The following is a 57,350-nucleotide window of genomic DNA, read 5'->3' as shown; positions in this document are numbered from 1 at the left end:
TTCGTCGAGCGTACGAACGAATGGCGCATCAGCTGCGGGCCAGGTGAGGCCGCCCTGGCCTTGTCGGCAGCACGCGCGTGTTAGGTGGCGCTCTGCCCGGGATCCTGGGGAGGGCAACGCCTCCACTGCAGCGTTCGAACGATGGACGCGCCGGACGCATCCGTCGTCGGAAGTCGCAGGGTCAGCACGTCGCCGTCCACTTCCATCTTGCGGGTCACCACCACCCCGACGTTGTCTGGAGCGAGCGCCCCTTCCAAGATCTGCGTCACCGTGTGCGCCGCTTCGTCCACCGTGTAACGTCCGAAGTACGCATCGTAGCCGCCCACTGAGCGAGTGTTGTTGTGACCGCTACGACCCGGATCTGGTGCTGGCGATGCCTCACGGGATCGGTCGCGCCGCATGAACTGGGCACTGAAGTGCCCGGAGGCGTGGTAGATCAACAATCCCACCGGATCAGGTCCGAGCCCGGGATCTTCCTTGAGTTCACCTGACTCGCTGTGGTCCTCGCGCCTGGTCAACTCCCAGCACCCCTGTAGCGCCTGGGCGTAGGCGCCCGGCGAACCCGTGACTGTCGACACCGTCGAGTTCCTTGTAAGAGGTTAGGTGATGGAGATCGCTACGGCGGCGATGATCGAACTGGCGCGACCTAGCACCTGTGTCCAGCGGCACTTGAGACAATGCCTGATTTGGCGTCAGCACAAATGGGCAGCGGGTCACCTGTCCGCTGCCACACATTGTCAGGTGCCGGACGCCTCAACGTGCACCTTGACATTGTCGAGAATTGCCTGCCAACCCAGCCGTTGTTGTTCCCCGGAATGCTCGTCCTCCGCTTCAAGGGTCTCTTCAACAGTGACCGAGCCCTCACCAGACTCTACGATCGACACGGATACGCCACGCTCATGGGCAAGCCTGAATGAGATGGACTTCCTGTCCTCAATCTCCATGAATACGCCCTCAAAGTCGAAGCCCATTGATCCGTCTATGGTTTCCATCCGGCAGGAGAAGGATCCGCCCGGCAACAAGTTCAGTGAGGCCTTTGGGGAACACCACTCTTCAGACGCGACATTTCACTGGGTGATAGCTTCCGGCGTGGTCCCTGTCGCCCATACTCGCTCAATTGGTGCGCGGACGGTTGTCGAGACTGAGATGTGCCAGTTACTTCCTCTGCCCACAATATCGTGGCACCTGAGGGACTGCGCATCAGCCGCGAGGGCGCACTCTGCAGCCGCCGCAAGAGGGTCTGCTGCATGCGCTGCGTAGCCGGCACCGCGAAGGCAAGCGAATTCAATTAGCGGGACCCTGTGGCGACGGTGGTCCGAGGTCGAGTGGGTTGACGCAACCATTGAACGTCGGCGCCAGCCTGGTGCCCCCGCGCTGCCTAAAGGGGGAGAGCCAGAGGCTGTCGTTCTGCGGCTGCCCGTCTGGAGTTAATCGCAGGACCGGCATCGGGCAGTGTGGCAACAACGGGGAAATAACCAGCGTCCTCGACTTGAGGAGAAGGGAATCATGGACAGGTGGGCGGGGAAGATCCTGCGGCGCAGTTTGGGCGGACAGCCGAGAGGTCCCAAGGACGGCCAGCGCGACAACGGTTCCGACGAATGGCGAACGCATGTTCAGGTCCTCACGGAGGAGGGTACTGCAGGGCGAAAGCGAGCGGACTCAGCCTGCGGGCTTGATGCATAACAGCCTTGGCTCGTCGCAGTCGTTGTTCAGGCACTGAAGCGTGGTCGAAGACATGTGACTGCACCCAAAGCCGTTGTGTCCGTCTCACGTGCTGCGCATCAGCCGCGAGGGCGCTCTCGGCAGCCGCATGCGGTGGTTAGGCCGAAGCCGGCAGTAGATCACCCGCGAGAATGGCGTACACGGCATGGTCCCGGAACGCTCCTGCCACCCAGTGTGACTGACGCCGAACGCCCTCAAATTGGCCGCCGACTCGCTCGGCGACCCGCCGCGAGGCGACGTTCTCGGTGCGGCATTGGAACTCAACGCGATTGACGTGCTGTTGGGTAAACAGGTGCTCCACCACGATACGGGTTGCAGTGGTGGCGAGGCCCTGCCCCTGGACGTCGGTCGAAAGCCAGTAGCCAAGTTCGGCGACCCGATGGACTGGATCAATCGACCAACAGGGAATCCCGCCAAGCAGCACTGTGCCCCGCCAGAGCCCCCAATGAAAGCCCCGCCCCTCCTGTTCCAGGTCGGCGGCGCGCACGATAAACTCTCGCGCAGCCTCATGGGAGCGCACCGTGCCGGACCAGCGCAGCCAACGATCGAACATCGCGCGGTCGGCATCGACGGCGGCCAACAGTGTTGCGGCATCGCTGGGCCGGAGGGAGCGAAGTCGCGTTTCCGGTGTGCAGGTGAGCTCCATCATGCTCCTGATCATGGCGCTTTCGGCCTAACGAATTGGCGCATCAGCTGCGAGGGCGCTCGCGGCAGCCGCCGCGCGACCTCGCTAGCAGTATAAAGCGCGGCGGCTGCCGCAGATAGAGCGCGCCCTTGTCAGCTGCATGCGCTGGTTAGGCCGCAATGGATGCGTTGCCAGGGCCGAGCGCGGCGCTTAGCAGGCCGAGCATCACAATCACGACCGTGTAGAAAGCCAGCGGCAGGACCAGAAACCAGAAGCGCGCCTTGGAAGTGTCAAGCTTGAACCGGGTGGTCGCTGCTCGGTAGCTCACGACCACAGACCAATACAAGAGCGCGAGGAGCAGGAGATCGAGAGCCGACGATGTGTTGTAGGCCTCCGCATAACTGTCGTAGCGTACTGTTTGAATGAGCAACACAACAATCGCAGGGAGACTTGTTGCGAGGCTCACATATGCCCAGGTGCGCCGCCCCTCGTGCTCATGCCCTGGACGGGCACCGCATAAGTGGAGGCGCAGGCCGTACCACCAACCGCCGATCAGCCAGGCCAATCCTCCTGAGAGCACTCCTCCTAGAACCACTGCAATCCAGACCGAACTCCAGGATTGGGCGAGGCGGACGAAGATGTCGGAAGAGGTCGGAGTGCCCGATCCTGCTTTGGCGAGCTGCATGTCGATGCGGCCTAGGACGTTCGACATGCCGGCCAGCCAAACGACGAGAAACAGCTCCGGTTTCTGATTCAGCGCGTGATCGAGGGCGAAGAACTGACGGGGGCGTCCGAAAAGGCGGAGGAGCCAGGCCGGCTCGAGGGGTGAGGAGTCGTCGACCACGGCGGCAGCTGCTGAAGCTTCGCTCATTGACACGTCCCAAGAATGGATTGCGGCCTAACGTACTGCGCATCAGCTGCGAGGGCGCTGGTTAGACAGCGCGGTCACTCGGAACGGCGCACGAGCTCCCAAAACCCCCTCGGCGACAGTACAGGCAGCAGCACCGTGCCGTGGAGGACCAGAAGGTCCTGGTCGCCTGTGACGAGGACCTCTGCCCCACCCGCGAACGCCGATGCCAGCACCCAGAGGTCGTCTGGATCGCGCACTTTCACATCGGGCGGGGTCTTGGGGCGGGGAATAATCGTTTGATCCCGGAGCAACTGCAGCACGAGCTCCACCTGCGCGGTCGGCACACCCATGCGCTTGTGGAGTACGCGCTCTAGCTCAACGAGATTGACCTCGCCGGTGAGGAGCTCATGCTCGGTGAGGATGAGGCGGACGACATCGGCGCTCAGGCCCCGGGTCGTGAAGGCCGAAACAAGGACATTGGTATCCAGGAAGACCTTCATGACACGTCGCGGAACACATCCTCGTCGGTCAGCAGCCCGCGGGCTTCGGCGAAGGGCATGAGCTGTCGCCGGGCCTCGTCAAACCGGAGGATCGCCAGCTGCCGACGCAGGGCGTCCCGGACGAGGTCCGAGCGAGTGCGGCCCAGGCGCTTGCTGAGACGATCAAGCTGGCGCTGAAGGGCGGGGTCGAGGCGAATCGTGACGGCTGCCATGTAAGACAATGTAATACGGGGTGGCAAAACGGTCAAGCGAGGGGTTCCGCGCTGTCTAACGAATTGGCGCATCAGCTGCGAGGGCGCTCGCGGCAGCCGCCGCGCGACCTTGCCAGCTGCATGCGCTGGCTAGGCAGGCCGCTCTATTGCGATGCTCGCATTACGGTCCATGTCCGATCGCCCGGGAGCACTGGCCGTAACACCGATGCCCATATCTTGCCTGCCCACGAGAAGACTCGTTGGCCATCGCGACCACCACAACAGGCGAAGTATTCGCCCACCTGGGCTGGCGTGAGGGGGACATGATAGTCGCCCCGATAGTCCTCGTAGACCCCCTGGCCGTCGCGCGAGGGCCAGTCCGGCGGCCATTGCATCACAGAGTCCGCAGAACCAGCTCCCCACAATACCAGCTCAAACGATTCGGGCTTCCACCGCATCGCGTCGGGGTGGGAGTACGTCGTCAAGCGGCGAAACAACTCAATGAACCCTGGCGGGGTCTGCGCGTGAAAGACTTGTGGATCGACTCGGGGGAAGGTGATAGTAGAATCGAGTGTGCCTATCAGGGAAACGAACTTGCCTGCGCGTCCATTCCATGCCCAAAGGATAAAGATCCCTAGATCGTAGACCCCAGGGACATTGTCATAGTCACTCTTGAGTTGGAAGAAGTCCGGTTCAAACTGCAACGAGTCTAGAAACGAGCGGGTCGCCAACCGGGACAGTTGGACGGCATCAAACTCAGGAGATTCGCCCCGTGGTTCGCTACGGTAGAGAACGGTGCCGTCTTCGTAGAGAACAAAGAGTGGAACGGAGGACCACGAGACAGGGCCGGACTCGAATGTCCCAGCCGAGAAAGCCGCCACAAGCGGCTGTTTCGGGGTTGTTGTGTCCGGCGGTGGTAAGCCGGGGATGCCGAGTGCCACTAGCGCGGCAAGAATCATTAAGTAGCGGCTCTGCCCAACGAATTGGCGCATCAGCTGCGAGGGCGCTCGCGGCAGCCGCCGCGCGACCTCGCATTTAGTATAAAGCGCGGCGGCTGCCGCAGATGGCGCGCGCCCTTGCCAGCTGCATGCGCTGGTTAGGCGGCGCGTCGAGACGCGGACGGCTCACGCACGCCCGTGAATGCGTTGTGCGATATACATAAATGCCTCCAAGACGTCTTTCGCATGGGCCTCGGAGGCCCAATTGCCATTCAAGACATCCTGAATCAATGGCAACGCTGGGCGACCGATGGACACAAGTTCATCGGCGGCTGCACTCCGGCCCTCAAGTGCCGCGTTAGGAGCTTCAAGAACGGCATCAATGAGTTGTTTCAAGGGCTTCCTTGCGTCCGCTAAAACGTGTCATTGAATATGGTCAGTGGTGCCGTGTCTAGCGGAATGCGAAGTACCCCTTCTCCGCCAGGCCTGACATAGATGTGCTCTTCATGATCGTGATAGCCAATAAAGCGGACCAGTACCCAAACTGGGCTGAAGGGGATGCTGTCGAACCGAAAGTCTCCTGCCGAATCGGCTGAGGCGGTACGGGCACCAGTTTGATAAGGCGTGGCTGAGTCGCCGCCAATAGTGATGATGGCATGTGGTATTGGCTGGCTCGTAGGAGCATCAATTACGGTACCGTTGATGCCATGTAGCTCGCCGCTCACGCCATCCCTGGCAGAGTCAGTTGGAGCACAGCCGAGGAGGGCGATGGCCAAGGTCGACAGCGCGAATGCGTGGAGCGGTCGTCGCATAGCAAATCATGGCTCCAGAAGCGTAGTGCGTCCGCCTAACGCTCCGGTTCAGCGGCGGCGCGGAGCGCCGTCCGCTGCAACCGGTTGTTAGGCCTTTGCGCACAAATCGCGATACGCAGACATTGTGCGTATGGATACGTCACAACACCCCAATGTTGTGCAGCCATTGTTTGACCTGTCCGGGCCATTCCGTCGTGATTGGATCGGCTGTTGGCCGCATGCCAAAGGCATGGCCGCCCTTTGCATAAATGCGCAGATCGACCGGCACTCCCGCGTCGTTCAGCGCCAGTGCATATGCCATCGGATGACGGATATCGTCGACGGTATCGTTCATGGCGTGAATGATGAGTGTCGGCGGAGCATTCGCGCTGATCTTGACCCATGGTTGCAGTTGAAGGTCATTTTTCCCCTTGCTGTTATCCAACAAGCGAGCAGTATAGGCGATGATTGCGAAATCGGGCCGTGTGGATTGCTGGTCAGCCGCGTCCGTAGGCGGATACGTGCGCTGTTCGGTGTTGCTCATGTCCGTCACGAGATAAGCGCCGGCGGAAAAACCGATTACGCCAATCTTGTGCGGATCGATCTCGTAGTTGGAGGCTCGCTGGCGCAGCAATACCATCGCTCGCTGGGCGTCCTCTAATCCCAGCAGCACCTTCGGGCGCTGCTGCTTCCCATTCTTCTTCGGCCATACTTGTGGCGTCCGATATTTCAGCATGACGCAGGTCATGCCCTGCTGGACTACCCAATCGCAGATTTCGGTGCCCTCAAGGTCGGTCGCCACAGCGTGGAATCCACCGCCCGGCAAGACCAGCATCGTAGTTCCAGTGTTACGGCCTTTGGGCCGATAAATGGTCATGGTCGGCCGCGTCACGTAGCTCGCCCAATGCCACTTCCTACCCCCAATAAGGGGTGATCCATTGCCTGTCGCCTCGGGATGATCACCGGTATTTGGCTTGCCTAGCGCAACAGTCGCAGGCCAGAGCGGCACTTGCGTTCCGCCGCCGGTCGGCTGCCATACGCCCTCACGTTCTACCTTTGGAACTTCGACTCTGGCAGGTGTGATGTCTGAATTGGTTGCCTGACTACACACGGCATCAGCGAAGCCGAGTGCTAGCAGCAGGGAAGGAACAATAAACCGGAACCGTGACAAATTCCTCGTCTCCTATCAATTGGCGTACCGACAATATCTCTCACTAAGGCCTAACGTCTAATGGACTGACTAGTAGTTCTCCTGCGTGCCCTTCCAAGGTACGGTCCGCCGCCTAATCTGGAAAGACTGAAGGGCGGGGGAGGGCACTTCCAAGCCGGTCCGCCGGGCTTTTGACCCCACGTCCCCCCTTCAGGAGCACGTGGGTGTAGATCATCGTCGTGCTGACATCCGAGTGCCCCAGGAGCTCCTGCACCGTCCGGATGTCGTACCCCGCCTCCAGCAGGTGCGTCGCGAAGGAATGCCGCATCGTGTGACAACTCGCCCGCTTCCCGATCCCCGACCGCCGCACCGCCTCGGCCATCGCCCGCTGCATCGCCGAGGGATGCAGATGATGACGCCGCAGCTCCCCGGTGCCCGGGTCGGCGTATAGCCGGCTCGACGGGAACACCCACTGCCAGGGCCAGGTCCGGTCCGCCCGAGGATACTTCCGGGCCAGTGCCCCCGGTAGCGTGACGGTCCCGGTGCCGGTGGCTAATGCTTTGTCATGCAATACCTTGACGCGGGCCAGGTGGTCGCCGAGCGGGGCCAGCGCCGCATCGGCCAGGAGCGTCACCCGGTCCTTCTGGCCCTTCCCCCGCCGCACCCGGATTTCGCACCGCACCAGATCCACGTCCTTGACCCGCAGGGTCAGGCACTCCAGCAGCCGGAGGCCGCTCCCGTAGAGCATGAGCCCGATCAGCCGGTACACCCCCTCCAGCTGCGCCAGAACCCGCCCCACCTCCCCCGCATCCAGCACCACCGGGATCCTGGTCGGCCCCCGCCCCCTCGGCACCACCCCCTGCAGCTGGAGCGGTCGCCCCACCACCTCCCTGTACAGATAGAGCAGCGCCGCCTGCGCCTGAACCTGCGTCGAGGTAGACACACCCCGCTCGTCCGCCAGCCACGCCAGGAACGCCGCTACCTCCCGCTCGCCCATCTCGCGCGGATGCCGCAGGCCGTGAAACCGCACGAAGCGGACGACCCACCCCGCGTAAGCCTGCTCCGTTCGCAGGCTGTAATGCCCCATGCGCAACTTGGACTGCAACCGCTGCAGCAGGCGGGGATTGGACTGCGAAGGGGGACGGCGACCGGAACTGGACATCTCCCACCCTAACAGCCGTGCGATGCCTCATCGTCATCGAAAGAATGCGCAGCTGCGGCAGATCGCTTCCGGCGTTCCCCCTCTCCATATCATGGAGAGGGGGACAGGGGGTGAGGCAGAACAGCCCGGCAGGGCGGCCGCCGGGCAGGGAGGCAGTAGCCGCAACGAGACCGGGCGCTCGTGTCGCTTCAGCGACATCAGCCGAGCCGCGGCTTCAGCCGCGACTCAGGGAGGCAGGGGGGCCGGGAGGCAGAAGCGGCAGACTCAGATTGGTAACTCGTGCCGCTTGAGCGACATCAGCCACGACTCAGGGACGGCAGCTCCACCCCCTCTGAGCGAGGAGGGGGGACCAATTGACTAGACCGCGTGTCAATCCAACGAGCGATTGTCCGGGTGGTGCCGCGGCGTAGGTTTCCATACAAGGACAGCGCATCCCTCGTGTCCATGTCAGGTACGCCGTCCCTCGACCCAAGGAGTTCCCTGTGTCAGTCCGATCCGTCGCGCTTCTCGCCGCCATGCTGAGCATCGTCCCCCTCGCCCTGGCCGCGCAACAAGCCGCCGCCCCGGTCGGCACACCCGCCGCCGTGGAAGCGCCTGCCTCCACCCCCGCCGTCGTCACGCCGGGCCCGTCGGTGCCGCAGCCGCAGTCCTCGCCCCTCTTCCAGGTCGGCGACACCACCTCCATGCAGACCTCGCTCGAGAACGCGAGCATGGCGTCGGGCGGCTCCAATCACACCATCGTGATCTCGACGCTGGTCCTGGTGCTCGCCGTGGTGATCCTGGTGTTGCTCATCTCGTAGGTGCCGCTACGAAATACCCCTCTCCATATCATGGAGAGGGGGGCAGGGGGTGAGGCAGCATATCGGGCAGCATGAACCAACTGAAGACGAGGGAGGGTCGGAGAACCGATTGAGGTGGACGGTGATGCAACCACAAGCAGTGTCTCCGACCCTCCCTCTCCTCCGACTCTCCCTCGTCTCTTGTGAATGCGGTTCAGATACGCGCATTGTAGTTGTTCAACGACTCGTATTGCGGCGGCCACGTCATCGGATGCCCCAGCGCGTACGCCGCATGCCGAGTCCAGTACGGGTCCCAGAGATGCGCCCGCGCCATCAGCACCAGGTCGGCGCGCCCCGCGGCCAGGATCGCGTTCACGTCCTCGTGACTCTGGATATTCCCCACCGCCATCGTCGCCACCCCCGCCTCGTGCCGGATCCGGTCGGCAAACGGCGTCTGGAACGCCCGCCCATATATAGGACGCTGGTCCGGCACGGTCTGTCCCGCCGAGACGTCCACGGCATCGACACCGGCCCGGCCGATGAGCCGCGCCACCTCCACCGATTCCTCGCCGGTCAGCCCATCGGGGTGCCAGTCGGTGGCGGAGACGCGGGCGGTGAGCGGCCTGTCGTCCGGCCACGCCGAGCGCACCGCGCGGATGATCTCCAGCGGATACCGCATCCGGTGCTCGAGTGACCCGCCGTATTCGTCGGTGCGGCGGTTGGTGAGCGGACTGATGAAGCTCGCCAGCAGGTAGCCGTGCGCCAGGTGGATCTCGATCAGGTCGAACCCCGCCGCCTCCGCCCGCTCCGCCGCATGCACGTACTCGTCGCGCACCCGGTCCATGTCGGCGCGCGTCATCGCGTGCGGCACCTGGTTCTCCGGCCTCCACGGGATCGCGCTCGCCGACATGATGGGCCAGGCGCCTTCCTCCAGCGGCTCGTTGTCCCCTTCCCACATCAGCTTCGTCGCCGCCTTCCGCCCCGCATGCCCGAGCTGCATTCCGATCCGCGTGTCGGGGGCGTGCGTGCGCACGAAGTCCACGATCCGCTTCCACGCCGCCATCTGCGTGTCGTTGTAGATCCCGGTGCACCCCGGCGTGATCCGCCCCTCCGCGCTCACGTCGGTCATCTCCGTCATCACCAGCCCCGCGCCACCGATGGCTCGGCTGGCCAGGTGCTGGAGGTGCCAGTCGTTCGGGATGCCGTCCACCGCGCTGTACTGGCACATCGGCGACACCACGATCCGGTTGCTGAGCCGCATTCCGCGCAGGTGGAACGGGGTCAGGAAGGGCGGGGGACTCGTCTTCCCCGGCACCGGCGGCACCCCCGCCCGGTCGGCATACCACCGCTCCACCCGTTCCACGAATGCCGGGTCGCGGGTGCGGAGATTCTCGTGCGTGATGCGAAGACTGCGGGTCAGGAGGCTGTACGCGAACTGCAGCGGCTCGAGGTCGTCGTAGCGCTCCGTCGCCTCGAACCACTCGAGGCTCGCCTGCGCCGCCCGCTGCACGCTCTCGACCCCCGGCCGCCGCTCCGTCTCGTACGTCTTGAGCGCGGCCGCCACATCCGTCGCCCCCTGCAGCACCCGGCTCAGCTCGATGGCGTCTTCCATCGCGAGCTTCGTCCCGCTCCCCACCGAGAAGTGCGCGGTGTGCGCCGAGTCGCCCAGCAGCACCAGCCGGCCATCGGACCAGTGCCGGCACTTCACCGTGGGGAACTGCCGCCAGATGCTGCGGTTGCCGATGAGCCGGTGCCCCTCCAGCTCCTCCCGGAACAGCGCCTCGCAGTACGCGATCGTCGCCGCCTCGTCTCCCTCCTCCAGCCCCGCCGCACGCCACGCCGCGTCCGTCGTCTCCACGATGAACGTGGACTCCCCCTCGGCGTACTGGTACGCATGCGCGCGCCAGAGCCCGTGCGCGTTCTGCCGGAAGGAGAAGAAGAAACTGGGAAAGGGACGCGTGGTGCCGAGCCAGACGAACCGGTTGGGACGCAGGTCCACCGTGGCGCCGAACGCCTCGGCTCGCGAGGCGCGCACGGCGCTGTTGACGCCATCCGCCGCCACCACCAGGTCGTGGGTCTTGAGCAACTCATCGACCGGCGGCGCTTCGGTCAGTTCGAGGACCTTGGCCCCCAGCGCCTTCGCCCGCTCGAAGAGGATCTCGAGCAGCACCTTGCGGGAGACGCCGCTGAAGCCGTGCCCCCCCGAGGTGATGCACACGCCGTTGATGTGCACGTCGATGTCGCCCCACCGGTGCATCACCGCCGACATTGCCGCGTGCGTCACGTCGTCGGCCTCGGCCAGGATCCCCTCCGTGGCGTCCGACAGAACGACACCGAAGCCGAAGGTGTCCTCGATCCGGTTCCGTTCGTAGACGGTCACCTGGGTGGCGGGATTGGCCCGGCGGAGCAGGATGGCCAGGTAGAGCCCCCCCGGCCCGCCGCCGATGATGGCGACGTTCACGAGGCGCCCAGCACTTCCCGCGCGATCAGCAGCCGCTGGATCTCGGTGGTTCCCTCGTAAATACGCAGCGAGCGCACCGCCCGGTACAGCTTGTCCACCGGGTGCGAGGCCAGCACACCGCGCCCGCCCAGCAGCTGCACCGCGCCGTCCACGATCCGCTGCGCCGCCTCGGTGGCGTAGCTCTTGGCCATCGCCGATTCAAGGGTGACGCGCTCCGCGCCCCGGTCCTTGGCCCACACCGCGCGGTACACCAGCAGTCGCGCCGCGTGGAGCTCGGTGGCCATCTGCGCAATCCGGTCCTGCGTCAGCTGGAACTCGGCGAGCGCCTTGCCGAACTGCTTCCGCTCGTTGACGTGCGCCACCGCCTCGTCGAGCGCCCGGGCCGCCATGCCGCAGGCGGCGGCGCCCACGGTGGCGCGGAGCCGGTCCAGCGTGGCGAGGCCGAGCCCCAGCCCGCGGCCCGGTTCGCCGAGAATGTTGCCGGCGGGAATACGGCAGCGCTCGAACGAGAGTTCACCGAGCGGGTGCGGCGCGCTCATCACCTGCGCGCCGGCAAAGACCAGCCCCCGCGCGTCGGCCGGCACCACGAACGCCGAGATCCCCTTGGCGCCCTTGCTCCGGTCGGTGGAGGCGAAGACGGTGTACACGTCGGCGATGCCGGCATTGCTGATGAACGCCTTCCGCCCCTCGAGCACCCACTCCTTGCCCTGCTTCGTGGCGGTGGTCACCATCGACCCGACGTCCGACCCCGCCTCCGGTTCCGTCATCGCGAAGCCGCACATCACCTCGCCGCCGTCGATGCGGGGGAGCCACTGCGCCTGGATGGCCTCGCCACCCCCGAGCCGGATCGGCAGCGAGCCGAGCGCCTGCAGGGCGTACACCTCGTCCGCGAGCGGCGAGTGGTACGCCAGCCCCTCGCGGATCAGCGCCACCGCGCGGAGGTCGAGCTGTTCGACGGCGACGCCGAGGCCCGCCTCGGCCAGCAGCGGCACCAGCGCGCGGGCGCGGGTGCGCGCCGCCGCATCGGTCTCGGGGTCGGGATGCTCGGCCAGCACCTCCTGGCCGAAGGCGCCCACCGTGGCCGCCACGTCGGCGTGGTGCGGCTCGAGAAAAGCGGCGACCGCCTCGGGGTCCGGTCTCATGGAAACTTCGGGTCCCGCTTCTGGGTGAACGCCTGGTACCCCTCCATGTAGTCGGGGCCCAGCATCAGCTGGGCCTGCGCCTCCGCCTCGTGATCGAGCCCCGACTCCAGGTCGAGCTCCGCCTCGAGGTCGATCGCCTCCTTGGTGGCGGCCAGCGCCTCGCGCGGCCCCCGCGCCAGCTTCCCGGCGAGCGCGAGTGCCGCGGGCATCACGTCCCCCTCCACCACCTGGTGATAGAGGCCGATCTCCTTTGCGCGCGCCGGCGCGGTGAACTCGCCCAGCATCAGCATCTCCGTGGCCATGCTGTGCCCCACCAGCCGCGGCAGCAGCCACGCCGCCCCCATGTCGGCGCCGGAAAGCCCGACCCGCACGAAGAGGAAGGCGATCTTCGCCTTCTCGTTGGCCACGCGGAAGTCGCACGCCGAGGCGATGACCGCTCCCGCGCCGGCCACGGTGCCGTTGAGCGCCGCGACGACCGGCCGCGGGCAGCGGCGGATGGCGAGGATCAGGTCGCAGGTGAGCCGGGTAAAGGCGCGCAGTTCGTCGATGTCCATCTCCAGCAGCGGGCCGATGATGTCCTCGACGTCACCGCCGGAGCAGAAGGCGCGGCCCGCACCGGTGATGATGACCGCGCGGACGTCCGCTTCGTCGCCGAGGGCGTTGAAGGTGTCGGTCAGCTCGCGGTACACCTCGAAGGTGAGCGCGTTGAGCTTGTCGGGACGGTTGAGGGTGATGGTCGCCACGCCGGTCGACGCGTCGAGCGCATAGAGAAACGACGTCGGGGCCATCGTCATGCCGGCCTCCCGGCCTGCGGCGGGATCACCGCGGTGGTTTCCATCTCGAGGAGCGCATGCTCGTCGAGCAGCGCCGACACCTCCACCAGCGCCATGGCGGGGTAGTGTTTCCCCATCAGTTCCTTCCAGACGGCGCCCAGTTCGCGGCGGCAGTCGCGGTACTCCTCCATGTCGAGCACGTACACCGTCATCCGCCCGACGTCGGTGGGCGTGCCGCCGGCGGCGCGCACCACCGCCAGCGAATTGGCGAGCGCCAGCCGGAACTGGGTCACGAAGTCCGCCGGATGCACCTTGCCGGAGCCGTCGGCCGCCGTCTGCCCGGCCACAAACAGGGTTCGTCCGCCGGCGGGGGCCAGCAGGCCGTCGTTCCACCCCTTCGGCTGGCCGCGTGGATTGATGATCTCCCAGCTCATGCTACGCCTCTCTGCCGTCGATGATGACGGCTTCTCCGTTGCGGTCGCCCGATGCGTCGGCAATCTGCGCCAGCACCACTGCGGCCACTTCCTCCGGTTGCACCATCCGGCCTCCCGGCATGGTGGCGAGAAGGGCGGCGCGCGCCTCGTCGGCGGTCTTGCCCGTCTTCCGCACGATGTTGGCGATCGTGCTCGCGGTCATCGGTGTGTCCACGTAGCCCGGGCAGACGGCGTTGACGGTGACGCCGGTCCCCTTCAGTTCCGCGGCCGCCGCCCGCGTGAGCCCCACCAGCGCATGCTTGCTCGCCACGTAGGCGGCGATGTACCGGGCGCCCTCGAGCCCCGCCACGCTGGCCACGTTCACCACCCGCCCCCATTTCCGCTCCAGCATGTCAGGCAGGAACGCCTGCAGGCAGAGGAAGGGGCCGGTGGCGTTGACCCGGATCATCTTCTCCCAGTCGTCCAGGCTGATGCGCATGATCGGCGCCGATTCGGCGATGCCGGCGTTGTTGACCAATATGTCCACCGGGCCGAGCTTCTCCTTGGCCACGGCGGCGAGCCGGGTGATGGCGGCGGGGTCGCTCACGTCGCACGCCGCCCCCCAGACGTTCCGGCCCTCCTCGCGCAGCTCCTCCGCCAGGCGCTCCAGCTTGCTGAGGGTGCGGCCGGCAATCAGCACCGAGGCGCCGGCGTCGGCCAGCGCGCGGGCCACCGCCGCGCCGATCCCCTGGCCGCCGCCCGTCACCACCGCCGTCTTGCCGTTGAGTCGCATCAGGGTACGCTCTCAATCATCGTGAAGCAGGGGGAGGGCGGCCTCTTCGAGGATGGCGCCCAGGGTGTCGACCAGCGCTCGTCCCTCGTCGGCGGTCGCGTCGGCGGGCCAGCCGAAATAGGCGCGCGGCCCTCCAGCCTCCGCAAAGGTGTGTTGCCCGGCGCGGATGGCCACCGAAAGCGAGTTCGGGTTCGGCGGGAGCGTGGTGCGGACGTCCCGCACCAGCTCCGGCCGCTCGGCCATCACGATCGACGTTTCGAACCGCCCCGCGTGGCAGGCGCCGGTCTGGAACTCCTCGCCCAGCCGCCCGGACCAGGGCCGGCGCGCCAGGTTCGGAAAGGCGACCCGCATCCCGTCGGCCCGAATCGTCTCGATGGCCTCGGTGACGGCGCCGAGATGCTCGGGATCGAGGTGGGCGCTGATCAGCGCCATCCGGGTGAACCCTTGGGCGGCGAGGGTGTCGGCGACATCTTCCAGCAGCGCCACCAGCGTCGCCGGCCGCACGCCGATGGTGCCGGGAAAGGCCGCCGCAAACGGGGCGGGCGTCAGGGCCACCGTGGGGAGCACCACCGCCGTCACGCCCCGATCGGCCAGGCGCTGTGCACCGGCCCGGGCCATCGCCTCGACGATGATCACGTCGGTCGAGAGCGGCAGGTGGGGGCCGTGGGCCTCGGTGGCGCCGAGCGGCACGATGGCCACCGCGTGGGAGCGGTCAAGCGCCGCGACTTCTTCATATGTTGCAGTGGCGAGCCAGCACACCGTCATCCGAACCTCGTTCCATCCGGGAGTCCGCCCGTGACGTTTGCACCGCCGGAGCGCTTCAATATCGCCGATCACCTGCTCGATGCGCGCATCCGCGAGGGGCGGGGGTCGCGCGTGGCGCTGGTGACCGATCAGCGGACCTGGAGCTATCGGGACGTGCAGGACCTGGCCAACCGCTACGGCAACCTGCTCAGGGAGGCGGGAGTGATGCCGGAGCAGCGGGTCATCATCGCCCTGCCCGACGGGCCGGAGTTCGTGGCGGCGCTGTTCGGCATCTTGAAGATCGGGGCAGTGGTGGTGATGGTCAACCCGGACCTCAAGCCCGACGCCATCACCTATTTCTATCAGTACACCCGCGCCCGCGTCGCCTTCGTCCACCAGGGCAACCGCGACGCCTTCGAGGCGGCCCGCGCCGGGGCGCCGCTCCTGGCCGAGTTGATGGTGGCCGGAAGCGAAACCCTCGACCGCCGCCTCGAGGCCCAGTCGCTGGAGCTGGACACCTTCCCCAGTCATCGCGACGACGCCTGCATCTGGCTCTTCTCCGGCGGCACCACCGGCCAGCCGAAGGCGGTGCAGCAGAGCCACTGGAGCTTCGCGCACACCACCGCCTGCTACGGCCAGGGGGTGCTGGGTCTCACCGAGGACGACGTCACCATCTCGGTCCCGAAGCTCTTCTTCGGCTACGCCATGGGCACCAACCTCTTCTTTCCATTCTCTGTCGGTGCCCGGAGCGTCCTCTTTCCCGACAAGCCGACCCCCGAACTGCTCTTCGAGGAGATCCGGAAGCACCGGCCCACCGTGCTGGTCAACGTCCCCACCATGGTCAACCACATGGTGACGCACCCCGCCGCCGCCGAGGCCGATCTCTCCTCGCTCCGCCTCGTCACGTCGGCGGGGGAGGCGCTGCCGGCCGAGCTGTACACCCGGTGGCAGGAGCTGTTCGGGGTGGAACTGCTCGACGGGCTGGGGACGGCGGAGATGTGGCACATCTTCATCTCCGCGCGGCCCGGCGCGGTGCGGCCCGGGACGATGGGGACGGTGGTCGAGGGGTTCGAGGTGCGGGTCACGGACGACGACGGGAATCCCCTGCCTGACGGCGAGGTCGGGTGGCTCCGGGTGCGTGGGAACGCACGCGCCATCGGCTACTGGCAGCAGATGGAGAAGACGGCGCAGGCGTTCCAGGGGGAGTGGTACGTGTCGGGTGACATGATCCGCCGCGACGCCGACGGGTACTTCACCTACTGCGGCCGCGGCGACGACATGCTCAAGGTGGGCGGCCGTTGGCTGGCGCCGCAGGAGGTGGAGAACTGTCTCCTCCAGCACCCGGCGGTGAAGGAGGCCGCGGTGGTGGGCGTGGTGGACGGGCAGGGACTCACCAAGCCGCACGCCTTCGTGATCGCGAACACCCAGTCGCCTGGCCTCGACGAGGAGTTGAAGGCGTTCGTCCGGGAGCGGCTGGAGGCCTACAAGGCGCCGCGCGAGATCGTGTTCCTGGCGGATTTCCCGCGGACGCACCTCGGCAAGGTGGACCGGGGTCGGCTGCGGAGCAGGTGACCGGGGCGTCGAGCCCTACTGGGCGGGGCTGACTTGGGGCGGACCTCCGGGGCTGTGGTTCGCACCCCCTCCGAGCCGAGGTCTCTCCGGGGGATGCGAACCAACGCCCCTTCGGTCCATCCCCAACGCCAGCCCCGCATATGTCTGACCGCCGGCGATGGGGATGGTCCGGAGGGCAATCAGGTCGCGACACCCGGAGCGACCGTGGCGCGGAGGGTGCGCGACCTGTTACGCCTGGAGGACCACCCCGAGCCGACGGTCGGCGGACGCGATGCAATCGTTCCCGCTTCCCCGCTGTTGTATTAACCTTCACGGACACCGCCAGGGGCATCCCCGCGCACGTCGGCGCGACGGATTGAGACGATACCCTTGGAACCTGATCCGGCTCATACCGGCGAAGGGAGTGCGGCATGACTGCCACCTCTTTTTCAGACGCCTTTCCCAACTCCCGCAAGGTCACCCTCGAGGGGAGCCGCGGCATTCACGTGCCGGTCCGGGAGATCCTCCTCTCCGATGGCGAGCCTCCGCTTCGGGTCTATGACACCAGCGGCCCGCAGGGCTTCGACGTCCGCCAGGGCCTTCCGACCCCGCGCCTCCCCTGGATCATGGAGCGCGATGTAGAGCGACTGCCCCGCGCGACGGTCGTCACTCCGGCGCAAGCCGGGGTCCAGAATGACCTGATCCCTGCCGGACTCCAGCGCCCGGTGTACCGGGGTCGGGGTCCTGTGACTCAATTGCACTACGCCCGCCGCGGCGACGTCACGCCTGAAATGGAGTTCGTCGCCCTCCGCGAGGGCATGAGCCCCGAGTTCGTCCGCAGCGAGGTCGCCCGCGGGCGCGCCATCATCCCGGCCAACATCAACCACCCCGAAATCGAGCCGATGATCATCGGCCGCGGCTTCGCGGTGAAGATCAACGCCAACATCGGCAACTCCGCCGTCAAGAGCGTCATCGAGGACGAGGTCGAGAAGCTCCGCTGGGCCACCCTCTGGGGCGCCGACACGGTCATGGACCTCTCCACCGGGGCCAATATCCACGAGACCCGGCAGTGGATCCTCCGGAACAGCGCCGTGCCGATCGGCACCGTGCCGATCTACCAGGCGCTGGAAAAGGTCGGTGGCGTCGCCGAGGACCTGACCTGGGAGGCGTACCGCGACACTCTGATCGAGCAGGCGGAGCAGGGGGTGGACTACTTCACCGTCCACGCCGGCGTGCTGCTCCGTTTCGTGCCGATGACTGCCAAGCGAATGACGGGCATCGTCAGCCGCGGCGGGTCGATCATGGCCAAGTGGTGCCTCTCGCATCACAAGGAGAACTTCCTCTACACGCATTTCGAGGAAATCTGCGAGATCATGGCGGCGTACGACGTCTCCTTCTCGCTGGGTGACGGGCTCCGTCCCGGCTCCATCAAGGACGCCAACGACGAGGCGCAGTTCGCCGAACTCAAGGTGCAGGGGGAGCTGAACAAGATCGCGTGGAAGCACGACGTGCAGGTGATGAACGAGGGCCCCGGTCACGTGCCGATGCACCTCATCAAGGAGAACATGGACAAGCAGCTCGAGTGGTGCGGCGAGGCGCCGTTCTACACCCTCGGGCCGCTCACCACCGACATCGCGCCGGGGTACGACCATATCACGAGCGCCATCGGCGCCGCGATGATCGGCTGGTACGGCACCGCCATGCTCTGCTACGTGACGCCGAAGGAGCACCTCGGCCTCCCCGACCGCGATGACGTCAAGGCGGGCGTCATCGCCTACAAGATCGCCGCGCACGCCGCCGACCTGGCCAAGGGGCACCCGAACGCGCAGGCATGGGACGACGCGCTCAGCAAGGCGCGCTTCGACTTCCGCTGGGAGGACCAGTTCAACCTGGCCCTCGATCCCGTCACCGCGCGCGCCTTCCACGACGAGACCCTGCCCGCCGACGGCGCCAAGGTGGCCCACTTCTGCTCGATGTGCGGGCCGAAGTTCTGCTCGATGAAGATCACGCAGGATGTGCGGGAGTACGCCGCCGCGCTGGAGGAGAAGTCGGTGGAGTTCCGGCGCCGCGGCGGCGAGATCTATGTGAAACAGGGCCAGGAGGCGTAACCGGAGGCACCATGACCGGACGAATGGATGCCCAGGCGCGGGTCGACCGGATCCGCGCCTTTCAGGAGGAACTCGCCGAGCTCGAGTCCGAGCTGGGCAGCGTCCTCGACGACGCCGGGCGGCAGCGTATCGCTCGCCACCACGAACAACTCCTCGCTGAACTCGCCCGTCAGTACGACGTATCCACTACCACCTCCGGCCGCCAGCTCGCCCTCGGCCTCCGCTTCGCCTCCTTCCTCGGCGCCCTTGCCCTCTGCATCGCGGTGGTGCTCTTCGTGGAGCGCTTCTGGGGCGGACTGACCACCGGCGTGCAGGTTGCGCTCCTCACCCTCGCCACCGCGGCGGCGCTCGCGCTCACCGCCTTCGCCGCCCGGCGCGAGAAGACGCTGTACTTTGCCGGGCTCGCCGCGCTGGTGGCGTTCGCCGCCTTCGTGACCGACGTCGCGACGCTGCTCCAGGTCTACAATGTCGCGCTGTCACCGTGGGAGTTCCTGGTCTGGGCCGTCTTCGCAGCCGCGCTGACCTACGGGTATGGCCTGCGGCTGTTGCTCGTGGCCGCCCTCGTGACGGGGACCATCTGGATGGCTGGGGTGCTCGCCACCCTCGGCGGGCTCTACTGGACCAGCGCGTTCATCCGCTCCGAACTGTTCCTGCCGGCGGCGGCCCTCGCGGCCGCGCTGGGGCTGATCCGGCATCGACCGCTGACCGAGGGCTTCGGCTGGGTCTATCGGGTCTTCGGCCTCGTCGTCCTGTTCTACATCGTCACCGGCCTGGCGGCGAGCGGTCGGGGCAGCGTCCTCCCCCTCTCCGCCGAAGGGGCCGCCGTCTTCTACCAGCTCGTCGGGTTCCTGGCGGCGGGCCTGGCCATCTGGGGCGGCATCCGGAAGGGATGGAATGAGGTCACGAATATCGGCGTCGTCGCGTTCACGGCACTCATCTTCGTCAAGGCCGTGGACTGGTGGTGGGACTGGATGCCGAACTGGCTCTTCTTCCTGGTCCTCGGCGGCATCGCCGTCGTGGTGATGCTCCTGCTCAAGCGGCTCAAGACGCGGATAGGGGAGGCTCCATGACAAACCGTGGCCTCCTCGCCGCCGCGGCCACGCTCGTGGTGGCCACGGCGGCCATCCTCGGTGGCGCGATGCGGAACCGTGCCGGCAACCCGGACGCTGTTGTCCGCCTGGGTGAGCGTGAGCTGCAGAGTTGGGGAAATCAGTCGGAGGGTGCCGAGGAATTCCTGAACCTTCGCCTGTCGTGGCAGATGGCGCCGGGGCCGGATGGGAAGACCTGGTTTGACCGGGCGCGGCTCGAGGCGCTGGGTGTCCACAACCTCCCGGCGCCCGACGACACCACGCACACCTACGGCTGGATGCGGCCCACCCGGCCAGGCTATGTGGTCCTCGAACTCGCGGGGCCGGCGTTGGATCGGTGGCAGGCAGCGCAGCAGGCGGCGGCCGACTCCACCGAGGCAACGCGTACAGCGGCAATGGCGGGGCTGCCTGAGGATGCCAAGCCGATGCTGATGGGGTCGACCTCCACGACGCGCCTCATGGCGGTGGACTTCGGCCTCGATCCGCTCGTGCTGCGCGATCGCTATCCCGAGCGCAGCCAGTACCTCATCCTGCCGGCCACCTATCGCGCCGACATCACACCGGCGGTCCGGGACTCGGCGGGCAACGTCACCGCCCCCGCGCGGGTCGATGGGAGCATTGATCGTCTACTTCCCGGCACCGTGCACGTGCCGCGGCCGCTGCGGGACTCGCTGCTGGCGCTCGGCGTGACGAAGAAAGACTCGACGGTGCACTTCGAGATCACGCTGAAGGTGGGGAAGAAGTGGGAAGCCTGGGTCGAATAGGCAGACTGGCAACAGGAACGAGGGAGGGTCGGAGGGAAGGGAATGCCGGAGAACTGAATGGGTGGGTGCTGGCACAACCTCCAAGCAGTTCTTCCGACCCTCCCTGTGCTCCGACCCTCCCTCGTCCGCTGTTCTGGGCCCTTCGCCAGCGGTTGGCGGCCCCCTGCTTCAAGTCTAATCCCTCCGTTTGAACCGCTCGATCTCCCGCCGCTGCTTCTTGTTCGGCTTCCCCTTCTCCAGGAAGAGCGGCGGTGGCATCGCCTTGAGCCGGAGCGCCATCGTTTCCCGCGCCGAGCGACTCGCCGGGGTCTCTTCATATAAGGTGATGGCCACGCTGGCCGGCCCCCGCCGCTCGCTCAGCCCCCGCACTTCCACATCCCATTCATAGGGGGGCTGCCGGAACTGGACCCGGTCGCCCACCCGCACCGCCTTGGAGCGCTTGGCGCCCTGGCCGTTGAGGTCCACCTTGCCGCCGTCGATGGCCTCGACCGCCAGCGCGCGGGTCTTGTAGAACCTCGCCGCCCACAACCACTTGTCGAGCCGGACGGTCCCCGGCGCCTCGCGTTCCGTCATGCCGGAAAGATACTCCGGCGATCCTCGTGTGACGTCCCCCCTCTCCATCTCATGGAGAGGGGGACAGGGGGTGAGGCAGGACAGTGCGAGAGGGAGACAGGGGGTGAGGCCCCTGTTGACATCTTCCCTATTCAACTATATAGTTGTAGACTAGTGAAAGGGCACTGACGCCCAACCAAGGACACCATCGCATGCTGAGACCCATCATCCTTGCTGCCCTGGCCATGGCACTGGCCACCCCGGCCCGCGCACAGGCACCGCTGACCCTGGCCGACGCCTTCCGCCGCGCCGATTCCGCCGCCTACGCCAACCGCATCGCGGCCGGCGGCGCCCGCGCACAGGGGGCCCAGTCCACCGCCGCGCTCCAGGGCATCCTCCCCACCGTGCGCGCCGAGGCCGGCTACGCCCAGACCGACAACCCGCTGGGCGCCTTCGGCTTCACCCTGCAGCAGCGGGGTGTCTCGATGGCCTCCTTCAATCCGGCCAGCCTCAACTATCCCGACGCGGTCACCAACTGGAACGGGGGGCTGGTCGCCGAGGTGCCGCTCATCAACGCCGACGCCTGGTTTGGCAAGGCTGCCGCCTCGAGCGCCGGTGCCGCCGCCGAAGCGGGTGCCGGGTGGACCCGGCAGACCACCCGGGTGGACGTCACCCGCGCCTACTTCGGCGCCATCCTCGCCCGCGAACAGGTCCGCACCCTCGAGGCCGCCACCGCCGCCGCCCGTGCCCACGTGAAGCAGGCCGAGTCGATGGTCACCAACGGGATGGCCACCAAGTCCGACGCGCTCCTCGCCGCGGTGCAGGCCGGCCAGGTCGAGGCCCAGCTGATCGGCGCCCGCGGCAACGCCAGCATCGCGCGCCAGCAGCTGGCCCTCATGCTCGGCCAGCCGGGCGACACCTCCTTCGTCCTCCCCGATTCATTGCCGACCGTGGCACAGATCCGGAGCCTCGTGGCGCTCCCCGTTGGCGACACGCTCACCGCCCGCCTCGATGTGACCGCCGCCCAACTCGGCGTGCAGGCCGCCGAGCGGGATGTCCGCCGAGCCAACGCCGCGTACATCCCGCGGCTCAACGGCTTCGGCCGCCTCGACTGGAACTCCCCCGATCAACTCTTCGGCGGGCAGAGCAGCTACACCGTGGGCGTCATGGCGTCGTGGACCCCGTTCGCCGGCGCCTCCGAGATCGCGGGCCGCCAGGCGGCGCGGGGCCGTGCCGACGCCGCCCGCGCCATGGCCGAAGCCGCCACCGCCGGCGCCGAGCTCGAGCAGAACGCCACCCGCACCCAGCTCGCTGTTGCCGTCGCGAAGCTCGGCATCGCTGAAATGTCCGTGGAGCAGGGCGCCGAGGCGCACCGGATCGTCGCCAAGAAGTACGCCGGCGGTCTTGCGACCGTGGCTGAACTCCTTGGTGCCGCCGCCGTCGAAACGCAGACCCGGCTCGGCCTTGCCGATGCCCGCTACCAGACCATCACCGCCGATGCGGCGGCCCGGCAGGCTGCCGGCGCCGACTTGATGGCCCTTACCGTCCTGGAGAATTGAGATGCGGAAGCTGATTCCTGTCACCGGCGTCCTGCTCGCGAGCCTGGCCCTCGGCGCCTGCGGTTCCGACACCGAACAGACGCCCGGCGAGAAACTTCCGCTTGGCGGCACCGCCGTCGCGGTCACCGACACGACCGTCGTGGACGCTTTCGAGGCGGCGGGCACCGCCAATCCGGTCCGCGCCGCCACACTGAGCACCAAGCTCATGGGCTCGGTCGTCGCCGTCCCCGTGCACGAGGGCGACCGCGTCGCCGCCGGGACCCTCCTGGTCCGGCTCGACGCCCGTGACCTCGACGCCAAGCGCGCCCAGGTCGAGGCCGGTCTCGCCGAGGCGAGTGCGGTGTACAGCGACGCCACGGTACAGACGGGCCGGATCCGCGCCCTCTACGCCGACAGCGCCGCCACCAAGGCGCAGCTCGACCAGGCGGAAACTGGCCTGGCCCGCGCCACCGCCGCCGTGGCGAGCGCCAAGGCGATGGCCGCCGAACTCGCGGCCACCGCGTCGTACGCCGAGGTGCGGGCGCCCTTTGCCGGCGTGGTGACCCATCGCTTCGTCGATCCCGGCTCCTTCGCCGCGCCGGGCGCGCCGCTCGTCACGGTGGAGGATGCCAGCACGCTGCGGGTGACGGTCAGCGCCGCCCCCGATGCCGTACGCGGCCTGAAGGCCGGCACCACCGTCACCGCCATCATCGGCGACGTGACCGTGGATGCGAAAGTTGAAGGCGTCGTGCCGTCCGGACCCAATCTCTACACCGTGAACGCGCTGGTGCCCAACGCCAAGGGCGAATTCCTCAGCGGCAGTCCCGCCACGCTGGCGCTTCCCCGAGGGACGCGCCAGGCCATCCTCGTCCCGAACGGCGCCGTCGTCCGGCAGGGCGACCTGACCGGTGTCCGCACTGTTGTCGATGGTCAGCCGACGCTGCGCTGGGTCAAGCTTGGCCGCTCCGCGGACGGCATGACCGAGGTGTTCTCCGGCCTCGCAGCCGGTGACACCGTGGTGGTGGCCGGCGGGGAGCGCTGATCATGGGCATCGCCGGACGGATGGCGCAGGCCTTCCTGCGCTCGAAGCTGACCCCGCTGGTGACCATCGCCTCGCTCGCGGTCGGCACGCTCGCCATCATCGCCACGCCGCGCGAGGAGGAGCCGCAGATCTCGGTACCGATGATCGACGTCATCGCCGTGATGCCCGGCGCCTCTCCCGAGGAGGTCGAGAACCTCCTGACCCGCCCCATCGAGAAGCTGATGTGGGAAGTCCCCGGGGTGGAGTATGTCTACGCCATGGCCAGCGAATCGATGACGCTGGTCACGGTCCGCTTCAAGGTGGGCGAGAACCAGGACCTCGCCACCAGCCGGGTGTTCAACAAGATGGGCTCCGCGGCGGACCAGGCGCCCCCCGGCGCCATGCCGCCGATGATCAAGCCGCATGGTATCGACGACGTCCCCATCCTGGCGCTCACGCTGCACGGCGGCGGCTACGGCTCCGACGAGCTGCGCGCCATGGCCACGCACCTCGCCGACGAACTCTCCACCATCCCCGACCTCGCGCGCATCGACCTGATCGGCGGCGAGCCGACCCAGCTGCGCGTCACTCTCGACCCGGCCCGGCTGGCGGGGAGCGGTGTCACGCCTGGTGAGGTGATGCAGGCGCTCCGCGCCGCCAACGTGCGGCTCCCCGCCGGCGAGTTCGCCTCCGCCAATGAGGTCTTCCTCGTGACCGTCGGGGCGCCGATCCGCTCCGCCAAGGACGCCGGCGACGTGGTCATCGCCAACCGCGCCGGCCCGGTCTACCTCCGCAACGTCGCCACCGTCGTTGAAGCGCCCGGCGAGGCCACCGACTACGTGACCCACGCGGCGCGAGGCGAGGGCGGCGCGCAGGCGGTGACGATCGCGGTGGCCAAGCGGCCCGGCGTCAACGCCACCGACATCGCGCACGCCGCGCTGGCGCGGGTGGAGGAGGCCCGGAGCCGGCTCCTCCCCGCCGACGTTTTGGTGGACGTGACCCGCAACTACGGCGAGACCGCGAGCGAGAAGTCCAACGAGCTGATGCTCCACCTCCTGCTCGCGACCCTCTCCGTCACCGTCCTGATCGGCCTCTTCCTCGGCTGGCGCGAGGCGCTGGTGGTGCTGGTGGCGGTGCCCGTCACCCTCGCGCTCACCCTCTTCGTGTACTACGCGCTGGGGTACTCCCTCAACCGGATCACCCTCTTCGCGCTGATCTTCTCGATCGGCATCCTGGTGGACGACGCCATCGTTGTGGTGGAGAACATCTATCGCCACCTCCAGATGGGCGACCGCGCTCCGGACGTCGCCGCCGTCGAAGGCGTGGACGAGGTCGGCAACCCGACCATCCTCGCCACCTTCACCGTCATCGCGGCCATCCTGCCGATGGCCTTCGTGTCCGGCCTCATGGGCCCCTACATGCGGCCCATTCCGGTCGGCGCATCGGCGGCGATGCTCGCCTCCCTCGCGGTGGCCTTCATCATCACGCCGTACCTGGCGCTCCGGCTCCTCAAGGGCCACGTCGCCGCCGGGCCGCACATGCCCGACCGGGCGCACGAGCCGGAGGAGCTCTCGGGCTTCGCAAAGTTCTACACCGGCATCATGACGCCGCTGATGGACATTCCGCGCCGCCGGATGGCGTTCTACGGCGGGGTCGTGGCGCTGCTCCTGCTGTCGATGGGCTTGCTGGCCGTCAAGCTGGTGGAAGTGAAGATGCTCCCCTTCGACAACAAGTCGGAGTTCCAGGTGGTGCTCGATCTCCCCGAGGGCGCAACGCTGGAGACCTCCAACGCCGCGGCGGGCGCCGTGGCCGCGTACCTCCGGACGGTGCCGGAGGTGACCAGCACCGAGACCTACGCCGGCACCTCGGCGCCGTTCAACTTCAACGGCCTGGTGCGGCACTACTTCATGCGTCGAGGCGCCAACGTCGCCGACGTGCAGGTGAACCTTCTCCCCAAGGGGGAGCGGAGCCGGCAGAGCCACGACATCGCGGTGGCGGTCCGTCCATCCGTAGACTCGATTGCGCGCAGCTTCGGCGCGAACGCCAAGATTGCGGAAATTCCGCCCGGCCCGCCGGTGCTCTCGACGCTGGTGGCCGAGGTGTACGCCGCCGACGACAGCACCCGGCTGGCTGCGGCCACGAAGGTCAAGGCCGTCATGGAATCCACCCCCGGTGTGGTGGACGTGGACTGGACCGTCGAGGCGCCGCAGGCCAAGCGCGCCTTCCGCGTCGACCGGGTCCGCGCCGCCGAGGCGGGAGTCACCGTCGAACAGGTGGCGCAGGTGCTGACCATGGCGCTCTCCGGGGCCGACGCCGGCCTGGCCAGCGCGCCGACCGCGCGCGAGGGCGTGGCCATCGTCCCCCGGCTCGGGCTCTCGAATCGGAGCAGCGTCGAGGCGCTGCTGGCGGTGCCGGTGGCCACGCCGCGCGGCCCGACCCCGTTGGGTCGGTTTGTCACGGTGGAGTCCATGACCCGTTCACCGCTCCGAATGCGGAAGAACCTCCGCCCGGTCATCTATGTCACCGGCGACGTGGCCGGTACCATCGAGTCGCCGGTGTACGCCATCCTGGCCATGAACAAGGCGCTCGACACCGTGCAGGTGAACGGCGCCACCATCGCGCGCTACAACGCGACCGCGCCAGACCGGCTCGACGAAACTGCCATGAAGTGGGACGGCGAGTGGCAGGTGACGATCGAGGTCTTCCGCGACCTCGGCCTCGCCTTCGCCGCGGTGCTGGTGCTCATCTACGTGCTGGTGGTGGGGTGGTTCCAGTCCTTCAAGATCCCCCTCGTCATCATGGCGCCGATCCCGCTCACGCTCATCGGCATCCTGCCGGGGCACGCCCTCACCGGCGCCTTCTTCACCGCCACGTCGATGATCGGGATGATCGCGCTGGCGGGAATCATCGTGCGAAACTCGATCCTGCTGGTGGACTTCATCCAGCTGGCGGAAGCGCGCGGACGGCCGCTGCGGGAAGCGGTGCTCGAGGCCGGCGCGGTGCGATTCCGGCCGATTGCCCTCACCGCCGCGGCGGTGGTCATCGGCGGGATCGTGATGGTGCTCGACCCGATCTTCCAGGGCCTCGCCGTGGCGCTGATGAGCGGCGCCATCGCAGCCACGCTGCTCACCATGGTCGTGGTGCCGCTCCTCTACTGGGAGCTCCGGCGCCGCGAAGGAGCCTCCTCATGAAGATGATCATGCTGACCTACAGCGGCGCCGAGCCGGCGCGGATCTCCGCGATGCTCGATGACGCCGGCGTCCCCGGCCATACCTGGTTCGAGGGAGGGCACGGGCATGGGCTCACCGGCCCCCGGGCCGGTACCCGCGCCTGGCCCGGCAGCGTCGCGGTCGGGTTTGCCGTGGTGGACGACGAACTGGCGCGCACCGCGGCGACGCACTGTCGCGCGGCGGAACTTCCTCCGGGCGAACGGCTGCACGTGGCCGTGATGCCTGTCGACTCATTCTTCTAGGATTGGAGGTCGAGGATGTGCAACGAGAAAGTCATTCGGCGGATGGCAGGGTTGTTCGTCATGGGCTCGGTGGCCCTGGGATACTGGGTGCACCCCGCCTGGTTTCTCTTCACCGCCTTCGTCGGGTTCAACCTGGTGCAGTCGAGCTTTACCGGCTTCTGCCTGCCGGAGCGGGTCTTCGGCCGGCTCCGCCTCTTCGGCTGCGAGCCGAAGAAGGCCTGACGCTTACCGGCGGCGGCGGAGGAGCTTCTTCTTCCGGTCGAGCTCCTCCTCCAGCCCGCCGCACACCAGCTCGCACATCGTGAACACCTGCGGGTCGGTGATCCGGTACCAGCTGGTGGTCCCTTCCTTCCGCCGGTCCACGTACCCCTGCTGCAGCAGCACCTGCAGGTGCTTCGACACGTTGGCCTGGCCGCCGCCGGTCCGCTCGGCAAGGTCGCCCACCGAGCATTCCCCGGTGCGCAGCGCCTGCAGGAGCCGCAGCCGCATCGGTTCGCCGAGGGCCTTGAACCGCTCGGCGATGGCGGTGGCGTTGGAGTCGCTGAGTTCCATGCTGGATACCTCCTGATTAATCGCTACACAACTATCTGGTAATATAAGAATATTCCTTCGATGGCGCCACTCCCGGCCGTTCGGTTCCCCCGTCCTGATACATTTGTGCCCATGCCCCTCCTCGGCCTCTCCCTTGCTCTCCTGATCGGCGTCTCCCTCGGCCTCCTCGGGGGCGGCGGCTCGGTCCTCACCGTGCCGATCTTCCACTACATCCTCGGCTACGGGGTCAAGCAGTCGATTGCCATGAGCCTCGCGGTGGTCGGCGTTACCAGCGGCGCCGGGGCGCTCGGCCGGCTGCGGCGCGGCGAACTGAACGGCCGGGCGGTGCTGACCTTTGCGCCGGTCGCCATGCTCGGCACCTTCGGCGGGGCGCGCCTGGCGCTCCTCGTTCCGGCAGTGGCGCAGCTGGTGCTCTTTGCCGTGACGATGCTCGCCGCCGCCGTCTTCATGTGGCGGGGGCGGCCCGACTCCGCCGACGCGCCGGCGCGGCCCCATGTGCTGCTGGTGGCGCTGATCGGTGGCGCGGTCGGCGTCCTGACCGGGCTGGTGGGCGTCGGCGGCGGGTTTCTCATCGTGCCGGCGCTCGTCCTCCTCCTCGGTGTACCGGTCAAGGAGGCTGTCGGCACCTCGCTCGGCGTCATCGCGCTCAACTCCGCCGCCGGGTTTGCCGGCTACCTGGGGAAGGTGGACGTCGACTACGCCACCATGGCGGGATTCACCGCCCTGGCCATCGCCGGCGTCGGCCTCGGTACCGCGCTCGGACGGCGGGTGAGCCCCGGGGGCCTGCGGAAGGGATTCGCGGTCTTGCTCGTGGTGGTCGGCGCTGCCATTCTCCTCCGGAGCCTGCTCGGGCCGGCCTGACCCTTTCTTCGGAATTCCTGACCATGTTCTTCCAGCGCTTCTACGACGATACCCTCGCCCAGACCAGCTACCTCATCGGCTGCGCCGCCACCGGCGAGGCGATGGTGATCGACCCGAACCGCGACGTCGCGCAGTACGTGCGCGCGGCCGAGGCCGAAGAGCTCCGGATCACGCACGTCACGGAGACGCATATTCACGCCGACTTCCTCTCCGGCACCCGTGAGCTCTCCCACGTCACCGGCGCCGTGATGTACCTCTCCGACGAAGGCGGCCCCGGCTGGCAGTACGCCTTCGCGAAGCAGGGCGGGGCGGTGCTGCTCCACGACCAGGACCACTTCATGGTCGGCAACATTCGCTTCGACGTCCTCCACACGCCGGGGCACACCCCCGAGCACATCGCGTTCATGGTGACGGATACCGCCGGGGCCACCGGCCCGATGGGCATCGTCACCGGCGATTTCGTCTTCGTGGGCGACGTCGGCCGCCCCGACCTGCTGGAGAAGGCCGCCAAGGTGGCGGGCTCGGCGGATGGCGCCGCGCGCGCGCTCTGGAAGAGCCTCGCCAAGTTCCGGAACCTCCCCGATCACCTGCAGGTGTGGCCCGGCCATGGAGCGGGCTCCGCCTGCGGCAAGGGAATGAGCGCGGTCCCGCAGAGCACCGTCGGCTACGAGAAGCTCTTCAACTGGGCCTTCGGTGCCGCCACCGAGGAGGAGTTCGTGGCGCAGGTGCTCGCCGGCCAGCCCGAGCCGCCCCGGTACTTCGCCGAGATGAAGCGCCTCAACCGTGACGGCCCGCCGATTCTCGACGGGCTCCGCACGCCGCCGCGGATCGAGGGGGCGCGCCTGCCCGAACTGCTGGCCGCCGGTGCCACGGTAGTCGACGCCCGTCCCAGCGAGGCGTTCACCGCCCGCCACATTCCCGGCACCATCCATATCCCGCTCGACCGGTCGTTCACCACCTGGGCGGGATGGCTGCTCTCCTACACGGAACCATTCTACCTGCTGGTGAGCGGCGACGCCCCCGAGCGACTCCACGAGGCGCTCCGCGACCTGGCCATGATCGGCCTGGATGGGGCGGCGGGATGGTTCGGGTCGGATGCGATTGCGGCGTGGGGCAAGGATGGGCGGGCGTACGGCAACACGGCGCTGATCACCCCGCAGGAACTTGCGCAGCGGCAGACGCGGGACGAGGTGGGGGTGCTCGACGTGCGGGGCCATGCGGAGTGGGAGGCGGGACACCTGCCGGGCGTGAACAACATTCCCCTCGGCTACCTCCTCGACCGAATCGAGGAGGTGCCGACGGCCCGGCCGCTGGTGCTGCAGTGTGGTGGCGGGAGTCGATCCCTCATCGCCGCGAGCCTGCTCGAGTCGCGCGGCATCGCCGATGTCATCAACCTGACCGGCGGCATCACGGCGTGGGAAAAGGCGGGGCTGCCCGTCGAGCGCTAGCCGACGACGTACGCTTCCATCGCAAAGTATTCCGCGAGGCCGAGCCGGTTCAGCATCTCGGCCGTCTCCTTGTTCCGCGCTTCCACCCGCTGCCAGAACTCGCGGTCGTCGTGCGCCCCGGGGAAGGGTGCTGAGTCCTTCTGGCTCTGGTGCCGGAAGATCGCCTGGATCTTCAGCTTCAGTTCTTCCTGGCTCATCGGCACCAGCCAGGTGGCCTCGGTCACCGGCCACTCCTGCCACGCCCCCCGATACAGCCAGACTTCCGGTTGAGCGCCGGGAAGCTGCGCCAGCGCCGCGTCAATGGCTTCCTTGCACATCCGGTGCGTGCCGTGCGGGTCGCTCAGGTCGCCGGCCACGAACACCAGTTCGGGCCGCGTCTCCTCGAGCAGTGCACGCACAATCCGCACGTCCGCCTCGCCGATCGGGTCCTTCCGCACCTTGCCCGTCTGGTAGAACGGCAGGTTGAGGAAGCGGGCGTTGGCGCTGCCGAGCCCGATCGTCTCGAGCGCGCTCACCGCCTCGCCCTCCCGGATGATCCGCTTCACCACCTGGATCGATGCACTGTCCACGGTGCCGGGCTGCTTGGTGGCGAGAAATTCCCGGACCTGGCTGGTGAAGGCGGGCACGTCTTCCTGCCCCACGCCGCGCTCCTGCGCCAGCCGCTCCAGGAAGTCCACGTACCGCCGGACGTCGTGGTCGAAGACGGCGATGTTGCCGCTCGTCATGTACGCCACGGTAATCGCGTTCCCGTTCTGCGCCAGCTTGTGCAGGATCCCGCCCATCGAGATCACGTCGTCGTCGGGGTGCGGGGAGAAGACGAGGACGCGTCGCCCCTCGGGCAGCTTCGAGCGGCCCCGGATCTTGGCGCCGAGGGCGTTGAACACGAGTCCGTTCACCGCGCCGGGGGAACCGTGCCGGGCCACCAGCGACGACAGCTTGTGCTCGGCGTAGTCGCCCTGGGTGAGCTTGAGGATCGCCTTGCCGGTGCGGAGGGAGAGCCAGGTCACGGCCCGGACCGCCAGCGCCGGGGTCCACTCGACCTCGTCCACCAGCCAGGGCGTGGCGATGCGCGTCAGGTCGGCGGCCGCGGCGGTGTCGAGGTAGAACGTCGTGTTGGGATGGCGCTGGAGGAAGGTGGCGGCCACCTCCAGGTCCACGGCACCCTCCACCGCCCGCCGCACGATGGCCGACTTGTGCTCACCGGTGGCGAGGATCGCCACTTCCCGCGCCGCGAGGATCGTCGCGATCCCCATCGTGATCGCCTCGCGCGGGACATACTCCTCGCCGAAGAAGTCCGCGGCGGCGTCCCGGCGCGTGATCACGTCGAGCTGCACCAGCCGGGTGCGGCTCTCGACCCCGGACCCCGGTTCGTTGAAGCCGATATGCCCGGTCTTCCCGATGCCCAGCAGCTGGAAGTCGATCCCGCCCGCCGCCGCGATGGCGGCCTCGTAGCGCTCGCACATGTCCCGGACGGCCTCGCGCGGCACCGCACCGTCGGGGATGTGGGTGTCGGCGGGGTCGATATCGATATGATCGAAGAGATTCTCCTGCATGAAGCGCCGGTAGGAGTGGATGCTCTCCGGGGCCATCGGCCAGTATTCGTCGAGGTTGAAGGTGACGACGCCCCGGAAGCTGAGCCCTTCCTCGCGGTGCATCCGGATCAGCTCGCGGTACACCCCGATCGGCGTGGAGCCGGTGGCCAGCCCCAGCACCGGACGGGCGCCGGCGGCGCGCCGCGCGGTGATCACGTCGCGGATCCGGGCCGCGATCGTGCGGGCGAGCGCCTCGTGGCTCTCAAGGACGACGGTGGGGATTCGTTCGGGACGGGTCGATGGCTGGGGCATGCGGTGAATCTAATTCACGGGCGTCCCCCTTGAGGGTGCTGACCGACGGCGCTTCAACTCCCCCCGAGAAGGGGCCTTGGGCCGTGAAAGAATCTTCATCGCGCCTTGTCCCTTTTCGTCGCACTCTGGAGTTCCGCGAACGGTAACTTGACTGAGCGAATCCCCTCCGGGCGCTCCGGCGAGTCTTCCATGAGTGCGCCGTCCAACCGATGAAGCCTGGGACACCGGATCGCTTCGGATCGACGGGGCCGAGTGCGCCGCCCGACTACCGCCTGACAGGACTTCACGACTCGATCGGCGCACCCCTCCGGGAGGGCCCGATGTCGTTTCGACGCGCCGTATCCGTCCTGCTCCTGGCCGCCTACCTTCCCGCCTGCACCAGCTTCCAGTCCACCAGCCAGCCACTGGCGGAATTGACCGCGCCGCCGAAGCCGGTCAACAAGGCTCGGGTCACGACCACCGCCGGTAGGGCGATCGAGGTCGACGCCCCGCGGGTGGTCAATGACACCCTGTTCGGATCGGCCTGGACGGCGGGATCCGGCGGGAAGCAGGTTACGGAGGCCGTGGCGCTCCCCTTGGCCGATATCCGGACGGTGGAGGTAAAGAAGTCCGATGGCACGACCACCGCGCTCCTTCTCGTTGGGATCGTTGGGGTTGTAGCGTTGCTCGCGGTGGCCGCGAAGGACGCAACGCCGGAGACCATCCCGCTTGGGCCACTCGACTCACGGCAATGAGGACTGCAATCCCTCGGCCCAAGACCCGAGCCTTGGCCGCATTCGCTTTCCATGGGTGCATCATGTCAATTCGAAGATTGGTCTCCGTCCTTCTGCTGATGGCATACTTGCCGGCCTGCACCAGCTTTCAGGCCACCACCCAGCCGTTGCCCGAGTTGACCGCTCCGCCCAAGACGGTGAAGAAGGCGCGCATCACCACCGTCACTGGTGCCCGCATCGAACTCGGCTACATACATGTGGTGAACGACACCCTTTATGGAACGTCCGAGGTGCCACGCCCAGAGCCGGGGCCGGTCGCCATCGCGATCTCGGATATCAAGACGGTGGAGGTGCGCAAGGCAGACCCCTGGGCCTACGCATTGATCGCGGTCGGTATCGTAGGGGTGGTCGTGCTGTCCCTCAACGTCGACTACATGCAATGAGATGGCCTTGGATCTGGGTGATTGAGTCCCACGTGCACCGTCCCCAGGATGATGGCGAGTCGCGCAGGCTGCATTGCCATCGGCAGGCGATCATGTTCCGGCATACTGCGGGCGCACCCAATTAGATTCCCGCTCCTGTCACCGAAGGGGAGTCATCCATGGAGTCCCGCCGTATCGAAGCCCTGGTGGATGGCGTCTTCGCCGTCGCGATGGTGCTGCTGGTGCTCCAGGTGCCCCTGCCCGAGCTCCCCGCGGCGCCGACGCCGGAAGGCGTCATCACTGCGCTTTTCGCCGTGCTTCCCGCCGTCGGCAGTTTCGCGCTGAGCTTTCTGATCCTTGGCACGCTCTGGATGGGGCATCACGGCCAGTTCCGCCACATCCGGCGGGTCGACCGGACGATGCTGTGGCTCAATGTCTTCCTGCTCCTCTGCATCGCCTTTGTCCCCTTCGTGACCGTGTTCCTGGCCAGGTATCCGCTGCAGCCGGCCGCCCTGGTGGTCTACGGGGGGACGCTCCTCTTGTGCGGCGTCTTCCTCTTCGCCCACTGGGGCCACGCCGTCGGCCACGGCTGCGTGGGGGATGAGGTAACGCCGGAGATGGCGGAGTCGATCCGCGAGCGGATGTCCATGGGGATGGTGGCCTACCTGCTCGCCACGATTGTCGGTGGCTTCGTGCCGAAGGTGGGGCTCGTGCTCTTCGCCTGTGTGCCGTTCCTCTACATGCTCCCCAGCCGGATCGACGCGACCATCCTCGAGGAAGCCGCCATCGGGGACTGAGGCGGGACCCAGGTTGTCAGATTGACTGGACACCCACGCCCCGCTTGTCACCATGACAGGCGGGGTGTTGCCTGTCTGTCAGGATGGCAAGCGAGCGCTGGCACGCCGGCTGCAATTCCTCCGTGGCGATGGATCACCTCGCGTGATCCTGCTGCCAACACAAATCTCAATTTCTCGGAGGAGTGCACCATGTTGACCCTGACTCGCCGTCCCACCCGCATGCTCGACGACGCCTTCTTCCGTGCCTGGCCCTTCAGCCCGGAGGCCGATGGGGCCCTGACCGCCAACTGGGTGCCGGCGGTCGACGTGTTCGAGGACAAGGACGCCGTGCGCATCACGGTGGAAGTGCCCGGAGTGAATCCGGATGACATCAAGATTTCGCTGGAGCAGAACGTCCTCACCATCAGCGGGGAGAAGCAGCAGGTCAGCGAGGAGCAGACCGAGCGGGTGCACCGCTATGAGCGGGCGTACGGGAGCTTCACCCGCAGCTTCACCCTGCCGTCCTCGGTGGACGCCGAGCGGATCGAGGCCCAGACCGACAACGGGGTGCTGTCGATCATGATCCCCAAGGCGGAAAAGGCCAAGCCGCGGCAGATCCAGGTCAAGGCCGCGCACAAGTAGGCGGTCCTGCCTGACACGACGCCCCTCCCTGGCCATGCCGGGGAGGGGCGTCCGTCGTTCATGGGGCTGGGCCGCCGCGGTCAGCCGCTGCCCACGTCCAGCCCCGCCTCCAGCGCAAACCGTGTGAGCCCGGCCACCGTGCGGATCCGCAGTTTCCGCATCAGGCTTTCCCGGTGGGTCTCCACCGTCCGGTGGCTGATGCCGAAGCGCGCGGCAATCTCCTTGTTGGTTTCCCCCTTCACGATGCCGAGCAGCACGTCGCGCTCCCGTCCGGTGAGCGCGTCCAGTGCCTGCCCGCGCTGCGCCTCCTCGAGTTCGCCCCGCACCGCCGTCGTCAGCATCGCCGCGATCTTCTGGCTGTAGTACGACTCGCCGGCGTGCACGGCGGACACCGCCGCCCGGAGCTCGGTGGCGGCGAGATCCTTGAGCAGGTAGGCGTGGGCGCCCGCCCGCACCGCCTCGAGCACGTATTCCGGGTTGTCATGCATGCTGAGGATCACGACTCGGATCCCGGGCAGCTCTTCGTGCAGCGCCGACGCCACCTGGAGCCCTGTCAGTCCGGGCATCGTGATGTCGAGCACCGCCACGTCCGGCACCACCTCCCGGGCCACCATCAGCGCCTCATCGCCGCGCGGCGCCTCGGCGACGACCTCGAAGCCCGGCGCCTGCCGGAAGACATGGCGGATCCCCTCGCGCACGATGGCGTGATCGTCGGCAATCAGGATACGAATCGGTGCGGTGTCGTCGGTCATGCGGTCGGTCCTTGCGTGGTGGTGATGGGTCGCGCGGCATCGAGGGGCAGGGTCACCAGCAGCCGGACGCCCGCCCCGGCGGGGGCCTCGACGGCAACCGTGCCGCCGAGCGCGCCGATGCGTTCGCGCATGCCGGTAATGCCCATGTGGCCTGGGCGCTCGATGGTGTCGGTGGTGATGCCTTCCGGCAGCCCGCGGCCGTCGTCCTGCACCGTCAGCGCGAGTCGTGCCTTGTCCTGCCGGATCGAGACGGCCACCGTGCCGGCTTCGGCGTGCCGGGCGACGTTGGAGAGCGCCTCCTGCAGCGCGCGGAAGAGCGCCAGCTCGGCATCCTTCGAGAGCGGAACGAGTGCGGCCGGGGCGTCGAGCGTCACCGCCAGGCCGCTCCGCTGCGTGAACTCGGTGATGAGCGACCGGAGCGCGGGCAACAGCCCGAGGTCGTCGAGCAGCGAGGGCCGCAGTGAATGCACGACGCTTCGAATGCCGCGGATGCCGGTGTCCACCAGTTCCAGCGCATGGTCGATCCGTTCCACGGCCGCGCCGGGCACGCCCTCCCGCAAGACGCCCAGCTCCATCTTGACCGCCGAGAAGACCTGCGCCGTTTCATCGTGCAGTTCCCGGCTGAGGCGGCGCCGCTCCTCCTCGTGCTGCTCGACCATCCGGGCGGAGAGGCGGGCCAGTTCCACCGTACGGAGGTGCAGGCGGCGGGTCAGGTCGGCGTTGGCCAGGCCGGCCCCCACCTGCTGGCCGAGCGTCACCATGAATCCCTCGTCGAGCGCCGCAAACGGATCGCGGGCGTTCCCGGTCAGGACCAGCGCGCCGGAGGCCTCGCTCCCCCTGAACACCGGCAGCACGGCCTGGAACAGGTGCTCGCGCCCGCGGCGCGTGGCCGACGCGCCAAGCTGCGGTCGGCCGGTGGCCATCGCCTGCCGCAGGGTGGCCGCCAGTTCCGCGGGCGGTTGCGGCGGCCACTCCGCGCAGATGCCGGCGCCACGCACGCAGTGTACGCCGTCCTCGCTCCGCATGTAGAGCCCCGTGCCGCTCACCCCCGGCAGCGCCAGCGGGCGCTCAAGGAGCGCCGCGAGGACATCCTGATCTTCCCGGCCCGCCCGCTGCAGGTCGCCGGAGAGGGCGCCGAGGGCGCTGAGCCCGCGGCGCAGGTCGTCCAGTACCAGCAGCAGGATCCCGGTCCCCACCGCCAGCTCGAAGAAGATATCGAGGTAATAGCCCCACGGATTCCAGGCGCCCTGGGCGCGCAGAATCAGGTAGTCGAGATGGTGAACGCCCCACAGGGTGAACGACCCGGCCAGGAGCCCCGCGCCGGTGCCGCCCACCCGGTCGAAGTGCCGGAAGAACACCCATCCGGTGGCCAGTGTGGCGAATGAGAGGAAGAGTACCGCCGGCAGCGCCGCCCACACGAAATGGTCGAGCCGGTAGATGGCGATGTAGGACCAGATGGGCGGGAAGAGGGCGACGAGGAGGTACCGGTTCCTCCATTGCGGCTGGCGGACGAAGACCAGCGCCGCCCAGAGGAGCGCCAGCGCGGTCCACCCGGTGAAGACCTGGTGCCAGTAGAGCCATTCGGGGCGCGCGGTGGTCAGGAAGCTGAGGATGGCCCACATCCGGAGGACATACATGCCCCACGCGGCGGCGAACCAGGCGAAGTAGGGCTTCCGGTACCGCCGGTAGAGGTGCAGGCAGAGCCCAGCCAGCGCCGCGAGGATCACCGCCTCGAGGATGCCCGCCGCGCGCTCCATGCCGACCGGTGGAAGGGGGAGTTGCATGGGCAAAAGATAGCCGAGTCGGCCGCCTCCCTGCCCACTCGGCTCTACTGGCGGTATCTTCGCACTTCCACTCTCCCCGGATCCGCCCGTTGACCGAGTCGCCGCCCATCGTCGAGTTCCGCCGCGTCAGCAAGTCCTTCGGTGACTCCCGCGCGGTCGATGCCGTCTCCTTTGCGATTCACCCCGGGGAGTTCTTCTCCCTCCTCGGGCCCAGCGGCTGCGGCAAGACCACCACCCTCCGGCTGCTCGCCGGATTCGAGACCCCCGATCCCGACGGCGGCGAAGTTCGGATCAGCGGCGAGGTCGTCAACGACCGTCGTCCCTACGAACGCCGCATCGGCATGGTCTTCCAGAGCTACGCGCTGTTCCCCCATCTCTCCGTCGAGCGCAACGTGGCGTTCGGCCTCGAGGAACATCGCGTCCCCCGTAGCGAGATTCCCGGCCGGGTGGAGCGGGCGCTCGGGCTCGTCCGGCTCCCCCCCGCCACCTTTGCCCGTCGCCGCCCGCACCAGCTCTCCGGGGGACAGCGGCAGCGGGTGGCCCTGGCCCGCGCCCTGGTGCTCGATCCCGCCATCCTCCTTCTCGATGAGCCGCTCGGCGCCCTCGACCTGCAGCTCCGGAAAGAGATGCAGTTCGAACTGAAGGCCCTCAACCGCTCGCTCGGCATGACCTTCGTGTACGTCACCCACGACCAGGAAGAGGCGCTGGCCATGTCGGACCGCATCGCGGTCATGAGCGAGGCGCGGGTCGCACAGCTCGGCACGCCCGCCGACATCTACGAGAATCCGCGGACGGAGTTCGTCGCGCAGTTCATCGGCGAGGCGAATCTTTTTGGCGGGACCGTCGGGCAGGGGGGCGGCGGGGCGGGGAACCAGCGGGTCGTCACCATGCACGATGGCCGGACCTTCCTCGTGCCGAAGCATTCGGCGGTCCAGCCCGGCGGTCCGGTGCGCATTGCGGTCCGGCCCGAATGGCTCGATCTCTTCGCGCCAGGTGCAGTGCCGCCGGGAGAGAACGCGCTCCCGGGCACCATCCGCGACGTCGTCTACCTCGGTGAGACGATGCACGTCATCGTGGGGCTGGCCGACAATCAGGTGGTGCGGATCGCGCTCCGGAACGAGGGGCAGCTCCTGAACCCGCTGCCCTGGCGTCGCGACGACGCGGTGATGGTGGCCTGGCGGCCCGACGACTGCCAGGTCCTGGAGCCGGTGTGAGTTCGCCGCGCCGCCGTGTCCTCACCTGGTTTGCCCGCCGGCCCGCTGCGGGATCCTGGGCGCTGCTGACCCCCGGCCTGCTCTGGCTGGCGGCCTTCTTTGCCGTGCCGCTCGTGGTCCTGCTGGGGTACAGCGTGATGCATCGCGGCACCTACTGGGGCGTCTCGCCCGGCTTCACGCTGGAGCACTACCGGCGCTTCCTCGATCCCCTGTACCTGGCTATCGCCTGGCGCACGCTCTGGATTGCACTCGCCACCACCGGCCTCTGCCTTCTCCTCAGCTACCCGGTCGCCTATGTCATCGCGCGCGCCGGCCGGTGGCGGAACCTCCTCCTCTTCCTGGTCATCCTCCCCTTCTGGACCAGCTTCCTGATTCGCACCTATGCGATGATCGTGCTGCTGCGGGGTGGCGGCGTCATCAACTCGACGCTGATGGGGCTCGGGATCACCACCGCGCCCCTCGATCTCCTCTACACCCCGGGCGCGGTGCTCGCCGGCCTGGTGTACGGATACCTGCCGTTCATGGTGCTGCCGATCTACGCCTCGCTCGAGCGGCTCGACCTCGACCTCATCGATGCGGCCGAAGTGCTCGGCGCGCGTGCGTTCTCCCGGTTTCGGCGCGTCATCCTGCCACTCTCGCTTCCCGGGGTGGCGGCGGGCTCGCTGCTGGTGTTCATCCCCTCCCTCGGTGCCTTCCTGACGCCCGACCTCCTCGGTGGCGCCAAGACGATGATGCTGGGCAACCTGGTCCAGAGTCAGTTCGGCCCGGCGCGGAACTGGCCCTTCGGGGCGGCCGTCTCCTTCGCGTTGATGGGCGTGGTGTTCGTGGGACTCCTCGTCTGGCTCCGGGTGCGCGACGCCGAGGCCGCGGCGTGACCCGCCGCCTCTCGCCGCTCCTGGTGGCGCTGGTCGGCGGGATTTTCCTGCTCCTGCACCTTCCGGTGCTCGTGCTGGTGCTCTACTCGTTCAACAGCTCGCGCTTCGCGGCATCCTGGAGCGGGTTCACCCTCCATTGGTATGCCCGCCTCCTCGAGCGGCCCGACATCTTGCGGGCCCTCCGCCTGAGCCTGACCGTGGCGTCGATCAGCACCCTGGCGGCGACGGTCCTGGGCACCCTCATTGCCCTGGGCCTCTCCCGGCGCCCCTTCCGGGGCCGGCGCCTGGTCGAGGGGGGCCTCTACCTGCCGATCGTCACCCCGGAAATCGTGGCGGGCATTTCGCTGCTCATTCTCTTCGTGGCGCTGCGCGTGCCGCTGGGCGTGGGCACCGTCATCGTGGCCCACATCGCGTTCACGACGCCCTTCGTCGCCGTGGTGGTCCTGGCCCGGTTGCGGGGGATGGATCGCTCGCTCGAGGAAGCGGCGCTCGTGCTCGGCGCCGACGAGGTCACCGCATTCCGGCGCATCACTCTTCCCCTCCTGGCGCCAGGGATTCTCGCGGGCGCGTTGCTCGCCTTCACGCTCTCCCTCGACGACTTCGTCATCACCTTCTTCGTGGCGGGGCCCGGCTCCACCACGCTGCCCGTGCTGGTCTACTCGATGGTGCGCCGGGGGGTCGAACCCACCATCAACGCCGTGAGCGCACTCCTCGTGGTGCTCACCACGTGCACCATCGCGCTGGCGTCGCGTCTGGGCGGGACGCGCGGCTCGTGAGGTTCGCGGACCCGGCGTTCGGCGTGTAGCTTAGGGCGGTCCCCCACTTCCCCACGGCCCCCACGACGATGCCGCCAGCACCCTCCGACAGCCCGCCGTCTGACCGCACCGCGCCCGCCCTGTCGCGCCGGGACTTCGTGCGCGCGACCGCGGCGGCGGGGGCGGCGGTCGGGCTCGCGCCCTGGGTGGCCGCCTGCGATCGGCGCCCGCGTCTCAACGTTTATATGTGGTCCGACTACATCGCCCCCGAGACGGTGCCCGATTTTGAGCGGGAAACGGGAATCCGCGTGACGGTGGACACCTACGAGAGCAACGCCGAGATGCTCGCCAAGCTCTTCGCCGGCGCGCAGGGGTACGACATCCTCTTCCCCACCAGCTACCTCCTCCCCTCGCTGGTGGAGGCCGGGCTGCTGCTGCAGATCCCGGACGGGGCGCTGGCCAACCGCGACAACATTGCGCCGATGTTCCAGGCACCGTCGGCCAATCCGCATCCCGACTTTGCCGTGCCCTACGAGTGGGGGACTTCAGGAATCGCATGGCGGCGCGACAAGCTCGCCACCCCGCCCGACTCCTGGGGGGTGTTCCTCGACCCGGCCTACGCCGGCACGATGACCATGATGGACGACGCGCGGGAGGTGCTCGGCGCGATGCTGCGCTACCGCGGCCACTCGGTCAATTCGACTGACCCGGGACAACTCCAGCAGGCCAAGACGGATGCGCTGGCCGCCCGGCCAAATCTGCTGGCGTACATCTCCGCGCCGGTCCGGGGCCAGATTGTGGCGGGGGATGTCTGGGTGGCCCAGATGTGGAATGGCGACGCCGCCCAGGCGGCGGCGGAGTCACCCGAGATCAGCTATGCCGTGCCCCGGGAAGGGAGCTCCATCTGGATGGACACGATGGCCATTCCCTCCAACGCGCCGAACGTGCGTGAAGCGCTCCAGTTTCTGGACTACATGCTCCGGCCGGAGGTCGCCGCCCGCAACGCCACGGTCACGGGCTATGGCACCGCGAACGCCCCCGGAACCGCCCTGCTGGCCGATCCCGTGCCGTACCCAACGGCCGAGGAACTGACGCGACTCGAGTTCTACCGCGACCTCGGCGAGGACACGCAGCTGTATTACCAGATCTGGACCGAGGTGAAGGCCGGGTGAGTCCGCTCTCTCCCTTTGCGACCACCTACGGCCGCCTCATCGCCGCCTACCGGGCCGGCCCCAAAGCGTCCGCCGAGGCGGGCACCCTGCTCGCGGAGGCAGTCGCCCTGGTGGCCACCGCCCCCGCCACCATCGAGGCGGGTCTCTTCCTCTCCGGTGAATACGACACCGCCAACATTCGATCGCACCTGCTGCGCCGTCAGGTCGAGGTGCTCACGGTGGCGGCGGGGGCGTCGGCCGAGTTGCTGGAATCGCTCGCGCGCGCGCTGGGCGGCGACGCGCCGCTCCCGGAGCATCCGGCGGTGACGTATGAGATGGTGACCGAGATTGCCCCGCTTCCGCGGGCGCCGGCTCCCGCCGCCGGCCCCGCCGCCGCGCCGCCGCCGCTCTTCCTGATGGGCGCCGATGTTTTTGCGGAGGACGATGACCGTGCCCCCTCCGCCTTCGGGGCCGAGGTAACCGCGCTGACCGACGAGCTTGGCTCGGCCCGGGAGCGCGGCGCGTGGATGGACGCGCTCCATGCCGCGCAGGCGCTAGTGCGGCTCACCAGCCGGGTCCCGGAAGTGGACCGGCGCACCGTGGCCATCCGGGCCAAGCGGGCGCTGTCGCGCCCATTGCTCGTCGGGATCATCGAGTACGCGATCCGGACGCCGGAGGAGCAGGCCCGCGCCGCTGAAGTCCTGCAGTGGCGGGGCGGGGACGCGGCGGAGCTGATGCTGGAGGCGATCCAGAAGACAGAGTCCCCGGAGCCGCATCGGTTTCTGCTCGACGCGCTGGCCCGGATGCCCGACGCCGTCCCGCTCTTGCTTCCGATGCTGGGCAGCCCACGGTGGCATGAGGCCCGGCACGCCGCGGACGTTCTCGGCCGGCAGATGGTCCCCGAGGCGCTTCCTCCGCTGCGCGCCCTCCTTGCCCGACCGGAGGCTCGCCTGCGCGGGGCGGCGCTCGAGGCGCTCGCGCGCTACCCGGCGCAGTACGGGACGGAGGCGCTGCGGGAGGGACTGGCCCATGCGAGCCCGGAAACGCGGCAGGATGCGGCAAGGGCCATTGGCCGGCGCGGTGGTGGGGCGCTCGCGATGCCGCTGCTGGCCGCCATCGAGGCCGAGCGGGACCATGCCACCTGGAGCGCGATGCTGACGGCGCTCTCGCGGATCGAGGCCCCGGAATCGGCCGCGGCGCTGAGCACGATGGCACTACGCAAGCGAGGCTTCCTTTCGCGGGGAGGGTTTTCGCTCCCTCAGCGGCTGGAAGTGGTGGGCGTGCTGGCCGCTTCGCCGACCCGGGCGGCCCGGCAGGCGCTGCTCAAGGTGGCGCGGGAGGCGGAGGGGGAGGTCGGGGCGGCGGCCCGGGGTTAATTGGACCGCCGCGCCTGACCGCTGCTACATCCGGTGGACCTCCAGCTTCTCGAGGTGGATGCTGAGGTTGTGGTTGATCCGCACTCCGACGACGCCCTTGGTGTCGACGTCAGCGGCGTTGGCCGAATAGACTTCCTTCCCATTGGCCAGGAAGGAGACCTTGCCGCCCTTGATGAGGATGGAAAGCTCGTTGGTCGCATTGCCGTCGGCGTCCGCCGCGTTCACGGCGGAGTTGGCCGTCCAGCCCACGACGGTGGTGGTCTTGTCGCCCATCCGCCGCTTGATCATGAAATTCCCGTCGGCCCGGATGAGGAAGTAGGTGTAGGCCTGGTTCGGTCCCTGCAGGTCCTGCCCGCCAATAAACATCCCGTACGACTCCGGATGCATCGGCTTGGGCGGCGTCATGTGCAGCAGGGCCACGAGGTGCGCGTTCCCGCTGGTCGTGTCGGTAGGCTGGTAGAAGATGGCTGCCGGCCCAAGGGTGATGTGCCAGCCGGGCGCCATGTCCACGAACTTCACGTTGGTCATGGCGGCACCCTTGTCGGTGCGTGCCATCCAGCCGGTGGGCAGGGAACCGCCCCCCTTGACCGCCTTGTCCGGATCCGCCTGGTGGTCTTGCGCCATGGCCGGGACGGCCAGGGCCATGGTGAGTGCGCTCAGGGCAAGAATGCGTCGCATCGAAACCTCTGATTTGCGGGGGAAATGTATGGGAGGGCGCCGGTTGCGGGTGGCCCCCAACCTGTATAAGCTACTGCGCTGATTCTAGGGATGTTAACCCCGAGGAGCGTCAGATGTTCAATTTCGTCGAAATGGTGCTGGCCGGCGTAGGGGCCGGCATGATCCTGGTCGCCCTGGCGTTCGTCTCCTCACTCATCGGGGTGCTGGTCAACGCCATGATCGCCCTCTTTGCCGGCCCGGTCATCGACCAGGTGCTCGCCCGCAAGGCCGCTCGCTGATCCCATCGGGCGGCAGCCAGGTGCCGCCCTCGCCGGAATCCTTTCCTTCCCGCGTTCGTACGTATATCCTAGACCCCGCCCTTGTGGCAGGAACTTTACGTAACTCCAAGCTGTATAAGGATCTTCATCACGTGAGCCGGGGTCCGGTGTTCACCGGATACTCAGCGCGCCAGGCCTGCTCAGGAAATTAGTCCCATGTTTCTCTCAGATACGTCCGTCAAGCGGCCCGTCCTCGCGACGATGATGAGCCTGGCCATCGTGCTCTTCGGGGCCATCGGCTATACCCGGCTCAGCGTCCGCGAGTACCCCGACATCGACCCCCCGATCATCTCGGTCTCCACCTTCCTCCCCGGCGCCAACCCGCGGGTCATGGAATCGGCGGTCACCGACATCCTCGAGGAGGAGTTGAGCACGGTCGAAGGGCTCCGGACCCTGACCAGCACCAGCGGCGAGCAGTCCAGCAACATCACGCTGGAGTTCAACCTCGGCCGCAGCGTCGAGAGCGCCGCGCAGGACGTCCGGGACAAGGTGAGCCGGGTGCGCGGACGGCTGCCGCGGGAGGTGCTGGAGCCGGTCATCGCCAAGCAGGACGCGGACGCGCAGCCCTTCTACTGGCTCGCCCTCTCCGGCGCCAACTACAAGCTGCTCGACCTCTCCGACATCGGCGACCGCATCGTCAAGCAGCGGCTGCAGACCATTCCCGGCGTCGGCAACTCGTTCATCGCCGGCGAGCGGCGGATCTCCATGCGCATCTGGGTGTCCGCCAAGGAACTCGCCGCGCGCGGCCTGACCGTGCAGGACGTCGAGAGCGCCGTCCGCAGCCGGAACGTCGAGATTCCCGCCGGCCGGATCGAGTCGGACAACCGGGAATTCACGGTGCGCTCGCTCGGCGAGCTCAAGACCCCGCAGGAGTTTGCCGACCTGGTCGTCGCCAACCAGGGCGGCCAGCTGGTCCGGCTCCGCGACCTCGCCCGCGTGGAGCTCGGCCCCCGCGACGAGCGCAGCGTGCTGCGGTTCAACGGGACGTCGGCGGTGGCGGTGGGCATCGTCCGCCAGTCGAAGGCCAACATGGTGGACGTGGCGGACTCGATCCGCGCGGCGCTCCCCAAGATCGAGGAGGCGCTGCCGCCGGGCGTGCAGCTTCGCACCGCCTTCGACCAGTCGATCTACGTCAAGCGCTCCATCAGCGAGACGATCGACACGCTCTTCCTGGCGTTCGGGCTCGTGGTCATCATCATCTTCCTCTTCCTCCGGAACCTCCGGGCCACCATTATCCCCGGCCTGGCCATCCCAGTGTCCATCATCGGCGCGTTCGGGGTGATGTACTTCCTCGGCTTCTCCATCAACACCTTCACCCTGCTGGCGCTGATCCTGGCCATCGGGCTCGTGGTGGACGACGCCATCATCGTGCTGGAGAACGCCTACCGGCACCAGGAGGAACTCGGCGAGACGCCCGAGAACGCGGCCATGCGCGGCACCAGTGAAATCGGCTTCGCGGTCATCGCCACGACCGTGTCGCTGGTGGCCGTCTTCGCCCCGCTCGCCTTCCTGCAGGGCACCACGGGTCGGCTCTTCAACGAGTTCGGCGTGGCGCTGGCGGGCTCCGTGGTCATCTCGGGCTTCGTGGCCCTGACGCTGACACCGATGCTCTGCGCCAAGATCCTCCGGGTGCCCAAGAGCCACGGCATGGTCTACCAGAGCCTCGAGCGCGGGCTCAACTGGCTGGCCGTGACCTACGCCGCCACGCTGGCCTGGGCCATCCGGCACCGCGCCGTGATCATCGGCGGCGCCGGCGTCTCGCTGCTGGTGGCGTATGTCACCTTCCACGCCCTCAAGCGCGAGTTCATCCCGGCGGAGGACCGCGGCTTCTTCATGGCCGCCGTCACGGCTCCCCAGGGCTCGACGGTTGAGTACACCGACGGGTACCAGCGGCAGGTCGAGGCGGTCATGGCCGGGGTCCCGGAAATCCGCTCCTTCTTCAGCGTCGTCGGCTTCGGCGGCGACGTCAGCGGCGGGTTCCTCTTCGTGAACATGAAGGACTGGCGCGATCGGGTGCGGAGCACGCAGGAGGTCGTCGGCGGCATCATGCCGCAGCTCTTCGGGATTCCGGGCGTGCAGGCCTACGCCTTTTCTCCCTCGCCGATCGGCGGGTTCGGGAGCCCGGTGCAGTTCGTGGTGCAGCACCCCGACTTCGATTCGCTCACCGCCGTCATGCCTGCCTTCCTGGCGCGGGCCAGCCAGATCAAGGGGCTGGTCAACGTGCAGTCCAACCTGAAGGTCAACAAGCCCGAGCTGACGGTGCGCTACGACCGGGATCGCGCGGAGGACCTCGGCGTCTCCGTCTCCGACGTTGGGTCCACGCTCGAGACGATGCTCGGCGGCCGGCGGGTCAGCACCTTCACCCGGGACAACAAGCTGTACGACGTGATGGTCCAGATGAGCCCCGAGGATCGCGCCACCCCGTCGGACATGACGGCGCTGTACGTGCGCGGCCGGCAGGGCCAGCTGATCAACATGGCGGCGGTCACCACGGTGGACGAAGGGGTCGGCCCGCAGCGGCTCTTCCACTACAACCGGGTGCCGTCCTTCACCATCAGCGCCAATCCTCTCCCGGGTTTCACCCTTGGCGAGGCGCTCGACAGCCTCAACGCCGTGGCCGCGGAACTGCTTCCCCGCGGCAGCTCCACCGCGCTCAGCGGCGAGTTGCGGGAGTTCGCCGAGAGCGGCACCGCCCTCTACTTCGCCTTCCTGCTGGCGCTCCTGGTGGTGTACATGGTGCTGGCGGCTCAGTTTGAGTCGCTGGTCCACCCCTTCACCGTGCTCCTCGCGGTGCCGCTCGCGGTGACCGGCGCGCTCGTGACCCTCTTCTTCACCGGGGCCACGCTCAACCTGTACAGCCAGATCGGCATGATCCTCCTCATCGGTCTCGCGTCGAAGAACTCGATTCTGCTGGTGGAATACGCCAATCAGCTGCGCGAGCAGGGCAAGGGTCTCCTCGAAGCGACGCTCGAGGCGGGCCGCGTCCGGCTCCGCCCGATCCTGATGACCGCCTTCGCCACCATCTTCGGCGCCCTGCCGATTGCGCTCGGCCTGTCCGCGGGGTCGGAGAGCCGGCAGCCGCTGGGCTACGTGATCGTCGGCGGCATGTTCGTCTCGACCTTCCTGACGCTCTACCTCGTGCCGGTGGTGTACGTGCTGCTCGAAACGGTGCGCGAGCGGATGGGTGCCCGTCGTCACCCGGTGGCGGAATCGTCTGCGGGGATCGCATGATGCTCCTCCCCCTCCTCGCGATGCTGCAGATGGGGCCCGCGGCGGTCCCGCAGGCGGCGCCGTCGGATTCGATGCCGCAGGTGACCCTGGCCGAGGCGCTGGCCGAGGCCACACGATACGACCCGAATTACGTGCAGGCGGCCGGTTTCGTCGGGGAGGCTGCCTGGGTTCGCCGCGCGGCGATGCTGGTGTTCGTGCTGCCGTCGCTCACGGCGTCCGCCGACTTCACCGGCTCCACCACGCCGTCGTTCAACTTCGGCACCAACAGCCTCTCGAGCACCATCGTGACGGCGCGGCTCGATGCCCGGTACGAGCTCTTCACCGGTGGCCGCAAGATTGCCGAGTACCAGCGCGCCACGGCGGACCTGCAGGGGGCGGTGGCCAACGAGGCCGGCGCCGGCTTCCTGACCGCGGCCCAGACCGAGGCCACCTTCTACGACGTGCTGGCCCGCAAGGCGCTGGTCGGCGTCGCCCAGCGGCGGGTCGAGCGGGCGCGCTCGCAGCTCGACATTTCGCGGGCCCGGGTCCTGTCCGGCGCGGCGGTGCAAACCGACTCGCTGCAGGTGCTCCTTGAGTACACCCGGGCCCGGGTCGATCTCCTCCGCGAGGCGGCTGGGCTCGACGTGGCGCGGGCGGAGCTGGGCCGACGGGTCGGTCGCTCCGTTGCGGTCGACGCCGCCGGGTCGGACACCACCGCCGCGCCCGCGCTCCCGATCTCCCTCGAGGAGGCGGTGCAGATCGCGCTCGCACAGGGTCCCCAGATCCGGGTGGCCGAGGCACGGGCCCGGTCCACCGCCGCCACGGTGCGCGCTCGCAAGGCGTTCTACCTCCCCTGGGTGACGCTCACCGGGAGCATCGCCGCCTACGACGACAAGTTTTATCCGACGGCCGCCGACCGCACCTCCGGGTCGCTGACCATCACCCTCCCGATCTGGAACAACGGTGTCCGCGAGATCGCCCTGGCGCAGGCGAAGTCGGCCAACGAGGTCGCCATCGCCATCCGCGACGACCTGCAGCGCGGCGCCCTCGCGGATGTGACCCGGAGCTACAGCGCCTACGAGACGGCGGCGGCCGCCGCCGAGCTCGCGGCGGAGGCGGTCATCGTGGCGGAGGAGAACTACCGGGTGCAGGAAACCCGGTATCGCGCCGGCGCCGTCGACATCATCGAATTCCTGAACGGCCAGGTCGACCTGGCCGACGCCGAATCGGGGCTCGTGCAGGCCCGCTACGCCACCAAGCTCGCGCTGGCCGGACTCGAAGTGATCCTCGGCCGGCGCCTCTTCCCCAGTGAGAACGCACAGTGACCCGTACCCCGACCCTCCTGCTCCTTGCCCTCTTCGCGGCGGCCTGTTCCAAGGGTGACCCCAATGCCGGCGGCCAGGGCGGCCCCGGCGGCCAGGGTGGCGGGCCCCCCGCCGCGCTGGTGGAGGTCGCCGTCGCCTACACCGACACGGTCGTCGATGCGATCGCCGCCACCGGCGAGATCGAGGCGATTCAGTCCATCAATCTTCGCCCCGAGGTCGACGGCCGTATCGTCGGCATTCTGTTCCGCGAGGGTGACGAGGTGGCCGCCGGCACACCCCTCTTCAAGGTGGACGACGCGGAACTGAAGGCGCAGGTGGCCCGGGCCGAGGCCGACCGCGACCTCGCCGCGCAGGCGCTGACCCGCACCCGGCAGCTCATGTCGGAAAAGGCCTCGTCGCAGGCCGACCTCGAACGCGCCGAGGCCACCGCTCGGAGCACGCAGGCGGCGCTCGACCTGCTGCAGATCCGGCTGGCCCGCACCACCATCCGTGCCCCGTTCGGCGGCGCCACCGGGCAGCGGATGGTGAGCCTCGGCGACTACGTCACCTCCTCGACGCAGCTCGTCTCGCTCCAGACGGTCAATCCGGAGCGCGCCGCCTTCCAGGTACCGGAGCGGTATGCCGAACGTCTCCGCCGCGGGCAGGAAGTCACCTTCCGCGTCGCCGCGCTGCCCGGCCAGGAATTCACGGGCGTGGTCGACTTCGTGGATCCGGTGGTGCGGTTGCCGGGTCGGACCATCACGGTCAAGGCGCTGGTGCCCAACCCGAAGCGGACCCTCCAGGCGGGGATGTACGTCGACTTGCGGCTCGCTGCCGAAGTGCGCCCCGATGCGGTTGTGGTTCCGGAAGAGTCGATTGTCCCGCTGCAGGGCGCCAACTACGTATACGTCGTGCGGGATGGAAAAGCGTCGCGGCGCCAGATCGGGCTCGGAATTCGGGCGCCGGGGATTGCCGAAGTGCGCAGCGGGGTCGATGCCGGTGACACGGTGGTCGTCGGCGGCCAGGAGCGGCTGCAGGACGGGATGGCGGTCATGATCAAGCCGCTGCCCGACGTGGCCCCACCTGGCGCGGGAGAGGGGTCCTGAGCCGCACCCGTCGGCGGCTCCGCCGGAGCGTTGCGGCGCTCGTTCTGCTCCTCGGCTTCGCGGCCGGGATCGCCTCGGCCCAGGGGGCGGTCACCGGCCGCTGGCACATGCGGCTCTCGAGCGGAAACACGATTCTGCGTGGCGATCTCCGCCTCGAGCAGCGTGGGAACTCGCTGACCGGGAGCCTGGTGCTCGAGCCGAGCGACGATCCCCCCGTGGCCATCCGGGAGGGAACGATCCGTTCCGACGGGACGTTGGAGTTCGTCGTCGACGCCCCGGGAGTGATGCGGTTTACCGGCCGACGAAACGGTACCGGGCTGTCGGGGGAGGCAAGGCTGGACCTGGCCCGCGTCCTCGGATGGACCGCGCAGCGGCTCCCGGCGGGAGCGGAGTTCTACGCCGCCCTCCCGCGGTTTCGGGCGGCGCAGTTGACCCTCGGCCGGAACGCGACGGAGGTGCGTCTCCCCGGCGCCTGGTGGGCCGCCGCCATGTCGCAGCCTGCCGCTGTCGACCGGGCGGCCGCGCTCGCGACGGCGGCTGGCCTCACGCCGATCCCTCCCGATTCTCTCGGGGAGTACGGATTTCTTCCCTCCCTTGGCCTGGTGCGCCGGGCCGAATTCGTCGCCGCCATGACCGAGGCGCTGATGGCGGTCCGCGCCGGGCTCCCGACGGCCGAACAGCCCCGGTTCGACGCGATCTTCCGCCCGAGGGGCGACTGGCTCGTGGACCTGCATGCCGCCGCACTGGGTTGGGCGCACCGGCGCTTCCAGCGGATCTCCTGGGAGGACGCCCGCCCCGCCCTGGCCGCGGCCGGATTGCTTCCGGCGGCACTCCCGCCCGGCGCGGCGGAGCTCCAGGTGGCCCTCTACCGACTCGCCGTCCTCCGGGAAACCGACAGTACCGCCTTCGAGGCCGCACAGGAGCGGCTCCTCCGCACGGGCGGAGCCTCGGGCCAAATGGCCGATGCGCTGCTCAGCGGTTACCGGGAGGCCGCTTCCTGGCAAAGCCAGGCGGTCACATTCCTGCTTGCCGCCCCGTGGGTCCGGGGTGCCGAGGGGCGCACCTCGCTCGCCGAACTGATGCGGACCGCGTGGGCCGCGCCGGACCTTCCGGTGCCGACGATCCGGGCCCGATACTTCGGCATCCCCGAGGCGATGCCGCGCATCGGCATTCCGGCTGAGGTGGTGGAACGCATCGTGGTTCCGCAGAATTGGACCGGCAGGGAATGGGCCGACCGCCGGGGGGCGGCCGAGGTGCTGGACGTCCTCCGCCGGCTGCGCCTCGAGATCGGGATCCACACGACCCTTGAGGCCGACGGACCCTGGCTCGTGACGAGCGTGCGCAATGAAGCGGCCGGAACTCCCTCTGGATTCCTCGAATCGAGCGACGAAATCCTCGAGGACCCCGGCAGTCCCCCGCTGTTTGCGGTGGCGACTGCGTTGCACGAGTGGCAGCATCTGCTGATGGAGCGCCATCGGCTCCTCCTGGTGGCCGGGGGAACGCTTCGGCCCGACGGTGTCGGTCTCCAGTACGCCTCCTCGGACCTCTTCCTCGCCGAGGGCCTGTCCGAGTGGGAGTCGGAGCGGATGCTGTCGCCGTTGGTGGCAGAGCTGCCGATGCTCGGCGTCGGCGAGGCGCAGAAGCTCGCCGTGCTCGAATCGTTCAACCCCGCCGATCCGCACGTGGTTGGATTGCGGATGATGCGGGCCCTCGCTGCGGCACTGGGCACGCCTGCCGCCGCGCGTGCGCTGGTGCTGGCCCACGGCGACGATCCCTTCGCCGTGGCCGCCGCCGTCCCGGTGTGGCAGGGCGCCGATGTGCCCGATCGGGAACTGCCCGCACGCGGCCAGCGCCGCCTGATCCCCGAGACCACGTTCACCATCGAGGACGGGGTCGGCGATGTCGTTGACACCCGCATTCGCGTGCTGGCAGATGCCGCCCCGGGGATGTAATCTCCTGTCCATGCCGACAACCCATTTTGCGGGCACCGCCCGAACATCCAGGAACTCCTGATGGCCAAGTCGTCGTCTGAACTCGCGCCGGGTGCCAAGGCGCCCGCCTTCAAGGCCGTCTCCGACAGCGGAGCGGTGGTGGCGCTCAAGGACTTCAAGGGACGTCCGGTCGTGCTCTACTTCTATCCGAAGGATGACACCTCCGGGTGTACGACCGAGGCGTGCGAGTTCCGGGACAGCTGGCGCGCGGTCCAGGCGGCCGGGGCGGTGGTGCTCGGGGTGTCACCGGACGGCGTGGCAAGTCACCAGAAATTCAAAAAGAAGTATGAGCTTCCATTCACGCTCCTGGTCGACGAGGACCACGCGGTCGCCGAGGCATATGGAGCCTGGGGTGAAAAGAGCATGTACGGACGGAAGTATTTTGGCGTGCTCCGCAAGACGTTTCTCATAGACGCGCGGGGCAAGATCACGCATGTCTTTCCGAAAGTGAAACCGCGCGGCCACGCCGCCGAGGTGCTGGCGGCGCTCGCGGAGTAGCGGCGGCCGTCCGTAGTCCTACGGATTGCCCCGTTCCCCGTTGCGTTCGTACTCTGGTGTGCCCAAAAAACCTGGAGATTCCCATTCGTACCCCATCGTTGCTGGTCGTGCTCGCCGCGGCGCCGTTGCTCTCCTGCAGTCCGACCGTCAAGGTCGTGGCCACGCCGGCCATGCCGGTGCAGGCCCTGCCGGGAGAGACCCATCTCCGCAACATCCAGCAGTTGACGCACGGCGGCAATAACGCGGAGGCGTACTTCTCGAAGTCCGGGCGGCAGTTGATTTTTCAGCGGCAGGAAGACCTGGCCAGCGGGTGCGACCAGGAATACATCATGAACATCGACGGCACCGGGATGCACCGGGTGTCGAACGGCCTCGGGCGGACGACCTGCGGCTACTTCTACGACAACGACAAGCGCATCCTCTACAGCAGCACCTTTGAACACGATGCGGCCTGCCCGGCCCGGCCCGACATGTCGAAGGGGTACGTCTGGCCGCTCGGTCATTTCGAGATCTACTCGGCCCTGAGCGACGGCACCGACCTCACCAAGCTCACCGACGACAAGGCCTACAATGCCGAGGCCACCGTCTCGCCCGACGGGAAGCACATCATCTTCACCAGCACCCGCGACGGCGACATCGACCTGTACAGCATGAACATCGACGGGTCCAACGTCCAGCGCCTGACCTCGCGGATCGGGTACGACGGCGGGGCGTTCTACTCCCCGGACGGGAAGCAGATCGTCTGGCGCGCGTCGTATCCGGTCACGGCGGCCGACACCGCCGACTACCTGAGCCTGCTCAAGCAGCGCCTGGTGCGGCCGGCGGCCCTCGAGATCTGGGTGGCCAACGCCGACGGGAGCAACCCCCGGCAGGTCACGAAGATCGGCGGCGCCAACTTTGCCCCCTTCTTCTCGCACGACGGCAAGCAGATCATCTTCACCTCGAACCATCTCGACCCGAAGGGCCGGAATTTCGACCTCTTCCTCATCAACGTCGACGGGACCGGGCTGCAGCAAGTCACCTTCGACCCTGATTTCGACGGCTTCCCGATTTTCAGCCCCGACGGCAAGAAGCTGGTCTGGGCCTCCAACCGGAACGCGAAGACCCGGGGCGAGACCAACGTGTTCATCGCTGACTGGGTGAAATAGTCCGGCGGCATTGCCCGGACGAAGAAACCATGGGGCATCGGTGCGCGTAGGGAGCGCCGGTGCCCCGCGATGCGTCAGCCCTTCACCACGTCCCCCGCCGGGGTTAGGTTACCGCCCCCTTCCTTTCACTCGGACCCGACGATCCCCATGGCCCAGTCCAAGCCCACGCCCGCAAAACCTGCGTTTCTCGTCTGGCTGTGGGAGTGGGCCAAGTCCATCGCCGTGGCGCTGGTGGTCTGGCTGGTGCTGCGGACGTTCCTGGTGCAGGCCTTCCGCATTCCCTCCGGCAGCATGGAAAACACCCTGTTGATCGGTGATTTCCTCTTCGTCAACAAGGCGCTCTACGGCGCCGAGATCCCGCTGGTCCACAAGCGGCTCCCCGCCTTCCGGGAACCGCAGCGCAACGACATCCTGGTGTTCGACGGCGTCGAGTCCGACATGGAAATCGTCAAGCGGATGGTGGGGATGGGGGGCGACACGCTGGCGATGGAGGGGGGACAGCTGATCCGCAACGGGGTCCGGCTTGACGAGCCGTATGTCGTGCACGAGACCCCGTTGCCGCTGGCGGGACCGGAGCAGCGGTTCATCATGCGGCAGTGGCAGGTGAAGTACCTCGTCGGGCGCGACACCGCCACCTACAACCCCGACCTGCAGGACTGGGGACCCATCGTCGTGCCGCCGGACTCGTTCTTCATGATGGGCGACAGCCGGGACAATTCGCACGACAGCCGGATGTGGGGCTTCCTGCCTCGGAAGAACGTGCGCGGACGGCCGATGTTCATCTACTACAGCTACGACGCCAAGAGCTGGAAGCCGCTTCCTTTCCTGACCGCGATTCGATGGGGACGGATCTTCAGCCGCCCGAGGTAGAGGCGGGACGCCCTGCGGGGCGGTTCCGGCGGTGGTGGCGCTTTCCGAGGAGTTGGGCGGAGGTGCGCGGCCTCGGCTGGCGCGCCATCGCGGCCTTCATCCTCTTCTATCTCGTGCGCGACCTGATCCTGTACATCCTCCTCCCCTATCTTGTCTACCGCGAGGTCGTCGCTCCCTAGCTCTCGCCGGGGGGATGATAGGGAGACTCAGGCGATCGGGATGGATCGGGGGCCCGGGGGAGGTAGGCGGCGCTCCGGCCGCACTTGGTGCACTGGAGGTCAATCCGGCCGAGTTCGGGCGGGGCACTGGCGGAAGGGCGCTTCGGAACCCGCGTGATGGTCTCGGTGCCGCAGGAGGGGCAGACCAAGGGCTTCCCGTCACGGTCTGCTGCGACCAGGGCGAGCGCTTCCGGCGCGCGGAACTCCTTGATGCCCCTGCGACCCATGGGCGACCCTTCCCGGGGGTGTCGTTGTTCCCCCAGTCCTCCCAATCTACGGTTCGCTTTCGGAGCGCGCAAAGTGGTGGAGCCCGCCCTCCCGCCGGCTGCCATCGATACCGGCTTCGTGTGTCGCGTAAATGTCGTGACACTGGTGCTACCTATGGGCGCATCGCCCAGCTTCCCGCCCCAATCCCACCCCTCGGCTTGACTGGACCCGGCGCCTGTGGTACGTTGGCGCCGGCAAGGCTTAACGCGACATAGCGTTACGCCATCTGAAGCACACTGAATGTCCCGGTCCGAAGGAGTCCCTGTGGTGTCTGAACTTGGCGGCGCACAAATTTCAACATTGCTCGAGAGCCTGCCCGGCATCGCCACGGTGCTCCGCAGCCCGGTCGCAGATGCCCTGGTGAACGTCATTCGCGCGGCGGCACGGCTCTCCGAATTTGATATTGCGGATGCCGATGAGCTGGTCAAGTACGCGACCCGTCGCGGCCTCCTGGCCGAGGACGAAGGCGAACGGCTCATGACCGATCTGCAGGCGGCGCATCAGAAGAAGCTCGACCGCATCGCGGCCCGTCCCAAGCCCGCCAAGTCGAAGGGGGCGAGCACCAAGGCCAAGCCGAAGGCCAAGGCGAAGCCGAAGGCGACCAAGAAGGCACCGGTCAAGAAGGCGCCGGTCAAGAAGGCGCCCCCCAGAAAGAAGCACTAGTCGCGCCTGTCCACGTGCAAGCGCCCCCCGGCACAGGCCGGGGGGCGCTTTGGCATGCGGGGATGAGCCGATCAGGTGCGGAAGGCGCTCATGGCGTCGGTCAGGCGCGTGGCGCCCTGCAGCAGGTCGCCGGCGGCAGCGGCCATTTCCTCGGTCGACGCGCTTTGCTCCTCGGCCGCCGCGGTCACTTCCTGGCTGGCGGAGGCGTGCTCCGTGGCGGACGCCGCCACCTCCGCGGTCTTCCCGCCCAGCTGGTCGACGATGGTCCGGTTGAGCGCGGCCTGCGCGGAGACGACGGCGGCCGCGGTGCGCACTTCCTGCACGGCGGCGCCGATGTCGTCGAGGGCGCGGGCGGCGGCGCCCGCGACGCCTTCGATGCCTCGTACCTTGCCGGTGCCGATCTGCATGGTGCCGGACACCTCGCGCACCTGGTTGCGGATGAACTGCACCGTCTTGGTGACGTCCTCCGCGGCGCGCGCACTCGAGTCCGCCAGGTGCCGGACCTCTTCGGCGACGACGGCGAATCCGCGCCCATGCTCGCCGGCCCGCGCCGCCTCGATGGCGGCGTTGAGCGCCAGCAGGTTGGTCTGCGAAGAGATCTGCTTGATCAGGTCGATGAACTCCGTGATCGACTCCGACTTCCGGGCCAGTTCCTGCACCTGTTGCGCCGAGGTCTGGACCACCTCGCGCACATCGAGCAGGGTCTGGCCCGCGGCGGCCACGTCGGTCCGGTGCCGCACGGCGAGGTCCCGGATCGTGTCGCCCAGCGTGACAACCCGGCTCGAGGCCTCGTCGGCCTCGGCGGCGGTGGCGCGCAACCGGCCCAGCAGTTCATCGGCGTCGCGCATGCCGTGCACCTGGGTCTCGGCGCTGTGCGACATCTTCACCATCGCGGTCGAGATCTCGCCGCTGCTGGCGGCGAGTTCCTCGCTCATCGCGGAGAAGTCGCTGGCACTCCCCGAAATCTGGTTGGATTCCTTGACGACGATGCCGACCACCTCGCGGAGGCGGGCCGCCATCTCGTCCATGGCGCCGGCCAGCCGTCCCAGTTCGGTTGGCATTTCGCCGAGGGTGACCGGGCGGAGGTCGCCGCCACCAAACCGTTCGGCCGCGCCGACCAGCCGGCGCAGCGGGCGGTCGACGGTCCGCACCGTGTAGATCGTGGTCGCCACGCCGAGGATGAGCGCCAGTCCGAAGAGCGCCCAGACGTTGCGCTCCCGGCTGCCGGCGTCCTGCTGCAGCGCCTGGATCCGGATGAGCGCCCGCGCGCTCTGGGAGCGGGAGAGGGCGCGCACATCCGCCACGAGGGTGTCGGCAGGTGCGCGGGCGGCGTCGGCAAAGCGGCGCGCCTCGGCGTCCCGGCCGAGGTCGGCGAGCGCATGCGCCATCGAGTAGGAAACCTCGATGGCCGCCTGCTCGTCGGCGATCTTGTTCGTGATGTAGCGGTCCTGGGTGGAGAGGCCGCTCAACTGCCGGAAGGTCTGCTGGTAGGCGTAGGCGGAGTCGCCGCTCGCGATGAACTCCCGCTGGAGCGCCACCGAAGGGTCCAGGAGGTATTGCTCCGCGCTCCGGATTTCATTCAGCACCGCGCCGACGAGGCCGCTGCCCGCCTCGGTCCCGGCCATGAGCGCGCCGGTCTCGACCTCGACCGCCTGGCTGATCAGGCGGATCGCGCGCGTGGAGCTGAGCGCGATCAGGAGCACCAGCGTCACCAGCACCACCATGCCGACGCTCACCTGGCTGCGGAGGCTCTTGAGGAGGTTCATTGTCCCTCCGCCAGCTGCATCACGCCGTCGCGCACTTCCCCGACGTAGATCTTGAGGCTCGGCACGTCGCCGTTGGCGTCGAAGGCGATGGTGCCCATGGCGCCCTCGTAGGCCGGGGTGGTGGTGCCGATGCCCGCGAAGGCGTCGCGGAGCTTCTGCCGGTCGGTGCCGACCCGGAGCATCGTCTGGCGCAGCATGTAGACCGCGTCGTAGGCCGCGGCCCCCGAGCCGTTGGGGTCGCCGGCGCTCGGGAATCGCGCCCGGTACGCCTCGACGAACCGTCGATTGGCGGGCGTGTCGGTCTGCGGGAAGTACGAGGAGGTGACGTAGGTTCCGTTTGCCACCGGCCCGGCCAGGGCGATCTGTTCCAGCCCGTCGCCGCCCATCGCGGGAATGGAGAGGCCCTTCGTCCGCGCCTCGGTCAGGATGGTGCGCGCGTCGGGATCGTACCCCGCGATGACCATGAACTGTGCCCGCTTGTTGCGCGTCAGGAGGTCCACGTACGGCCCCACATCCGGCGTGTCGCCGAGATAGGGATAGGCGCCGATGACGCTGCCCTGCAGCGAGGCAAACTCCGTCTCGAACGCCGAACGAATCCCGCGGCCGTACTCGCTGTTGGTGTAGAAGACCGCCCCCCGCTGCAGTCCCAGCCGCTCGCGCGCCCAGTGGGCCAGCGCCGACCCGTGCGCCAGGTCGCTGGGACAGACGCGGAAGGTGTAGGGGCCGGCGTCGGTGACCGCGGGAGCGGAAGCGGCCGGGGCAATTTCGAGAAGGGGGTTGGTCCCGCCGTTGTACACCGGCGCCGCGGCCAGCGTCGGGCCGGAAAAGCCGTGCCCGATGACGGCCACGACCGGCGAGTTGTAGAAGTCGGTGGCCACCACGACGGCGGAGTCGGTGTCGGCGTAGTCCTCGCGCTCGACCAGTTCGATGAGCCGACCGTTCACGCCGCCCGCCGCGTTGATTTCCTCCGTCGCGAGCTGCGCTCCGTAGCGAATCGGGAGGCTGAGCGGATCGGTGAAGT

General features: G+C 68.1%; 52 protein-coding genes, 1 pseudogene and 1 riboswitch. Of the genes and pseudogenes, 30 read left to right on the top strand and 23 right to left on the bottom strand.

What is annotated here, in order from left to right; genetic code table 11:
- Positions 1–80 precede the first annotated feature (80 nt).
- From R2910_05160 to R2910_05120, 9 genes and pseudogenes are all read right to left on the bottom strand, one after another.
- Positions 81–578, bottom strand: coding sequence for a lipocalin-like domain-containing protein (locus R2910_05160; protein MEZ4412353.1), 498 nt, complete (start codon positions 576–578; stop codon positions 81–83).
- Positions 579–737: 159 nt separating this feature from the next.
- Positions 738–1,037: pseudogene (locus R2910_05155) on the bottom strand (SRPBCC domain-containing protein).
- Between the two features lie 782 nt (positions 1,038–1,819).
- Complete coding sequence (locus tag R2910_05150) at positions 1,820–2,371, bottom strand: GNAT family protein (protein MEZ4412352.1); 552 nt, start codon at positions 2,369–2,371, stop codon at positions 1,820–1,822.
- Between the two features lie 145 nt (positions 2,372–2,516).
- A complete protein-coding gene (locus R2910_05145) occupies positions 2,517–3,218 on the bottom strand; it encodes a hypothetical protein (GenBank protein ID MEZ4412351.1) in 702 nt (233 codons plus the stop codon).
- A 74-nt stretch (positions 3,219–3,292) separates the two neighbouring features.
- The gene (locus R2910_05140; GenBank protein ID MEZ4412350.1) at positions 3,293–3,697 is read right to left on the bottom strand and encodes a putative toxin-antitoxin system toxin component, PIN family; all 405 of its coding nucleotides are present in this window, start codon (positions 3,695–3,697) and stop codon (positions 3,293–3,295) included.
- A complete protein-coding gene (locus R2910_05135) occupies positions 3,694–3,909 on the bottom strand; it encodes a ribbon-helix-helix protein, CopG family (protein ID MEZ4412349.1) in 216 nt (71 codons plus the stop codon). Before R2910_05135 ends, R2910_05140 begins: the two co-directional genes overlap by 4 nt.
- Positions 3,910–5,239: 1,330 nt before the next feature.
- Positions 5,240–5,638 carry a carboxypeptidase regulatory-like domain-containing protein gene (locus tag R2910_05130; GenBank protein MEZ4412348.1) on the bottom strand — a complete coding sequence of 133 codons (399 nt, stop codon included), beginning with the start codon at positions 5,636–5,638 and terminating at the stop codon, positions 5,240–5,242.
- Positions 5,639–5,777: 139 nt separating this feature from the next.
- Positions 5,778–6,494: an alpha/beta hydrolase gene (locus R2910_05125; protein ID MEZ4412347.1), complete on the bottom strand. Its 717-nt coding sequence runs from the start codon at positions 6,492–6,494 to the stop codon at positions 5,778–5,780.
- Positions 6,495–6,900: 406 nt separating this feature from the next.
- Positions 6,901–7,929 carry an integron integrase gene (locus tag R2910_05120; protein MEZ4412346.1) on the bottom strand — a complete coding sequence of 343 codons (1,029 nt, stop codon included), beginning with the start codon at positions 7,927–7,929 and terminating at the stop codon, positions 6,901–6,903.
- Between the two features lie 482 nt (positions 7,930–8,411).
- On the opposite strand from R2910_05120, the gene R2910_05115 reads away from it, so the two are divergent.
- A complete protein-coding gene (locus R2910_05115; GenBank protein MEZ4412345.1) occupies positions 8,412–8,729 on the top strand; it encodes a hypothetical protein in 318 nt (105 codons plus the stop codon).
- A gap of 193 nt (positions 8,730–8,922) precedes the next feature.
- On the opposite strand, the gene R2910_05110 is transcribed toward R2910_05115, so the two are convergent.
- Genes R2910_05110 through R2910_05085 form a run of 6 tightly spaced genes read right to left on the bottom strand, consistent with a single transcriptional unit; the run spans position 8,923 to position 15,055 of the window.
- Positions 8,923–11,169, bottom strand: a complete 2,247-nt coding sequence (locus tag R2910_05110; protein MEZ4412344.1) for a bifunctional salicylyl-CoA 5-hydroxylase/oxidoreductase — start codon at positions 11,167–11,169, stop codon at positions 8,923–8,925.
- Positions 11,166–12,311: an acyl-CoA dehydrogenase family protein gene (locus R2910_05105; protein ID MEZ4412343.1), complete on the bottom strand. Its 1,146-nt coding sequence runs from the start codon at positions 12,309–12,311 to the stop codon at positions 11,166–11,168. The genes R2910_05110 and R2910_05105 overlap by 4 nt, the downstream gene beginning before the upstream one ends.
- Entirely contained in the window at positions 12,308–13,105 is a 798-nt protein-coding gene (locus tag R2910_05100) for an enoyl-CoA hydratase family protein (protein MEZ4412342.1), read from the bottom strand. Before R2910_05100 ends, R2910_05105 begins: the two co-directional genes overlap by 4 nt.
- Positions 13,102–13,518, bottom strand: coding sequence for a RidA family protein (locus R2910_05095; protein ID MEZ4412341.1), 417 nt, complete (start codon positions 13,516–13,518; stop codon positions 13,102–13,104). Before R2910_05095 ends, R2910_05100 begins: the two co-directional genes overlap by 4 nt.
- Position 13,519: 1 nt before the next feature.
- Complete coding sequence (locus R2910_05090) at positions 13,520–14,290, bottom strand: SDR family NAD(P)-dependent oxidoreductase (protein ID MEZ4412340.1); 771 nt, start codon at positions 14,288–14,290, stop codon at positions 13,520–13,522.
- 12 nt (positions 14,291–14,302) lie between these two features.
- Positions 14,303–15,055: a creatininase family protein gene (locus tag R2910_05085; GenBank protein ID MEZ4412339.1), complete on the bottom strand. Its 753-nt coding sequence runs from the start codon at positions 15,053–15,055 to the stop codon at positions 14,303–14,305.
- Between the two features lie 30 nt (positions 15,056–15,085).
- Between R2910_05085 and R2910_05080 the strand changes: the two genes are divergently transcribed.
- From R2910_05080 to R2910_05065, 4 genes are all read left to right on the top strand, one after another.
- Positions 15,086–16,606 (top strand): benzoate-CoA ligase family protein, encoded by a 1,521-nt coding sequence (locus R2910_05080; GenBank protein ID MEZ4412338.1) that lies wholly within the window; start codon positions 15,086–15,088, stop codon positions 16,604–16,606.
- A gap of 313 nt (positions 16,607–16,919) precedes the next feature.
- Positions 16,920–17,027, top strand: a riboswitch (TPP riboswitch).
- Positions 17,017–18,693, top strand: coding sequence for a phosphomethylpyrimidine synthase ThiC (thiC, locus tag R2910_05075; protein MEZ4412337.1), 1,677 nt, complete (start codon positions 17,017–17,019; stop codon positions 18,691–18,693). Its footprint overlaps the riboswitch before it by 11 nt.
- 11 nt (positions 18,694–18,704) lie before the next feature.
- A complete protein-coding gene (locus tag R2910_05070) occupies positions 18,705–19,763 on the top strand; it encodes a DUF2157 domain-containing protein (GenBank protein MEZ4412336.1) in 1,059 nt (352 codons plus the stop codon).
- Positions 19,760–20,545 carry a DUF4824 family protein gene (locus R2910_05065; protein ID MEZ4412335.1) on the top strand — a complete coding sequence of 262 codons (786 nt, stop codon included), beginning with the start codon at positions 19,760–19,762 and terminating at the stop codon, positions 20,543–20,545. The genes R2910_05070 and R2910_05065 overlap by 4 nt, the downstream gene beginning before the upstream one ends.
- Before the next feature lie 174 nt (positions 20,546–20,719).
- Here the strand turns inward: R2910_05065 and R2910_05060 are convergent, their stop codons facing one another.
- Positions 20,720–21,118, bottom strand: a complete 399-nt coding sequence (locus tag R2910_05060; GenBank protein MEZ4412334.1) for a S4 domain-containing protein — start codon at positions 21,116–21,118, stop codon at positions 20,720–20,722.
- Positions 21,119–21,309: 191 nt separating this feature from the next.
- On the opposite strand from R2910_05060, the gene R2910_05055 reads away from it, so the two are divergent.
- The 5 genes from R2910_05055 to R2910_05035 are packed head-to-tail and all read left to right on the top strand — an operon-like array spanning position 21,310 to position 27,350.
- A complete protein-coding gene (locus tag R2910_05055) occupies positions 21,310–22,656 on the top strand; it encodes a TolC family protein (protein MEZ4412333.1) in 1,347 nt (448 codons plus the stop codon).
- A gap of 1 nt (position 22,657) precedes the next feature.
- Positions 22,658–23,677 (top strand): efflux RND transporter periplasmic adaptor subunit, encoded by a 1,020-nt coding sequence (locus R2910_05050; protein ID MEZ4412332.1) that lies wholly within the window; start codon positions 22,658–22,660, stop codon positions 23,675–23,677.
- A gap of 2 nt (positions 23,678–23,679) precedes the next feature.
- Positions 23,680–26,847 (top strand): efflux RND transporter permease subunit, encoded by a 3,168-nt coding sequence (locus R2910_05045; protein ID MEZ4412331.1) that lies wholly within the window; start codon positions 23,680–23,682, stop codon positions 26,845–26,847.
- Positions 26,844–27,128, top strand: coding sequence for a hypothetical protein (locus R2910_05040; protein ID MEZ4412330.1), 285 nt, complete (start codon positions 26,844–26,846; stop codon positions 27,126–27,128). The genes R2910_05045 and R2910_05040 overlap by 4 nt, the downstream gene beginning before the upstream one ends.
- Positions 27,129–27,143: 15 nt before the next feature.
- Positions 27,144–27,350 carry a DUF2892 domain-containing protein gene (locus R2910_05035; GenBank protein ID MEZ4412329.1) on the top strand — a complete coding sequence of 69 codons (207 nt, stop codon included), beginning with the start codon at positions 27,144–27,146 and terminating at the stop codon, positions 27,348–27,350.
- 3 nt (positions 27,351–27,353) lie between these two features.
- On the opposite strand, the gene R2910_05030 is transcribed toward R2910_05035, so the two are convergent.
- A complete protein-coding gene (locus tag R2910_05030) occupies positions 27,354–27,680 on the bottom strand; it encodes a metalloregulator ArsR/SmtB family transcription factor (protein MEZ4412328.1) in 327 nt (108 codons plus the stop codon).
- Between the two features lie 111 nt (positions 27,681–27,791).
- On the opposite strand from R2910_05030, the gene R2910_05025 reads away from it, so the two are divergent.
- A complete protein-coding gene (locus R2910_05025; GenBank protein MEZ4412327.1) occupies positions 27,792–28,541 on the top strand; it encodes a sulfite exporter TauE/SafE family protein in 750 nt (249 codons plus the stop codon).
- A gap of 23 nt (positions 28,542–28,564) precedes the next feature.
- A complete protein-coding gene (locus tag R2910_05020; protein ID MEZ4412326.1) occupies positions 28,565–29,989 on the top strand; it encodes a rhodanese-like domain-containing protein in 1,425 nt (474 codons plus the stop codon).
- On the opposite strand, the gene nagB is transcribed toward R2910_05020, so the two are convergent.
- The gene (gene nagB, locus R2910_05015; protein MEZ4412325.1) at positions 29,986–31,833 is read right to left on the bottom strand and encodes a glucosamine-6-phosphate deaminase; all 1,848 of its coding nucleotides are present in this window, start codon (positions 31,831–31,833) and stop codon (positions 29,986–29,988) included. The genes R2910_05020 and nagB overlap by 4 nt on opposite strands.
- Positions 31,834–32,153: 320 nt before the next feature.
- On the opposite strand from nagB, the gene R2910_05010 reads away from it, so the two are divergent.
- From R2910_05010 to R2910_04995, 4 genes are all read left to right on the top strand, one after another.
- Positions 32,154–32,567, top strand: coding sequence for a hypothetical protein (locus tag R2910_05010; protein ID MEZ4412324.1), 414 nt, complete (start codon positions 32,154–32,156; stop codon positions 32,565–32,567).
- 98 nt (positions 32,568–32,665) lie between these two features.
- Complete coding sequence (locus R2910_05005; protein MEZ4412323.1) at positions 32,666–32,989, top strand: hypothetical protein; 324 nt, start codon at positions 32,666–32,668, stop codon at positions 32,987–32,989.
- A gap of 158 nt (positions 32,990–33,147) precedes the next feature.
- A complete protein-coding gene (locus R2910_05000; GenBank protein ID MEZ4412322.1) occupies positions 33,148–33,765 on the top strand; it encodes a TMEM175 family protein in 618 nt (205 codons plus the stop codon).
- A 189-nt stretch (positions 33,766–33,954) separates the two neighbouring features.
- Positions 33,955–34,386 (top strand): Hsp20/alpha crystallin family protein, encoded by a 432-nt coding sequence (locus tag R2910_04995; protein ID MEZ4412321.1) that lies wholly within the window; start codon positions 33,955–33,957, stop codon positions 34,384–34,386.
- 80 nt (positions 34,387–34,466) lie between these two features.
- Here the strand turns inward: R2910_04995 and R2910_04990 are convergent, their stop codons facing one another.
- Together R2910_04990 and R2910_04985 are read right to left on the bottom strand one after the other, a co-directional pair.
- Positions 34,467–35,138, bottom strand: a complete 672-nt coding sequence (locus R2910_04990; GenBank protein ID MEZ4412320.1) for a response regulator transcription factor — start codon at positions 35,136–35,138, stop codon at positions 34,467–34,469.
- Positions 35,135–36,922: a sensor histidine kinase gene (locus R2910_04985; protein MEZ4412319.1), complete on the bottom strand. Its 1,788-nt coding sequence runs from the start codon at positions 36,920–36,922 to the stop codon at positions 35,135–35,137. Before R2910_04985 ends, R2910_04990 begins: the two co-directional genes overlap by 4 nt.
- 89 nt (positions 36,923–37,011) lie before the next feature.
- Between R2910_04985 and R2910_04980 the strand changes: the two genes are divergently transcribed.
- The 5 genes from R2910_04980 (at position 37,012) to R2910_04960 (ending at position 42,293) form a co-directional block, all read left to right on the top strand.
- A complete protein-coding gene (locus tag R2910_04980) occupies positions 37,012–38,136 on the top strand; it encodes an ABC transporter ATP-binding protein (protein ID MEZ4412318.1) in 1,125 nt (374 codons plus the stop codon).
- Positions 38,133–39,011, top strand: a complete 879-nt coding sequence (locus R2910_04975) for an ABC transporter permease (protein MEZ4412317.1) — start codon at positions 38,133–38,135, stop codon at positions 39,009–39,011. Before R2910_04980 ends, R2910_04975 begins: the two co-directional genes overlap by 4 nt.
- The gene (locus R2910_04970; protein ID MEZ4412316.1) at positions 39,008–39,787 is read left to right on the top strand and encodes an ABC transporter permease; all 780 of its coding nucleotides are present in this window, start codon (positions 39,008–39,010) and stop codon (positions 39,785–39,787) included. Before R2910_04975 ends, R2910_04970 begins: the two co-directional genes overlap by 4 nt.
- Before the next feature lie 68 nt (positions 39,788–39,855).
- A complete protein-coding gene (locus tag R2910_04965; GenBank protein ID MEZ4412315.1) occupies positions 39,856–40,938 on the top strand; it encodes a spermidine/putrescine ABC transporter substrate-binding protein in 1,083 nt (360 codons plus the stop codon).
- Positions 40,935–42,293 (top strand): HEAT repeat domain-containing protein, encoded by a 1,359-nt coding sequence (locus tag R2910_04960; protein MEZ4412314.1) that lies wholly within the window; start codon positions 40,935–40,937, stop codon positions 42,291–42,293. Before R2910_04965 ends, R2910_04960 begins: the two co-directional genes overlap by 4 nt.
- Positions 42,294–42,317: 24 nt before the next feature.
- Here the strand turns inward: R2910_04960 and R2910_04955 are convergent, their stop codons facing one another.
- On the bottom strand, positions 42,318–42,971 hold the full coding sequence (locus tag R2910_04955) for a hypothetical protein (protein MEZ4412313.1): 654 nt from the start codon (positions 42,969–42,971) through the stop codon (positions 42,318–42,320).
- A gap of 113 nt (positions 42,972–43,084) precedes the next feature.
- On the opposite strand from R2910_04955, the gene R2910_04950 reads away from it, so the two are divergent.
- The 9 genes from R2910_04950 to R2910_04910 all read left to right on the top strand — a co-directional run bounded on the left by R2910_04950 (position 43,085) and on the right by R2910_04910 (position 54,563).
- On the top strand, positions 43,085–43,249 hold the full coding sequence (locus R2910_04950; GenBank protein MEZ4412312.1) for a hypothetical protein: 165 nt from the start codon (positions 43,085–43,087) through the stop codon (positions 43,247–43,249).
- Between the two features lie 195 nt (positions 43,250–43,444).
- Positions 43,445–46,519 carry an efflux RND transporter permease subunit gene (locus R2910_04945; GenBank protein MEZ4412311.1) on the top strand — a complete coding sequence of 1,025 codons (3,075 nt, stop codon included), beginning with the start codon at positions 43,445–43,447 and terminating at the stop codon, positions 46,517–46,519.
- On the top strand, positions 46,516–47,823 hold the full coding sequence (locus tag R2910_04940; protein MEZ4412310.1) for a TolC family protein: 1,308 nt from the start codon (positions 46,516–46,518) through the stop codon (positions 47,821–47,823). Before R2910_04945 ends, R2910_04940 begins: the two co-directional genes overlap by 4 nt.
- The gene (locus tag R2910_04935) at positions 47,820–48,908 is read left to right on the top strand and encodes an efflux RND transporter periplasmic adaptor subunit (protein ID MEZ4412309.1); all 1,089 of its coding nucleotides are present in this window, start codon (positions 47,820–47,822) and stop codon (positions 48,906–48,908) included. Before R2910_04940 ends, R2910_04935 begins: the two co-directional genes overlap by 4 nt.
- A 107-nt stretch (positions 48,909–49,015) precedes the next feature.
- Positions 49,016–50,860 carry a hypothetical protein gene (locus R2910_04930; GenBank protein MEZ4412308.1) on the top strand — a complete coding sequence of 615 codons (1,845 nt, stop codon included), beginning with the start codon at positions 49,016–49,018 and terminating at the stop codon, positions 50,858–50,860.
- A gap of 60 nt (positions 50,861–50,920) precedes the next feature.
- Positions 50,921–51,397, top strand: a complete 477-nt coding sequence (gene bcp, locus R2910_04925) for a thioredoxin-dependent thiol peroxidase (GenBank protein MEZ4412307.1) — start codon at positions 50,921–50,923, stop codon at positions 51,395–51,397.
- A 98-nt stretch (positions 51,398–51,495) separates the two neighbouring features.
- Positions 51,496–52,545 (top strand): hypothetical protein, encoded by a 1,050-nt coding sequence (locus R2910_04920; protein ID MEZ4412306.1) that lies wholly within the window; start codon positions 51,496–51,498, stop codon positions 52,543–52,545.
- Positions 52,546–52,692: 147 nt separating this feature from the next.
- Positions 52,693–53,415, top strand: coding sequence for a signal peptidase I (gene lepB / locus R2910_04915; GenBank protein ID MEZ4412305.1), 723 nt, complete (start codon positions 52,693–52,695; stop codon positions 53,413–53,415).
- A gap of 752 nt (positions 53,416–54,167) precedes the next feature.
- A complete protein-coding gene (locus R2910_04910) occupies positions 54,168–54,563 on the top strand; it encodes a hypothetical protein (protein MEZ4412304.1) in 396 nt (131 codons plus the stop codon).
- Between the two features lie 71 nt (positions 54,564–54,634).
- On the opposite strand, the gene R2910_04905 is transcribed toward R2910_04910, so the two are convergent.
- Together R2910_04905 and R2910_04900 are read right to left on the bottom strand one after the other, a co-directional pair.
- Positions 54,635–56,329, bottom strand: a complete 1,695-nt coding sequence (locus tag R2910_04905; protein MEZ4412303.1) for a HAMP domain-containing methyl-accepting chemotaxis protein — start codon at positions 56,327–56,329, stop codon at positions 54,635–54,637.
- A partial coding sequence (locus R2910_04900; protein ID MEZ4412302.1) for a branched-chain amino acid ABC transporter substrate-binding protein occupies positions 56,326–57,350 on the bottom strand: 1,025 nt, incomplete at its 5' end. The genes R2910_04905 and R2910_04900, both read right to left, overlap by 4 nt.

This window comes from Gemmatimonadales bacterium, from assembly GCA_041390145.1.
Lineage (GTDB): Bacteria > Gemmatimonadota > Gemmatimonadetes > Gemmatimonadales > GWC2-71-9 > SPDF01.
The sequence above is the reverse complement of the archived record's forward strand: the minus strand, read 5'-3'. Positions and strand labels throughout refer to the sequence as shown.

Coding starts and splice junctions, on each gene's coding strand:
- R2910_05150 (MEZ4412352.1), bottom strand. CDS start 2,371: ATGATGGAGCTCACCTGCACACCGGAAACGCGACTTCGCTCCCTCCGG.
- R2910_05145 (MEZ4412351.1), bottom strand. CDS start 3,218: ATGAGCGAAGCTTCAGCAGCTGCCGCCGTGGTCGACGACTCCTCACCC.
- R2910_05140 (MEZ4412350.1), bottom strand. CDS start 3,697: ATGAAGGTCTTCCTGGATACCAATGTCCTTGTTTCGGCCTTCACGACC.
- R2910_05135 (MEZ4412349.1), bottom strand. CDS start 3,909: ATGGCAGCCGTCACGATTCGCCTCGACCCCGCCCTTCAGCGCCAGCTT.
- R2910_05130 (MEZ4412348.1), bottom strand. CDS start 5,638: ATGCGACGACCGCTCCACGCATTCGCGCTGTCGACCTTGGCCATCGCC.
- R2910_05125 (MEZ4412347.1), bottom strand. CDS start 6,494: ATGACCATTTATCGGCCCAAAGGCCGTAACACTGGAACTACGATGCTG.
- R2910_05120 (MEZ4412346.1), bottom strand. CDS start 7,929: ATGTCCAGTTCCGGTCGCCGTCCCCCTTCGCAGTCCAATCCCCGCCTG.
- R2910_05105 (MEZ4412343.1), bottom strand. CDS start 12,311: ATGAGACCGGACCCCGAGGCGGTCGCCGCTTTTCTCGAGCCGCACCAC.
- R2910_05100 (MEZ4412342.1), bottom strand. CDS start 13,105: ATGACGATGGCCCCGACGTCGTTTCTCTATGCGCTCGACGCGTCGACC.
- R2910_05095 (MEZ4412341.1), bottom strand. CDS start 13,518: ATGAGCTGGGAGATCATCAATCCACGCGGCCAGCCGAAGGGGTGGAAC.
- R2910_05090 (MEZ4412340.1), bottom strand. CDS start 14,290: ATGCGACTCAACGGCAAGACGGCGGTGGTGACGGGCGGCGGCCAGGGG.
- R2910_05085 (MEZ4412339.1), bottom strand. CDS start 15,055: ATGACGGTGTGCTGGCTCGCCACTGCAACATATGAAGAAGTCGCGGCG.
- thiC (MEZ4412337.1), top strand. CDS start 17,017: ATGACTGCCACCTCTTTTTCAGACGCCTTTCCCAACTCCCGCAAGGTC.
- R2910_05070 (MEZ4412336.1), top strand. CDS start 18,705: ATGACCGGACGAATGGATGCCCAGGCGCGGGTCGACCGGATCCGCGCC.
- R2910_05065 (MEZ4412335.1), top strand. CDS start 19,760: ATGACAAACCGTGGCCTCCTCGCCGCCGCGGCCACGCTCGTGGTGGCC.
- R2910_05060 (MEZ4412334.1), bottom strand. CDS start 21,118: ATGACGGAACGCGAGGCGCCGGGGACCGTCCGGCTCGACAAGTGGTTG.
- R2910_05055 (MEZ4412333.1), top strand. CDS start 21,310: ATGCTGAGACCCATCATCCTTGCTGCCCTGGCCATGGCACTGGCCACC.
- R2910_05050 (MEZ4412332.1), top strand. CDS start 22,658: ATGCGGAAGCTGATTCCTGTCACCGGCGTCCTGCTCGCGAGCCTGGCC.
- R2910_05045 (MEZ4412331.1), top strand. CDS start 23,680: ATGGGCATCGCCGGACGGATGGCGCAGGCCTTCCTGCGCTCGAAGCTG.
- R2910_05040 (MEZ4412330.1), top strand. CDS start 26,844: ATGAAGATGATCATGCTGACCTACAGCGGCGCCGAGCCGGCGCGGATC.
- R2910_05035 (MEZ4412329.1), top strand. CDS start 27,144: ATGTGCAACGAGAAAGTCATTCGGCGGATGGCAGGGTTGTTCGTCATG.
- R2910_05030 (MEZ4412328.1), bottom strand. CDS start 27,680: ATGGAACTCAGCGACTCCAACGCCACCGCCATCGCCGAGCGGTTCAAG.
- R2910_05025 (MEZ4412327.1), top strand. CDS start 27,792: ATGCCCCTCCTCGGCCTCTCCCTTGCTCTCCTGATCGGCGTCTCCCTC.
- R2910_05020 (MEZ4412326.1), top strand. CDS start 28,565: ATGTTCTTCCAGCGCTTCTACGACGATACCCTCGCCCAGACCAGCTAC.
- nagB (MEZ4412325.1), bottom strand. CDS start 31,833: ATGCCCCAGCCATCGACCCGTCCCGAACGAATCCCCACCGTCGTCCTT.
- R2910_05010 (MEZ4412324.1), top strand. CDS start 32,154: ATGTCGTTTCGACGCGCCGTATCCGTCCTGCTCCTGGCCGCCTACCTT.
- R2910_05005 (MEZ4412323.1), top strand. CDS start 32,666: ATGGCATACTTGCCGGCCTGCACCAGCTTTCAGGCCACCACCCAGCCG.
- R2910_05000 (MEZ4412322.1), top strand. CDS start 33,148: ATGGAGTCCCGCCGTATCGAAGCCCTGGTGGATGGCGTCTTCGCCGTC.
- R2910_04995 (MEZ4412321.1), top strand. CDS start 33,955: ATGTTGACCCTGACTCGCCGTCCCACCCGCATGCTCGACGACGCCTTC.
- R2910_04990 (MEZ4412320.1), bottom strand. CDS start 35,138: ATGACCGACGACACCGCACCGATTCGTATCCTGATTGCCGACGATCAC.
- R2910_04985 (MEZ4412319.1), bottom strand. CDS start 36,922: ATGCAACTCCCCCTTCCACCGGTCGGCATGGAGCGCGCGGCGGGCATC.
- R2910_04965 (MEZ4412315.1), top strand. CDS start 39,856: ATGCCGCCAGCACCCTCCGACAGCCCGCCGTCTGACCGCACCGCGCCC.
- R2910_04955 (MEZ4412313.1), bottom strand. CDS start 42,971: ATGCGACGCATTCTTGCCCTGAGCGCACTCACCATGGCCCTGGCCGTC.
- R2910_04950 (MEZ4412312.1), top strand. CDS start 43,085: ATGTTCAATTTCGTCGAAATGGTGCTGGCCGGCGTAGGGGCCGGCATG.
- R2910_04945 (MEZ4412311.1), top strand. CDS start 43,445: ATGTTTCTCTCAGATACGTCCGTCAAGCGGCCCGTCCTCGCGACGATG.
- R2910_04940 (MEZ4412310.1), top strand. CDS start 46,516: ATGATGCTCCTCCCCCTCCTCGCGATGCTGCAGATGGGGCCCGCGGCG.
- R2910_04930 (MEZ4412308.1), top strand. CDS start 49,016: ATGCGGCTCTCGAGCGGAAACACGATTCTGCGTGGCGATCTCCGCCTC.
- bcp (MEZ4412307.1), top strand. CDS start 50,921: ATGGCCAAGTCGTCGTCTGAACTCGCGCCGGGTGCCAAGGCGCCCGCC.
- lepB (MEZ4412305.1), top strand. CDS start 52,693: ATGGCCCAGTCCAAGCCCACGCCCGCAAAACCTGCGTTTCTCGTCTGG.
- R2910_04905 (MEZ4412303.1), bottom strand. CDS start 56,329: ATGAACCTCCTCAAGAGCCTCCGCAGCCAGGTGAGCGTCGGCATGGTG.